Source organism: Photobacterium sp. SKA34, assembly GCF_000153325.1.
In the GTDB taxonomy this organism is placed as follows: domain Bacteria; phylum Pseudomonadota; class Gammaproteobacteria; order Enterobacterales; family Vibrionaceae; genus Photobacterium.
In genome coordinates, this window is the sequence record NZ_CH724141.1 from 613,870 (window position 1) to 655,568 (window position 41,699).

General features: G+C 37.3%; 35 protein-coding genes, 4 tRNA genes and 3 pseudogenes (1 of these 42 running past the window's edge). 11 read left to right on the forward strand and 31 right to left on the reverse strand.

Annotated elements, in window-relative coordinates; all coding sequences use genetic code 11:
- From SKA34_RS04285 to SKA34_RS04300, 4 genes are all read right to left on the reverse strand, one after another.
- On the reverse strand, window positions 1-2,509 hold the 5' portion of the coding sequence (locus SKA34_RS04285; RefSeq protein ID WP_006644286.1) for a glycosyl hydrolase family 18 protein. It extends 47 nt beyond the left edge of the window; the window shows 2,509 of its 2,556 coding nt (coding positions 1-2,509); it begins with the start codon at window positions 2,507-2,509; its stop codon lies off the left edge, out of view.
- Window positions 2,510-2,898: 389 nt separating this feature from the next.
- On the reverse strand, window positions 2,899-3,447 hold the full coding sequence (locus tag SKA34_RS04290) for a rhodanese domain-containing protein (protein WP_006644287.1): 549 nt from the start codon (window positions 3,445-3,447) through the stop codon (window positions 2,899-2,901).
- Between the two features lie 149 nt (window positions 3,448-3,596).
- Complete coding sequence (locus SKA34_RS04295; protein ID WP_006644288.1) at window positions 3,597-5,039, reverse strand: helicase HerA-like domain-containing protein; 1,443 nt, start codon at window positions 5,037-5,039, stop codon at window positions 3,597-3,599.
- Window positions 5,040-5,058: 19 nt separating this feature from the next.
- The gene (locus SKA34_RS04300) at window positions 5,059-5,448 is read right to left on the reverse strand and encodes a hypothetical protein (RefSeq protein ID WP_006644289.1); all 390 of its coding nucleotides are present in this window, start codon (window positions 5,446-5,448) and stop codon (window positions 5,059-5,061) included.
- 849 nt (window positions 5,449-6,297) lie between these two features.
- Here SKA34_RS04300 and SKA34_RS04305 point away from each other — a divergent pair.
- Window positions 6,298-7,143 (forward strand): mechanosensitive ion channel family protein, encoded by an 846-nt coding sequence (locus SKA34_RS04305; RefSeq protein ID WP_006644290.1) that lies wholly within the window; start codon window positions 6,298-6,300, stop codon window positions 7,141-7,143.
- A gap of 56 nt (window positions 7,144-7,199) precedes the next feature.
- On the opposite strand, the gene SKA34_RS04310 is transcribed toward SKA34_RS04305, so the two are convergent.
- Together SKA34_RS04310 and SKA34_RS04315 are read right to left on the reverse strand one after the other, a co-directional pair.
- Window positions 7,200-7,988: a ParA family protein gene (locus tag SKA34_RS04310; protein ID WP_006644291.1), complete on the reverse strand. Its 789-nt coding sequence runs from the start codon at window positions 7,986-7,988 to the stop codon at window positions 7,200-7,202.
- Window positions 7,989-8,076: 88 nt separating this feature from the next.
- A pseudogene (locus SKA34_RS04315) lies at window positions 8,077-8,292 on the reverse strand (VOC family protein); the annotation flags it as partial.
- Window positions 8,293-8,347: 55 nt separating this feature from the next.
- Between SKA34_RS04315 and SKA34_RS04325 the strand changes: the two are divergent.
- A protein-coding gene (locus SKA34_RS04325) for an IS3 family transposase (protein WP_086004105.1) occupies window positions 8,348-9,525 on the forward strand; the annotation gives its coding sequence in 2 pieces (ribosomal slippage) (window positions 8,348-8,606 and window positions 8,606-9,525; 1,179 coding nt in all).
- Window positions 9,526-9,532: 7 nt separating this feature from the next.
- On the opposite strand, the pseudogene SKA34_RS04330 reads toward SKA34_RS04325, so the two are convergent.
- The 4 genes and pseudogenes from SKA34_RS04330 to SKA34_RS04345 form a co-directional block, all read right to left on the reverse strand.
- Window positions 9,533-9,721 (reverse strand): annotated as a pseudogene (locus SKA34_RS04330) (VOC family protein); the annotation flags it as partial.
- A 31-nt stretch (window positions 9,722-9,752) separates the two neighbouring features.
- Window positions 9,753-10,274 (reverse strand): hypothetical protein, encoded by a 522-nt coding sequence (locus tag SKA34_RS04335; protein ID WP_006644294.1) that lies wholly within the window; start codon window positions 10,272-10,274, stop codon window positions 9,753-9,755.
- A 36-nt stretch (window positions 10,275-10,310) separates the two neighbouring features.
- Window positions 10,311-10,526, reverse strand: a complete 216-nt coding sequence (locus SKA34_RS04340; RefSeq protein ID WP_005364029.1) for a DUF3820 family protein — start codon at window positions 10,524-10,526, stop codon at window positions 10,311-10,313.
- 96 nt (window positions 10,527-10,622) lie between these two features.
- Window positions 10,623-11,252: a fumarylacetoacetate hydrolase family protein gene (locus SKA34_RS04345; RefSeq protein ID WP_006644295.1), complete on the reverse strand. Its 630-nt coding sequence runs from the start codon at window positions 11,250-11,252 to the stop codon at window positions 10,623-10,625.
- A 277-nt stretch (window positions 11,253-11,529) separates the two neighbouring features.
- Here SKA34_RS04345 and SKA34_RS04350 point away from each other — a divergent pair, with 277 nt between their 5' ends.
- On the forward strand, window positions 11,530-11,940 hold the full coding sequence (locus SKA34_RS04350) for an META domain-containing protein (RefSeq protein ID WP_006644296.1): 411 nt from the start codon (window positions 11,530-11,532) through the stop codon (window positions 11,938-11,940).
- Window positions 11,941-11,977: 37 nt separating this feature from the next.
- On the opposite strand, the gene SKA34_RS04355 is transcribed toward SKA34_RS04350, so the two are convergent.
- The 3 genes from SKA34_RS04355 to SKA34_RS04365 all read right to left on the reverse strand — a co-directional run bounded on the left by SKA34_RS04355 (window position 11,978) and on the right by SKA34_RS04365 (window position 15,014).
- Window positions 11,978-12,520 (reverse strand): NUDIX domain-containing protein, encoded by a 543-nt coding sequence (locus SKA34_RS04355; protein WP_006644297.1) that lies wholly within the window; start codon window positions 12,518-12,520, stop codon window positions 11,978-11,980.
- Between the two features lie 65 nt (window positions 12,521-12,585).
- Window positions 12,586-14,274 (reverse strand): asparagine synthase-related protein, encoded by a 1,689-nt coding sequence (locus SKA34_RS04360; protein WP_006644298.1) that lies wholly within the window; start codon window positions 14,272-14,274, stop codon window positions 12,586-12,588.
- Window positions 14,275-14,480: 206 nt separating this feature from the next.
- Window positions 14,481-15,014: a Dps family protein gene (locus SKA34_RS04365; protein ID WP_006644299.1), complete on the reverse strand. Its 534-nt coding sequence runs from the start codon at window positions 15,012-15,014 to the stop codon at window positions 14,481-14,483.
- A 316-nt stretch (window positions 15,015-15,330) separates the two neighbouring features.
- Here SKA34_RS04365 and SKA34_RS04370 point away from each other — a divergent pair, with 316 nt between their 5' ends.
- The 3 genes from SKA34_RS04370 (at window position 15,331) to SKA34_RS04380 (ending at window position 17,579) form a co-directional block, all read left to right on the forward strand.
- Complete coding sequence (locus SKA34_RS04370; RefSeq protein ID WP_006644300.1) at window positions 15,331-16,239, forward strand: M14 family metallocarboxypeptidase; 909 nt, start codon at window positions 15,331-15,333, stop codon at window positions 16,237-16,239.
- A 169-nt stretch (window positions 16,240-16,408) separates the two neighbouring features.
- Window positions 16,409-16,885: a methylated-DNA--[protein]-cysteine S-methyltransferase gene (locus tag SKA34_RS04375; protein WP_006644301.1), complete on the forward strand. Its 477-nt coding sequence runs from the start codon at window positions 16,409-16,411 to the stop codon at window positions 16,883-16,885.
- A 175-nt stretch (window positions 16,886-17,060) separates the two neighbouring features.
- Window positions 17,061-17,579, forward strand: coding sequence for a YbaK/EbsC family protein (locus SKA34_RS04380; protein ID WP_006644302.1), 519 nt, complete (start codon window positions 17,061-17,063; stop codon window positions 17,577-17,579).
- Window positions 17,580-17,688: 109 nt separating this feature from the next.
- Here the strand turns inward: SKA34_RS04380 and SKA34_RS04385 are convergent, their stop codons facing one another.
- The 3 genes and pseudogenes from SKA34_RS04385 to fabV form a co-directional block, all read right to left on the reverse strand.
- The gene (locus tag SKA34_RS04385; protein WP_006644303.1) at window positions 17,689-18,909 is read right to left on the reverse strand and encodes a hypothetical protein; all 1,221 of its coding nucleotides are present in this window, start codon (window positions 18,907-18,909) and stop codon (window positions 17,689-17,691) included.
- A gap of 353 nt (window positions 18,910-19,262) precedes the next feature.
- The gene (locus tag SKA34_RS04390; RefSeq protein ID WP_006644304.1) at window positions 19,263-20,189 is read right to left on the reverse strand and encodes an alpha/beta hydrolase; all 927 of its coding nucleotides are present in this window, start codon (window positions 20,187-20,189) and stop codon (window positions 19,263-19,265) included.
- A 42-nt stretch (window positions 20,190-20,231) separates the two neighbouring features.
- A pseudogene (gene fabV, locus SKA34_RS04395) lies at window positions 20,232-21,461 on the reverse strand (enoyl-ACP reductase FabV).
- 293 nt (window positions 21,462-21,754) lie between these two features.
- Between fabV and SKA34_RS04400 the strand changes: the two are divergent.
- Entirely contained in the window at window positions 21,755-22,369 is a 615-nt protein-coding gene (locus SKA34_RS04400) for a murein L,D-transpeptidase catalytic domain family protein (RefSeq protein WP_006644307.1), read from the forward strand.
- Window positions 22,370-22,596: 227 nt separating this feature from the next.
- Window positions 22,597-23,238 (forward strand): murein L,D-transpeptidase catalytic domain family protein, encoded by a 642-nt coding sequence (locus SKA34_RS04405; RefSeq protein WP_050764776.1) that lies wholly within the window; start codon window positions 22,597-22,599, stop codon window positions 23,236-23,238.
- A gap of 287 nt (window positions 23,239-23,525) precedes the next feature.
- Here the strand turns inward: SKA34_RS04405 and SKA34_RS04410 are convergent, their stop codons facing one another.
- The 15 genes from SKA34_RS04410 to SKA34_RS04485 form a co-directional block, all read right to left on the reverse strand.
- The gene (locus SKA34_RS04410) at window positions 23,526-24,164 is read right to left on the reverse strand and encodes a MarC family protein (protein ID WP_006644309.1); all 639 of its coding nucleotides are present in this window, start codon (window positions 24,162-24,164) and stop codon (window positions 23,526-23,528) included.
- 635 nt (window positions 24,165-24,799) lie between these two features.
- Window positions 24,800-24,875, reverse strand: a tRNA-Asn gene (locus SKA34_RS04420).
- A gap of 7 nt (window positions 24,876-24,882) precedes the next feature.
- Window positions 24,883-24,967 (reverse strand) — tRNA-Tyr (locus tag SKA34_RS04425).
- A gap of 7 nt (window positions 24,968-24,974) precedes the next feature.
- Window positions 24,975-25,050 (reverse strand) — tRNA-Thr (locus tag SKA34_RS04430).
- 45 nt (window positions 25,051-25,095) lie between these two features.
- A tRNA-Ser gene (locus tag SKA34_RS04435) sits at window positions 25,096-25,186 on the reverse strand.
- Window positions 25,187-25,353: 167 nt separating this feature from the next.
- Entirely contained in the window at window positions 25,354-25,587 is a 234-nt protein-coding gene (locus tag SKA34_RS04440) for a hypothetical protein (protein ID WP_006644311.1), read from the reverse strand.
- 122 nt (window positions 25,588-25,709) lie between these two features.
- Window positions 25,710-25,901 (reverse strand): Sec-independent protein translocase subunit TatA, encoded by a 192-nt coding sequence (locus SKA34_RS04445; RefSeq protein ID WP_006644312.1) that lies wholly within the window; start codon window positions 25,899-25,901, stop codon window positions 25,710-25,712.
- 14 nt (window positions 25,902-25,915) lie between these two features.
- Window positions 25,916-26,203: a hypothetical protein gene (locus SKA34_RS04450; protein WP_006644313.1), complete on the reverse strand. Its 288-nt coding sequence runs from the start codon at window positions 26,201-26,203 to the stop codon at window positions 25,916-25,918.
- 124 nt (window positions 26,204-26,327) lie between these two features.
- On the reverse strand, window positions 26,328-27,035 hold the full coding sequence (locus SKA34_RS04455; RefSeq protein ID WP_006644314.1) for a response regulator: 708 nt from the start codon (window positions 27,033-27,035) through the stop codon (window positions 26,328-26,330).
- Window positions 27,028-28,494: an ATP-binding protein gene (locus SKA34_RS04460; RefSeq protein ID WP_006644315.1), complete on the reverse strand. Its 1,467-nt coding sequence runs from the start codon at window positions 28,492-28,494 to the stop codon at window positions 27,028-27,030. The genes SKA34_RS04455 and SKA34_RS04460 overlap by 8 nt, the downstream gene beginning before the upstream one ends.
- 136 nt (window positions 28,495-28,630) lie before the next feature.
- Entirely contained in the window at window positions 28,631-30,493 is a 1,863-nt protein-coding gene (locus SKA34_RS04465) for a potassium transporter Kup (protein ID WP_039859980.1), read from the reverse strand.
- A gap of 310 nt (window positions 30,494-30,803) precedes the next feature.
- Entirely contained in the window at window positions 30,804-32,171 is a 1,368-nt protein-coding gene (locus SKA34_RS04470) for an MFS transporter (protein WP_232284213.1), read from the reverse strand.
- Between the two features lie 538 nt (window positions 32,172-32,709).
- Window positions 32,710-35,853 (reverse strand): HD domain-containing phosphohydrolase, encoded by a 3,144-nt coding sequence (locus SKA34_RS04475; protein WP_039859698.1) that lies wholly within the window; start codon window positions 35,851-35,853, stop codon window positions 32,710-32,712.
- 258 nt (window positions 35,854-36,111) lie between these two features.
- On the reverse strand, window positions 36,112-36,348 hold the full coding sequence (locus tag SKA34_RS04480; RefSeq protein WP_006644319.1) for a hypothetical protein: 237 nt from the start codon (window positions 36,346-36,348) through the stop codon (window positions 36,112-36,114).
- A gap of 258 nt (window positions 36,349-36,606) precedes the next feature.
- Window positions 36,607-38,466 (reverse strand): MFS transporter, encoded by a 1,860-nt coding sequence (locus SKA34_RS04485; RefSeq protein WP_006644320.1) that lies wholly within the window; start codon window positions 38,464-38,466, stop codon window positions 36,607-36,609.
- A 370-nt stretch (window positions 38,467-38,836) separates the two neighbouring features.
- Between SKA34_RS04485 and SKA34_RS04490 the strand changes: the two genes are divergently transcribed.
- The 3 genes from SKA34_RS04490 to dcuC all read left to right on the forward strand — a co-directional run.
- Complete coding sequence (locus tag SKA34_RS04490; RefSeq protein ID WP_006644321.1) at window positions 38,837-40,159, forward strand: amino acid permease; 1,323 nt, start codon at window positions 38,837-38,839, stop codon at window positions 40,157-40,159.
- 81 nt (window positions 40,160-40,240) lie between these two features.
- On the forward strand, window positions 40,241-40,801 hold the full coding sequence (locus tag SKA34_RS04495; RefSeq protein ID WP_006644322.1) for a hypothetical protein: 561 nt from the start codon (window positions 40,241-40,243) through the stop codon (window positions 40,799-40,801).
- 191 nt (window positions 40,802-40,992) lie between these two features.
- Window positions 40,993-41,699 (forward strand): C4-dicarboxylate transporter DcuC (gene dcuC, locus SKA34_RS04500; RefSeq protein ID WP_006644323.1); only part of this gene is annotated, 707 nt, incomplete at its 3' end.

Consider the following 41,699-nt stretch of genomic DNA (forward strand, 5'->3'; position numbering starts at 1 on the left):
CAGATTTCGCAGGGTCTTCGCCACGTGTCCACCACTTAGCTTCCCATACTTTACCGTCTTGAGTTACTTGGTCGCCGCCAGTATAGATAGTTGCTGCATCCCATGCGTTATCACATGTATCAACAGGTGGCTCTACCGTTGTATGTTTAGCAACAACAACTGTCGCTGAAGCGCTTGAGCTTGCTTCGCCATCAGATACCGTTACAGTAAAGACTAAGTTAGTGTCTTGCGTATACTCAGCCGCAGTAAATAGTACTTGTGAACCATTAACTGTTGCATTAACGCCAGCTGGTAATGTCCAATCAAACGTTAGCGAATCACCCGCATCTGCATCAGAAGAAGCTGACGCATCAACAACAACTACATCGCCAGCGTTCGCTGATTGTTGTGCTGTTACACTTGCTACTGGTGCCGTGTTTGTTGGTGGTACGACAACATCTTTAGGGTTTACAGTTACAACAACAATGTCTGATGCCGATGCACCTTTGTTATCTGTTACTGTTAGTTTGAACGTTAATTGCTCAGCTTCTACTACTTCTGCAGCGGCAAAACTTGCTGTAGCAGAATCAGCACCAGTTAATGCTACCGCAGTACCAGATACTTGCTCCCAAGCATAGCTAACAATGCTACCATCAGAATCTTTCGAGCTTGAACCGTCAAGCGCTACTGATGCAGGACCTGAAACAGTTTGATCCGCGCCAGCTGCTGCTGTTGGTGCCTTGTTTGGCTTATCAATCACCGCGCCTGATACACCTTCATGCATTGCATTTAGGATATCACCGTTATCCGCATCAATTTCCCATGAGAATAAACCAGCAAGACCAAGTGATTTAACGTAGTTACCTTTAGCTTTAACTGAGCGATCATCATCAAATGTGATCAAGTCACCCGTTGAACGATTCCACACATAAGGTGCTTCTGCTTGCTCGTCGTAACCATATTCAAAGCCATTGATACCTTGGCTATTAGCACCAAGCATGTATGATTTAATGCCTTTGTAATCAATAACACCGTCTTCCCATACACCTTGAGCTTTGCTGCCCGTCAGTTTGCCAGTACCTGTACCTGTCATTGGATCTGTTGGGTCTGTTAGTGTATCAGGTGTTACACCCGTCCAACCACGACCATACATTGCTGCACCAAGAACCAGTTTATTGGCAGGAACACCCTGATCTAGAAGTAACTGAATACCAATATCAGAGGTATAGGCAGGACCTTTGAGCGGTTCGCCATTTTCGTCAAGACCTGTACCGTCACACTGACCAGGACGCATGAAGTTACCACAGTAAAGTGCAGTTTGGTGACCAGGAACGTTGTTCCAACCGCCGTAGAAGTCATATGTCATTGCGAAGATGTAATCCATGTATTGGATAGCTTCGCCGTAATCAACATCTTCTATCTTATCGTAACCAACACCAATTGCTGATGTTAGCTCATAAGTACGACCAGTATCAGCTTCTAGCTTATCAAGCATTGCACGTAGTTCACGCATTAACGCAATGTAAGCAGGACCATCTTTAACCGCATCACCACGATCTGCTGCTGCACCGCCGCCACCAGGGAATTCCCAGTCAATATCTACACCATCGTAGAATTTCCATGTTTTTAGGAATTTCTCAACAGATGCGACAAATGTGTCACGGTTTGCTTTATCTACAAAATCAAAGAATGGGTCAGACAATGTCCAGCCACCAATTGATGGGATAATTTTCAGATCAGGGTTACGCTGTTTCAATGCCATTAGCATTGCATAGTTACCCTTGATAGGTGTGCTATATTCATGACCAGCTTGCTTAAAGCTCTTTTGGAATGCAGCCCATGGGTCATGGATAACAACTTCGTAATCATCAACGCCTTTACACGCAGTTTGTAGTGCGTTAAAGCTATTACCACCTACCGATTTCACAGACTCGTTTGGACCACAAACTGGGATGAATCCATAAAGAATATGGGTCAAGTTGTCTGCAGGAATGTTATCTACTGTATATTCACGACCATAGATACCCCACTCAACGAAATACGTACCCATAACAACGCTTGGGTCGGTATCATATGATTTGTTGTTTGGATCAACATTCATTGCTAGAGGAGGTAAGTGTGAACCATCTGTATCTGCAATAGTAATTTGTGCTGGCGCACTTTTCGCACAACCTGTTTCGTCACAGGCCTCTATTTCCATTTGATACAAGCCGCCTTGCTCGTACTCAAAAGAAGCTGTGGTTTGACTACCTTTGATTGGGCCAGATGCGACCTTTTCACCATCAAAATAGATGTTGTAAGTATCGCCTGATTCACCACTCCATTGGTTAAATTTCACATTAATCTTAGCTTTGTCATGGTATGTAACCATATCGTTATAGCCAGATGTTGTTTCCATTGCTAGCTCAATTTTAGAGAACTGAAGGTTGTTAGAACCATACAGATCAATGCTTGGCGCCGTAGGTGCCGCAAATGCAGTGCCTGACAGTGCAAGGGATATTCCTACTGCACAAAGGTTAAATCGAATCATAATCTATCTCTCAATCCTTGAATTTATACTCAACATTAAGCACATAATGCTTCTACGTCTGGTACAGGGTATGACTTTTTTTATAAGTAGAAACATGTATTCAGCATTTCAGAGACTGGCTATTTTTCAAAAAAAATAAGTCAGGTATCCATTCTTTTGCACAAATATTCATACAATAATTTTTAGATTTCATGGATTTTGCAACAAGAGGCAAAAATTCAACAACATTTTGATAACATTTAACGATAAGAAAAATGCTCATCGAAAAGCTGTTTTTATGTGAAAAAAAAGTTTTTTAGAAGAAGGGAAGACAAAGTCACTGATAACTTTTCTAAAATAACGTTATCGATAAATCTCATTTATCAATGACTTTGATTTATATATCACAGTTAGATATGGCGTTTAATTTCAGAGTATCCACCATCAATTTGAATAAAATGACATTTTCGTAGTAATTTCAGCAGTGAGATAGCAATCAAAGAACGATAACCTCCAGCACAATGGACAACGAAGTTATCTTTCTCTGAAGGCAGTTTGCCCTGCACAATATCGGATAACGGTAATGACTCAGCATTAGGCAGCGCACCTTTTGCTATTTCATCTTGTTCACGCACATCTAAAATATTTAGCTCTGACGCTTTCGTTACTAACATTTCAGCAGATATGTGTTCCACCTGAGATAATTTCCCTTCAAGCGCTTGGAAACTGATATGGGTATAACCTAGGGCTTGCAATGTTTCTTTTACTTGATCTTGATTATTAGGCGAAGCGATAACGTCTAATTGAATGTCTTTATCCGGTAGTATTAATTCAAGCCACCATTTAAATTGTTTTCCACCAAATCCAACAAATACACTTCCTTCAACATGACCCGCTAAGAACTCATTAGAACTTCGCGTATCAATCAAGATTTTTTTTCTATCTGTAAAAATATGCACGTCTACTATTATCCTTTAAAAATAGAAGCTAAAGACCTTACGCTTTTCTTATAAAAAAGCCATGGTCGCAATAACATATTTATCGACAACAATATAAGGTTTCCCCCCCCCCTCTTTATCGATAACACATAAGAGATTTATTCATTAAATTAACGCCGCTTGAATAACGCTCTTACGATTGCATTCGCAAGTTGCCTTAATAAGGTTTTTATAAACGATTCTGTGTATGTTTGACGCTGAGAGCGACGAGGCTTTCGAATACTTGCACGTTCCTGTTTCTCATGTTCAGCTTCTTGTGCTTGTTGCTTTTTCTGCTCTGTGCGCTTGTTTAATATTTCATGAGCTGACTCACGATTCACTGCTACTCTATATTGCTGAAAATACTGGCTGGCATTTAGCATTTCAATGCGCTTATCTGCACTAATAGGACCAATTTGCGACTCCGGAGGGCGAATAGTGACATGCTCAACCACAGACGGGACACCGCCTTCCCCCAACACAGAAACTAATGCTTCACCTACGCCTAATTCTCCCAGCAAGGTAACAACATCTAAATTTGGGTTATCCCTAAATGATTCAGCTGCAACTTTTACCACTTTTCTTTCTTTTGGGGTATAAGCACGTAACGCATGTTGAATGCGATTACCCAGTTGCCCTAATACTGAATCTGGAATATCGGTTGGATTTTGACTTACAAAATAGATGCCTACCGCTTTAGAGCGAATCAAACGTACCACTTGTTCAATCTGATCTAAGAAGACTTTAGGTACATCATCAAACAGTAGATGAGCCTCATCGAAAAAGAACACAAATTTAGGTTTATCAAGATCACCGACTTCCGGTAGGTTTTCATAAAGCTCAGACAACAACCATAATAAGAAGGTTGAGTATAACTTTGGCGATTGGATCAAGGTACTAGCATCCAGAATATTTATAATGCCCCGACCATCTGTGGCCGTTTTCATGAAATCATGGTAATCCAATGCTGGCTCACCAAAAAATTCGCTACCACCTTGGCGTTTAAAGCCCAATAAACGACGTTCAATAGCAGCAATAGAGGACTTACTGATACGTCCGTACATCCCACCCAGTTGTTTTGAGTTATCGCCTAAGTAATTTAGTGCGGTAGAAAAATCATCCAAATCCAACATTGGCATTTTGTTTTCTTCTGCATATTCAAACGCTAAATTAATTAATCCTTCTTGGACATCATTACAATCTAACAAACGACTTAATAATAGCGGTCCCATGTCTTCTAACGTGGCACGGATTTTTGCCCCTTTCTTTCCAAACAAATCCCAGAACTCAACGGGAAAAGAAGTAAATTGAAAATCATCAATTCCAATTTCTCGACAACGCTTTTGAACAACTGCATTATCAGTACCTGCCTTCGCTATACCTGATAAGTCACCTTTTACATCAGCAAGAAACACAGGCACACCAAGAGATGAGAACCCTTCAGCTAAACACTGAAGTGTTACCGTTTTGCCTGTACCTGTTGCTCCAGCAATAAAACCATGACGATTGGCATATTTGGGATGGATCCCAATTTTATTTTCGCCCTTACCGATAAGAATTATGTCACTTTTCATACTCAAAGATTCTCTACATTTATGATTCTATCCTAATCAAATTTAGACTGAAGTCCTTAAAATTACGATAAATAATCATAAACGTAGAGTCACTTTGAGGCTTAAACGAAACCATTAATTTAGGCTTAAACATAAATAACACAGCAATGATGACGAACACGAATGGAATGACGACAAGGTTAAGTTGATACCAACTAATCGTGTTATTCAACCAACCTGCAACTGAGCTAAACACCACAGATTCATTATATCCTTGTGCTTTTGCTTTATCTTTTGGTTGGTAAGTAGTGGTTAAAAACCGTGTTGCAGCAATAAACATGAAGTTCCAACCAATGCCTAAGAAAATGAGTGCCGTATTAAATTGTATTAAAGGTGTACCTTTTAAATTGATGATGCAGCACACCAACATACATAAATACTGCTCCCAATATGATCGTCTTTTTCGCGCCTATTCGATCAATAATATGCCCTGTAAAAAATGATAGTAAAAACATCCCCAACACATGTCATTGAATTACTTGAGTTGATTATTCAAAGCAGTATCCATACTTGTTTGTTCATCATCACCTCCGTATAAAAAACATCCAATGAAAATACTAATATGGATATAAAGGTCTAAATAGCACTTATTAACACGGTCTTTTGTGCACATCACTGATTATTTCACCACTAATGACTATTTTAATAAAAGTTCTCATATTACATTCAACGATTAATACACAATTAAAATTATCAAAAAAGCATTAACCCTCTATAAAAAAATATAACCCACACACTAATAAAACGGCGAACGATAAAAATAAAACATTGATTTATAATGAAATAAAACCAACCAAGTCGGTAGATAAATATGCATTATAAAAACTAATGACAATCTCTATTTTTTTTCATTTCCCCGTATTTAGGAGATACGTATAATTCGCGTCAACAAGAGAGCCTAATGCCTCTAAATCTACTTTTTTAATTACTTTTATCTCGTTTTATACAGTATCAGGTTGTGACTATGACTAAGAAAATCATCAAAAAAATTGCCGTCGCTTACCAACGTTCTTTTACTGAGCTATACAAACGCGATAATAAATAAGATCTCAACATCTTTTTAAAGGAGCTTATCGCTCCTTTTTTTATAACTATTTTTTACTGTAAATAAATAGTTGTCTTATACATTCCTCTATAAAGTTTTGATTTCTCTAACACATTCATCAATTTTTTTTGATATAACTCTTTATTGATATATTGAGATAAAAAAGGAATAACGATGGATAAGGTTATGGAAGTCATTAACTTCCTCATCGCAAACAAATTACTACTAAGTGCTATGATTATTGTGATTATTTCACTGATCCGTCGTCTGGTTTTAACCAAAATTCGAGGGGAAGAACTCTTTCTTTCAGAAGAACAACGAAAATGGATGTCTCGAACCAAAAATGGCACCTTTTCTATTCTTATCCTTTTACTCTTCATCCTTTGGCGCTCAGAAATTAATGAGTTTGCATTATCTGTCACTGCGATCGCGGTTGCCATTGTTGTCGCGTCGAAAGAAATTATTCTTTGTATTACGGGATCAATTCAACGCGCAAGCTCACGTTCGTTTCGAATTGGTGACTGGATTGAAGTGGGCAAGTTATGTGGCGAAGTCATCGAACACAATATGATGGCAACGGTTATCCAAGAGATCGATCTTCATCATGGTCAATATGATTACACAGGGAAAACAGCAACCTTACCCAATAGCATGTTTTTCACTTACCCTGTAAAAAACCTCAATTTTATGAAACGTTATGTTTACCATAACTTTTCTATCGTAGTACCCAACTTCCTCAACCTCTATCCTTTACTACCATCTATGGTCAAAAAAATAGAGCATCATTGCGAAGATTTTATCGAAGTCGCTCGTCGCTATAACAGCATGATAGAAAAGCATGCGGGTGTTGATTTACCCGGTTCAGAGCCGCACATCCATATCAGTAGTGGTGCGACAGGAGAACAAATTGTTCACTTCATGTTATTTTGTCCAACAGAGCAAGCAACACATTTAGAGCAAGAAATTCGACAAGATTTTATGGAGGAATACGATAAGCATTTTCCCCGAAAAGATGATTAATAAAAAAGAGCGAGTATCAATCTCGCTCTTTTTTACTTTAAGCATGATAAAGACTGCTAATTTTTAACGACTTGTTTAACATTACTTAATTGTTGATGTAATAGAGAAAATTGCTGGGTTAACTTATGCTTTGGTTGGAAATGAATAAGCGGAATTTGTTGAAAATGTGATTCTTTCATTTTGATCGATTGAGGTAGATAAGGCTCTAGGACTGGAAAGCCTAATTCTTTTACGCTCTCAATAATTTGACGAGGGAAATTTGCCTGAGCATTAAACATATTGACCACAATACCTTCTAATGACAACTCACGATTATGATCGTCTCGAAGCTCTGCTAAATTGTCCATTAAATTGATCAATGCCTGTTGTGAAAAACTATCACAATCAAATGGGATCAATAAGTGATGCGCCGCAATTAATCCAGATTTAGTATAAAAATTTAGATTTGGTGGGGTATCAATATAAATATGTTCATATTCTTTTTCTAATTCATCTAAAGTTTCACGTAACTTATAGATCTTATAGCGGCGTTCTAATTCTGGCTCTAATTTATCTAATTTAGGGCTCGATGGAATGAGAAATAAATTGTCGTAATCAGTCGGTTGGGGGTAATCCAATGTTGGTGATGCCATTGAAAACCAAGAGGCGGTTTGATTGAGTAAATCAGCAATGGTTTTATCGCTTTTTTGATTAATATCATACCCTAAATAGTGGCTTGAATTACCTTGGACATCGAGATCTATCACAAGTGTCTTGTGCCCTTTCGCCGCACTGATAGCCGCTAAATTTACGGTAATACTTGATTTACCTACCCCACCTTTCTGATTAAATATAATCCTGCGCATCACATCCCTTCCAATGTTTAATTATCAACCAACACAATATACCTTCATATGCATATCTTTGTTAGCTAAAAACCCACACTTCTTAAAGTTAAGACTGATACAACTCAAGAGGTAACCCATCAGGATCGCTAAAAAAAGTAAATTTCTTTCCCGTTAATTCATCAATTCGAATAGCTTCGACCTCAATATGATGTTCAACTAAATATGCTACAACAGATTCCACATCATCAACTGAAAATGCCAGATGACGTAGCCCTTGAGCCTCAGGATAACTGGGTCTTTTAGGCTGTAGTGGCATAGTGAATTTGGTCACTTAGTTAGAGGTGATATCATCACTTCATACGTTAACAGGTGACACTATGACAAATCGTACAAGACGACTATTCAGCGCAGAATTCAAGCTCGAGGCTTCACAGTTAGTGATTGATCAAAATTACTCAGTGGCAGAAGCCGCCCAAGCCATGAATGTGGGTAAATCCACGATGGATAAATGGGTTCGTCAGCTTAAACAAGAACGACAAGGCAAAACGCCAAAAGCTTCGCCTATGACCCCTGAGCAAATAGAAATTCGGGAATTAAAAAAGAAGTTAGCTCGTCTTGAAGAGCATAATGAAATATTAAAAAAAGCCACGGCTCTGTTGATGTCGGACTCACTGAACAATTCTTGATGATCAAGAAACTCAAGCAGAGCTATAGCGTAAAAACATTATGCGAAGTCTTCAATGTTCATCGAAGTAGTTATAACTATTGGCTAAAGCGTCCAACAGCGATTAGGGCGGAAACAGTCAAACTTCGCAGCTTAGTTAGTGAGGCCCACGCAGCAAGCAACGCCTCTGCGGGAGCGAGGACTATTGCAGATATAGTCACAAATCAGGGTTTAAAACTGAGCCGATACCGAGCAACAAAACTCATGAGAGAGCTTGGTTTAGTCAGTTGCCAACAGCCAAAGCATCGATACAGAAAGGCTTCTCAAGAACATGTTGAGGTTCCAAATCACTTGGGCCGACAGTTTGCTGTTACCGCCCCAAATGAAGTTTGGGTTGGTGATGTTACGTATATTTGGACAGGAAATCGCTGGATGTATTTAGCGGTTGTTATTGATCTTTTTGCCCGCAAAGTGATTGGTTGGTCGATGTCTTTATCACCTGATTCCAGTCTGACAGGCAAAGCTCTTTCAATGGCTTATGAGTCGCGTGGTAAGCCGAAAGGCGTCATGTTCCACAGCGATCAAGGTAGCCACTATACAAGTCGAAAGTACCGTCAATTACTGTGGCGTTTTAAGATAAAACAGAGTTTATCTCGCCGAGGAAATTGCTGGGATAATGCACCAATGGAGCGTTTCTTTAGAAGCTTAAAGACCGAATGGGTGCCAACAGTGGGTTATCGTAGTTTTGCTGAAGCTCAACAAGAGATCATCCGCTACATTATCGGGTATTACTGTCAACTCAGGCCGCATCAATATAATGGCGGCCTAACTCCCAACGAATCAGAACGATTATATTGGGAAAACTCTAAAACCGTGGCCAATTTTAGTTGACCACTACAGGCGCATCAGGGAAAGAAAATAGCTCGACTTGGCTATTATCCGGTAAACGTAGATCTAGTTTGTACGATTGACGTTGCGCTCTATAAGTTTCCTTAATGATCTCTAGTTTTAATATTTGACTATAGAAATACTTAGATCGCTGATAATCAGAGCATATGAGTGCAACATGATGTACTCCGTTAAACATAGAATGACTTCCTTATATGATTTTGACTGGATTAATTAGATGGGCCATTAGTAATATAGGTTTTTTCATAAGGAGCTAATAAGTATGGGTTATTATTAATATCAACGTCTTTAATATGATTTCCCGAATAATTTAAATACGTGAGTTCTTTATTTTTTTTCACATCGAGAGAGGTTAAGTGATTGAAACTCACATTCAGCACTTGTAATTGTTTATTATACTTAGTTTTCAATTTACTAAGCTGGTTATGTTCAACACTAAGCAGCTCTAATTTAGAGTTATGACTAATATCAAGCTGGGTTAAATGATTATGTGCTAAATCTAGCTTTTGTAGGTTCGGAAAATTACTCAATTCTTTAATTTTGGATATATGCAAACCATCACATTTCAATTCAGTAATTTGATCGCTATGCGCTTTTCCTTGCAAAATAACGCAACGTTTAAAGTTAGCATCAGCAAAGGGAATATCACTGATTGCCGCATAATGCTGGGCGCAACCTGACAGTATCAATCCACAAAAAAACAACAATATAAATGAGAGTACTTTTTTCATTTAAAAATCTTTCTCTTACCAGTATTGAAATTACGATTAGTCTTTACGCAATGGTCGAATCACGCTTTCTAGACCTTCAATTTTAAAATCAAGCGCCAAAGCCATCAGCATACCTAACTCACCTTCAGGAAAGCCTTGCTTCTGAAACCACAATAAATACTCTTCAGGTAAATCAATAAGGATTCGACCAGCGTACTTACCAAACGGCATTTTCATATTTGCTAATTTAATAACATGCTCTTGCTGAAACATTACTTTCTTCACATAGAAAAACAGCTAAGTATTGTAACAATGCTTAGCTGTAAATATGCGAAATTTTTGTAAATTAAAAATCAGATTATTATAACGCTATGCCGCATCCCATGACTGGGTAACCACTCTCTGCCCATCAATATAAAGGCTTGCAGTGTAATGCCCACCAGCATTCACTTCGCCGACACCTTTTGGTGTCCCCGTCATAACAATATCACCATCTTCTAATGTCATGAATGATTGAATCTCTTGCAAAATAGCGGCAGGTTTTGTGATCATTTGAGAGCTGACTCCACGCTGTAAAACGTCTTGTTGTTGTTCAAGCACTACTTCAAATTCAGTTTCAGCAATATTAGGAAGTGGCACGAAATCACTAAAAAGCACGGATCCATCAAACGCTTTTGCTCGTTCCCACGGTAATCCCTTCTGTTTTAAGGTCGCTTGCAATTCTCGTTTTGTTAAATCAATTCCCACTCCCGCAGCCATAAACTGACCTTGTTGGTACATAAAACAAATTTCAACTTCATAATGTATAGAATCGTTACTATGCTTAGCATTGAGTTGTTGAGAAATGGCAGAATTGGGTTTCGTAAACAAAACAAGTTGCGTAGGAATTTCATTATTTAACTCATGGATATGCTCAACGTAATTTCGACCGACACATACCACTTTTGATGGTGTTATATACTTATCTCCAGTGGGTGAACTTAGCGTAACCTTCTGCATTAAATAATTATCCTTAATAATCATGATTACACCTATTATTCATATTTTTATGAATTAATAAAAACATACAAATAAAAAAAAGATGCCGTTTACATTTTTACTGTTATTTGTCACACTTCATGGCTTGTTTAGTTTTAATGTTCATCTGACTTTTGTAAGCAAGACAAAGAACAACGTTGCGTTATTATTGACACACCTGACTATTGACCGTTGTCTTTTTATCATCGTCAACATCTGTATCTAACGCACCTTCTTGCTGTTCGACATGAGAAATATAATGAAAAAGATTTTATTAAGTACGCTTTTACTGACATCACTATTAACTGGTTGTAGCTCTTCCCCTAAAGATGCTGCTGCGCTTCCAAGCACATGGGCAGTAATGGCGATTGATGGGCATTCAGAGCCTGTAGATGCATTACCTAAGCAACCAGAATTAGTGATTGATAATAATTTAACCGTCACTTACCACGGTTGTAATACATTGAAAGGCAAGCTAACACTAACTGGCCCGAATTTACTCACTAAAAATTTAGCATCGACCCGTAAAATGTGTATTCAAAACGAACAAGCAATTGTTGATGGATTCGTAAAAAGAATGCTAACAGGTCCATCAGATTACCTAGTGAACCAGAACACATTGATTATCAGCTCTGAACGTCACACCGTGACATTTAAAAAAGTGAAATAATTCACCGGATACAACGGAGGCTCAATGCCTCCGTTTTTTATGCGTTAACGGTTATTAGCTCTTCTGCTATAAGTTTTAATAAAAAGGTTTCACGCTCAATCGACATCCCCTTTTTCTCAGAATGTTTAATCGTCTCTTCATTATGCGCTATCGCATCAAAAATATTGATCCATACCGGCTTCATGCCATTTTTAATTTCGTAATCTTCAAAGCGAGTTGCGCCTAAATCTTTATCAATAGTACAAACGTAACAGTATGATTTCATATAAACCACATCATGATCTGGCTTGTACCAAGGGCGATATTCGTCATATTGACCAAATGCTTTAATGTCTCGAATATTTCTTGCGCCAGTTTCTTCTTGTAGTTCTCGGATCAACCCTTCGACTTTATCTTCTCCAGCGTCAATGCCACCACCAGGTAAGGTGTAATCATGATAACGCTCTGTGTATAACATCAAAATATCTTCACCATTTAATACAATGGCTCTTGCAGCATCGCGTTGAAATATAGCAAAGTCCGTTGTATTAAAGTCAATATTGGAAAGATCAGGGTGAACAGATAGTTTTAAAAATCGCATATAACGCAGAACTCATCACTGTCGATAACTAGGCTGCGTATTTTAGCTAACTCTGCTTATGATTACTAATGAGGGGATTTCAGGACTTGATTCATACGCTTAACAACATTCAATGTCGACTCGCCACGGTATAACCCTAATGCAGTCAGTATGCAATTAGCCCCTAGGTAATGACGATTATAAAACTCACCTTTCGCATCAAATAAGGTGCTGACACCTATTTTCAGTAGATCCAGTTTATTTCTAACATTAGACGCTAGCTGCCACTGGCTTAACGGCGGTAATAGATTATTTTTTAACGGACAAGGTAAATGTCCCGGATAGGTTTGCCACGGCGTAAGTAACGCTTCTGAATACGACTGATTCAGCCATTTCATATAAAGTTGATGTTTTACCGCTGAAGATACTGGTAACGCGAACATCACTGTTAGCATCTCTTTACTGTAGAAAGGTAAGTGAAAATCTAATCGAAATTTATCCATATCTTCTAGTGCAGGAGCGATATGTTGGTGTTGATCATTTTCCCATAAAAAGAGTTGAAAAGCTTTATCTAGCGGTAAGTGTGAGTACTGACATAAGCATTCAACAATATTTTGCTCTAATTGCCGCTGCAATTTCGCACCTTGCTTTACCATTCTTTTAGGAATAAAAGCATGTTGATGTTTTAAATATGCTTTTGCCACAGCAAAAGGGTCACCACTGGCACATGCGGCAAGAATATGATCATCACAAAACACCATACCAATGCATACACTCCCCCCATTACCTGACCATACTAGCCTTGGCCTCTCCACTTGCTGATAAAATGGATACTGTGTTGATCGCCAATAATGCCCTAAACGTTGCTCGATACTATGCTCTTGAGTATCACTGACATTCACAATGTGTAGTGGAAAATCATGACATTGCGCAAAAACTTCTGCATAAACCTCATCTTGCGAGCGTTGATAGGAGAAATTCATGCATTCTAATTTTATTCCTCTCTTTAACAACTCAGCGACAATGACACGAGAATCTAACCCACCCGACAGTGTACTGATCGCATGAAGATCATTACCTATTGCTAGATCGACCGCTTGCTTAAAGGCATAATCTAACTGAAGCACCCCCTCTATATCATCAATACAATTAAACGGCATATCTGACCATCGAAAGTATCGCTCTTTCACCAGTGAAGCGCTTGCTAAGGTTAATTTTTCTCCCGGTTGAATAGAGTGCACTTCGTTATAGTGGGTTTTATTACCAAGTGAGTAACCGATTACCGCATATTCAGTCGCCCCCGCTAAATTGGTTGTTAACGTCACACTTAACTCATCGAATAAACGTAAACAGGAACTGAAAATCACGCTCCCTTTATATTTCATATAATAAAGCGGACGTATTGCTAGGCTATCAGCAAAAATAGTTAATGCTCGTTGTTGCTTGTTATAATCTAACACGCAATACGTACCTTGAGCCTTAGCCAATAGTTGTGGGAAATTCGAAAGGCTCTGCTGCAAAAGCGTATTAACATCTTTAGTTAATGAAGAAGACATTAAGGTATGTCCGAGAACCATAGAAAAGCGTAGATGATTTTCAGCCCAGCTCGATTCTCGATGACAATCAATCGCGACTCGGCAAAAATACAAATGATTATCGAAATACTCGTGTCTTATATCGGTCGGATTACGCGATAAATGTTGAGCTATCTCTTTTTTTATGAGCAATAAATCTGAAGTCCAAGATTCTGAAATCACACCTGCAACAATACTCATTCATCTCTCCCACTGTGAAGGATGAATAACTGCAAAAAATAAACCAACTTTTTTCAGACATAACGCTTTGTTTCATCGTTATTATTTGATGTTTCTCTTTTTATTCTTTATTTATCAATGCATCTTGCTACAAATATAATAAAAAAGCTTCTTTATATATTGTATAGAGAAGCTTCATTTTCTATTGCAATAGACGTCGATTCTTATCAATGACGATATGATTCATAAAGGAACCAAACACGACGTTCAGTTTGATCGATCCAATTATCAATCATACTCACTGATGAATAATCACCACAGTCATCACATAAAGTATGCGCCACACGAAGTTCTGCTGCTAATTGTTTGTTATCACTACAGAGTTCAGCAAGCATATCAGCAGGTTCAACGTAATCAGCATCATTATCTAGAATACGCTGCATGCGTGAGATATCATCAATAGAACGTAGGGTTTTACCACCAATTTTACGCACACGTTCAGCAATATCATCGGTCATTGCAAACAATTGAACGCTTTGCTCATCAAGCATTAAGTGATAATCACGGAAATGTGCACCACTCATATGCCAATGGAAGTTTTTGGTCTTCATATAAATTGCATAAACATCAGCAAGGATCGCTGTTAGTGCACCACTGATCTCTTTAGTCGCGTCTACACTTAAATCTGTAGGTGTGGCTAGAGGACGAGTAAGGTGTAATTTTGCATCTTCAACTTGTAATTCATTCAAGAGAGTACTCATCGTCTTTTCCTATTATGTTATTTGTGACAACGAATTCAATATACCCCTCCTGATTTGTATGACAATGTTTTTAATTGCTTGTTATTGCAACTTAATATTGAGCCTTTAATTACTTGTATCAAAAAGCCAAAACTTTTGAATCACTGCAACCTCCTGATTGGATTTAATAAATGATATTCGTCTATTATTTTTCGATATAATTTTACTATATATCTACAGCAACACTATGAGTTATGAATAAAAAATCATATTTGCCAAAAACTTAAGCATAATGTAAAAAGTTATTTAGTTTAATAATAAAAATAGGAAGGTAATAATGCAGTCATCTACCTACCACATTGGTGAAGCAGGTAAAGCTTGGGGAAGCAACGAAAAAGCACAATGGTTAGCACAGACAACCATTAAACGTTCTTACCTTGAGCAAGTTGTGACAAAAATTGATGCATTGAAAAATGATTTTGACGTCACTCAATACGGTGCTCTGTCTTATGCCCCAGATAAATATCCTCTTTTTGCGATAAAAACGCGTAATTGGGATAGCAATAAACCAACAATTTTAATTACTGGTGGTATTCACGGTTATGAAACCAGCGGTGTCCATGGCGCACTTGAATTTGCCGCTTTAGAAGCCAAACACTATAGTGATGATTTTAATATTCTCATTACGCCTTGTGTGAGCCCTTGGGGCTATGAAACAGTCAACCGTTGGAACCCTAACGCTGTTGATCCTAACCGCTCATTCATCCCAAATAGCCCAGCAGAAGAATCAGCTGCCTTGATGCGCTTAGTCCAAGAACAAAAAACATCATTTTTAGCGCATATTGATCTTCATGAAACGACGGATACTGACGAGTCCGAGTTTCGTCCAGCACTAGCGGCGCGTGACGGTAAAGAATATATTGAAGATTGTGTGCCTGACGGCTTCTACGTGGTTGGTGATACTGAAAACCCACAGGATGCTTTCCAAACTGCAATTATTGATGAAGTCCGCCATGTTACCCATATAGCGCCACCGGATGACAACGGGAATATTATTGGTGAAGCCATTACCCAGGAAGGTGTAATTAACTATCCATTAAAAGCATTAGGATTATGTGCAAGCGTAACAGATGCGTTGTATACCTCGACGACCGAAGTCTATCCTGACAGCCCTCGCGTGACAGAAAAAGAATGTAATATGGCGCAGGTTGCGGCAATTAAAGGCGCATTAGATTATTTAAAGTAACACGCTAAATAATAAATAATGTCCTGCTAACCTTGTTGTTTTATATACAAGGTTAGCTTTTTATTATCTTTTATTTTGTTATATTTAACATCTAAATAACAGAGTTTGAATTCCAGATTTATACTCCCCATAACAAAGCCATCGCTCACCTCTAATTTGGCAAAGCGATATGGATACCTTTTTCAAACACATTGATAGCCCATTAGGGCAAATGACTATCACGGCAAACGCTAATGCACTCCTTTCAGTTTGGTTTGAAACCCATACTATTCCCTCTCTACATCACGCCATACTCAAACCAGACCATGCTATCTTGCTGCAATGTGAGGAACAATTAGCAGAATACTTTTCAGGCGATAGAAAACAATTCTCAGTACCTTTATCGCTTGAAGGCACGCAATTTCAAGAGCGTGTATGGCAAACATTAACAACTATTCTCTATGGTCAGACATGGCATTATCAACAATTAGCTAATGCTATTGATAATCCAAACGCGTGTCGTGCTGTCGGTAGCGCTAACGGTAAAAATACCTTATCCGTTATTGTACCTTGCCACCGAGTGATCACTAAAAATGGTAATTTAGGGGGATATGCGGGGGGGGAACCATATCAAGCAACAGTTACTCGCATTAGAAAGACAATTTAAATAATAAATGCACTCACGCTGAGTCTATTTTTCTATTGATAAACTCATGTATAACTTTAGATAGCTGCCATACTTAATGTTAAGAGTAGCGTTTATGTGTAGCGTATAACTAACAGAAAATCGACGTTATCTTGATGTATTTAAAATAACTAGGCGAAGATATGAGGAGGCAATTATGGCTACAGCAATCTCTGTCGAACAATATTTATCACACCATAATATTGAGCTTAGGCTAATACACCATCGTCCTACCGACTCATCATTTAATTCTGCAATATCGGCACACGTTCCCACAACGAAGGTGGCTAAATCTGTCATATTAAAAGATCAACAACACAATTATCTCATGGCTGTAATACCAGCAAATCGTCATGTCATGTTAGATAAAGTGAATAAAATTACAGGTAAACAGTACTGTATCGTTGGTGAGCACGAACTGTCAGCGCTATTCCAAGACTGTAGCCCTGGTGCAATTCCTAATTTAGGGCAGATTTATCACCTTGATATGATCGTCGATGACATGCTGTTTGGTATCGACGATATTTATCTTGAAGCGGGTGATCATGAAAATCTTATTCATCTCACCACCGCGCAATTTCAAAAACTCATGACCAACATCAGTCACCATACGATTAGTGGCTACAGGATGTTATTTACTCAACAAAATGAAAGTAGTTATTGGGATTGGGAATAGTCTCAACATATTGCCTTTGACTAGATATAATAAAGCACATGATCACATTTTCTTTCTGTAATCATGTTTTGCGAATGCTGTTAGATACCAACAGTGTTCGCGTTTTCCTCTATTCATTAATTATTTCACACCATGATGTTCCTGTGGGGATCTGCATTGATTTAAGCTCTGATGCAGATATTGCGGGGAGATCTCGCTGCAATATTACTTCAGCAGCTAACATCATTCGCTCATAGACTAAAGGATAAAACATACGTCCTGTTTGTCCCCACTCTACGGTATAACGACCACAACCCATTGCAATACCATCACTTTGTGATAGAAATAAAAACCTATCTTGCAGCCCAAAGTGCTCATACATCATGTAAGACTGAAATAACATTGCCATATCTTCTTTTCGATTACTGTAACCATATAAATCACTCGCACCTTCTACCTCAAAATGTGCACCAACTTGTAAAGCGTTGAGTGTACTAACCTCATAGCTTGGCGTAACACCGTCATACAGTACCTTGGCGACATCAAACAAAAGATCATCTTGCAGTGGAAACCGATCATAGAGAGTTTGATTTAATGGTGTCATCGCGCTGATGTTTTGATAAATAGTCCGGCGAGGATCGAGCGATGTTAAGGAAGTAGGTGGAATCGCATCCACTACATGGGTTAATTCATGTACCAATAGCCTAAATAAGGCTGGTAATAACTGCTCGGTAGTACGCATCGAATTATTTTCTGCATAATCATTACTCACCCAAGTCGCATAGTTCCCATCACTATCGACACTTTGCCGTACCGGCAGAAACTGTACATTAGACTGAAACTGATCACGAAAGTCTTGTTTAGCAATAATGGTTAACCACTCCTGCTCGTTTCGCCATAAGTAACGAGGGTCAATATAAATGGTTGCGGTATTAGCACTATAAAAAGAAGGTCGAATATCATCAGCAATTACGATAGCACCGACGGATCGAAATAAAGGCAATATTTCAGGCGGAAGCAACGCTAAGGCAGATAAAAAATGCTCGGCCATCCAAGGATGAGAAACAAAGACTCGTTGCTCAATATCCGCCAAGGTCACAGCCGTGTTTAGCGTAAGCCCTATCGGTGGGAATTGACTGACTAAACAGCTATTTCGATAATTTTTGGCGCACTCAAGGTACTGCTTTGGTGTTGTATCAGAGTATGCGACAACCTTACTGAGGTCAGGAAACCCTTCCGCATTTAGCGCTATCTCTTGGTGGCTATCATCATCACAAGCGGTAAGTAATAGCGAAATAAACACGATAAAAAGTAAAGAAGACAGATATCTACAGCTCGAACTCAACCACATATAGCATCTCCCTACCTAACTACTTTCACAAGTGTAGCGGAAAGAAAATAATGATAAGTATTACCACTAATGAATGTTTCAAATATCGTGATCAAGCTTCACTATCGAAGATATTCCTACCAACAGATATTGACTAAAGAGCGAATAAATCTATTCTGGAATAGAGTAATAGAGAGGCATATCACAAAAATGACGGTTGCCAATTTTTAACTATGGAAGGTGTTAAATGGATTTACTTCGTGGCTTATATTCACTACTTGAATCGTTCTTTGAATAACGCAAGCAATATAATTATCTCGAGTATCAAGCCGTAATTCAGTATTACGGCTTTTCTCTTTTAGATGCATTCATAATTATTTATTGAGAAAGACACCTATAGTTGTATAAGTCTGCTCACACTCTTTCTTCACTATGTTTTCCATATTTAAGAACGCATGAATCATTTGCTCAAAATGGATATGCTCAGATTCTACACCTTGCTTTTTTAACGCTTCGACATAGGCGATACCTTCATCTTTTAATGGACAAAACTCAGCCGTAATTACTAGGCTTTCAGGTAATGCCATACTATAAGGTCCCCACACAGGTGATGCCTTACGTCTATCTTCATTATGCTGAAAGTAATTTGAGAAATACCATTCAATTCGAGGCTGTTGTAGCAAATATCCTATACCGTTTTGATTAACAGATGGAAAGCTTAAAGTGTAATCAAGGCTTGGATAAATCAGCACTTGTTTTGCAATTTCAACATCATCATCAAATTGTGCTATTCGTGCTAACGTGGCACAAATAGCACCACCCGCAGAATCTCCAGCAATAGAAAGCTGAGGTATAAAACTTATCTCTGCGCGGATCAAAGTTTGAAATAGCGATTGTAAAACCAAATAGCCATCTTCAATCGCCGCGGGATAAGGATGCTCTGGAGCAAGAGGGTACTCAACCGATACAACAATAAACTGACTATATTGTGCTAATTTCCGACAAATAGGATCGTAAACCTCGACATTACCTGACATATGCCCACCACCATGAAAAAAAACTAATACGGGGAGTGCCGTCTCAGGTTGAGGATGATAAATGCGAATAGGCACTTTATCTTTAATCGTTAGGTTTTCAATTAACGCAATATTAGGAATATCAGTGACGAGCTCACGAGTAATAGCAGCGAGACCTTCTCTCACCGTTGGTACGGTAAATGGAATACCACTGGCAATGGTTTCGTCCATCACTTTATTAAAGCTGTTAAGCCATTGATCTAATAAAGTCGTTAATTGGCGCATATTTATCCTTGAATATAGGTACTAACCGTTACCCTACAATAATTAGGGCGCTAATTTTGATAACTCTTCAATATCAACAGGCTGAGTATAATCAACAGATGATAAACCAAAACCATTAAGGGCTAAAAAAGCTGATTTGTATCCAGCATAATCGCCAACCTGTCTAAAGTTGTCAGCATTCATTTCTGCCATTAATTTGTCTACTTGCAACTGTACTTCAGGTTTTAGTTCCCAATCGTCCATCCTAATCAGAGCCTGATCTGTTTGCTCGTTTGAATTATTGCGCTGCTTCGTTTCAGTATCAGCCTCTGAATAAATTTTTTGTGCAAAAAGGCGCTGCATTTACTCAATACACCCTTCATGGTTTCCCATTTGTTTCATCACTTTAAATAACGCCAATATATAGGGCGAAAATGTCGGTATAAAGACACTGGCTTTTGTCACCAATGCTTTGCACACCACAACGTTAGCTTGGCCATTGATCACTTGAGCTAATTGTTGATTAATTGCGATCGCGGTTTGATGTAAATGCTGTTTAGCAATACCAAGTGTCCCGTGATGATAAATAGGATATGTCGACTCAGGACCAATATATGAGTAAGCCAAGGTTTTAGCTTTCGGGGCTAACAAATTTTCCGATAACAGAAAGTTTATCCATTGTTGCCAATCTTCACCGCCCATCACTTTCGTCGTTGCAAAAATTTCCTCGTCACTGGCCGCAGTTAATTCCGTAGCAACTAATTTATCGTTTTCTAAATCAACACTATAACCAGGAAAGTTTTCACCCACGGTTTTTAAACATGAGCGCCACACCTCACCCGTTTCAGGGTCGGGACGAATACCTGTTGCTAGGCTATAAATCACTAAATCAATATGCCCGCCAAAATCATCACGTATTGTTTGCGCTACGTGTTGACGCACTTCATCTGAAAATGCATCACCCACAATATTTTTAGCAACATAGCCTTGCTGCTCAGCCGCTTGTTTAAAGAAAATATTGTTATACCAACCCGCAGAGCCTATCCCCTTATCACTTGGACCTCGTTCATAAGAGACACCTAAGGTTTCTGCTTGTACACCACCAAAGGTTAACGCAATACGTGACGCCAGCCCAAATCCAGATGACGCACCTAAAATTAATACTCGTAGAGGACCTTGTGTGATCGGAGCAACAGACTGTACATAATCAATCTGCTGTTGTACTGCTTGCTGGCAACCATAAGGGTGTGCTGTTCGTGCCACAACACCTTGAATTTCTGGTTGAATCACCATTGAACCATTCCTCTTATCGATTTATACATCATCGTTTACTGATCAGCTTGCCATACACGGCATTAATAAAACCTGATGATTCACTGATAACGTCATATTTACACCATCAATAGGTCAACCTTTGAACAGTTAACTCATATAAACATCAAAAATGATTCATATTTGTATCAAAAAATTTTAATAATGGTAATTTTTTGCATTATTGAGCCAAAAACCAATAGGCGCAGCTTTATTTAAAATCCATTCAAATATCAAACTATTAGCTGCACTTTAAATTTTTGCAGGAAGCAACGATGAAGGTAAGGACGAGTGTTTTTATAATTTTACTGTTAAGTTTTAGTTCTAGCGGATATGCAAAGACCTCATTACAACAGCAAGCCAAAATTATTTATGAAGAAACAAAACTTAAGAAGCATTTAAACTTCAATATATTTATGAGCGCTTATAAAGAACATATGCGTGTTGCAGATAAACCGATTATGTCGATTATTGATTACAGCCAGCCCTCGAATAATCGCCGTTTTTTTATTATTGATACCGATAAAAAGAAACTGCTTTACCGCACTTTTGTTTCACACGGCATCAATAGCGGCGATCTTTATGCTACGCAATTTTCTAATATTGTTGATAGTAAACAAACCAGCTTAGGCACTTATCGTGTTGCTGAAGCCTATCATGGTAAGTATGGGCTTTCGTTACGTCTTGATGGGATGAGCCCATCAAATTCTAATGCAAGAAAACGCGCGATTGTGCTACATGGAGCAAAATACGCAGAGCCAATTACTATTAAAAAATTAGGCATGCTTGGACGTAGCTGGGGGTGTCCAGCGATTCCAATGGAGTTAACCAAAAATGTCGTCAACTTGTTAAAAGAAGGCGGTTCAATCTACGCCCATGCGCGATTATAATTCGCTTTATTGTTTGCAAAATGCCATTTAGAAAACTCCTTTTAGCGCGAGTTTTATTTTTTCACTTCTAAGACATCTCTTATTTTCGACTATCACATACTTCTATCATACCCACGCTGAACAATGTAAACAATGTCTTGTCTTTTAGATAATTGGCACAGAATATTCATACATCTCTTCTATATACCATCACCGAGCAAATAAGCACGTTCAATATGGGAGGGGTTATGATGTTTTCACTTTTTTTCCGTCTAAAACTCAAATATCTCATTATCGCATCTTTAATTTTTAGCAGTCATTACGCTAACGCAATGAGAGCAACGCACGCTTGGAAGGTTTACAACCATGCTCAGCTCCAAAATTACGTTGAATTTGATATATTTCTCAATGCTTATCGTGAGCATTTACGTGTTGCCAACAAACCTATAATGTCGATTATTGATTACTCTCAACCATCTGACTCTAAGCGATTTTTAATCATAGATATTGAAAAAAGAGCCCTACTACATAGAACCTTTGTCGCTCACGGTATAAATAGCGGCAAACTGTATGCTACACAATTTTCCAATACAGTGAATAGTAGACAAACCAGCTTAGGTACTTACCGTGTTGGTGAAGCATATTATGGTAAATACGGTATTTCTTTACGATTAGATGGCATGAGCCCTAGTAATTCAAATGCCCGAAAACGTGCGATTGTATTACACGGTGCAAGCTACGCTGAACCAAATGTCATTCATGCAATTGGGATGCTAGGTCGAAGTTGGGGATGTCCAGCAATATCACGAGAGATCACACCAGAAATCGTAGACCTACTTAAAGAAGGAGGGTCTATTTATGCTCACGCTCATAATCACAGGTATAATTAATAAACATCCAAATCACACTAGTTACTGAAAAACGCAACCACCAGCAGCAATAAAAAAATAACGCCAATAAATTTCAGTAATAAACCTAAGGAAGCGCCACCTTTAGGGGCTTTGTTACAACAGCTCATACATTGTCTATTCATTAAATAATAAGAGTAATGAGAATAAAGGTTCCAGTAGAGGGAAGGTCAATACCCCATCTCATAAAACTAAGTACATACTTATAAAATATACGTATGTACTTAGCCTAATAAATCATCACATTCGTTTATAAATATAACTGAATCTTACTTAACGCCAGAGAATAACACGACTGCATCATGAACCCCTTGGATCCCCATCTGCATTCCAATCACGGTTAAAATTAATCCCATTAAGCGCGTAATAATACTGATCCCACTTTGACCAATTTTTTCTATTAGTTTAGGGCCATAAATAAAGCAAAAAAACGTGATCACACACAGTAAAGCAAAGGCAGAAACCGTTACAAGAATATGAAACATTCCCCCTGCAGCAGAGTAGTTCATGGCCGTCGCAATCGTACCAGGACCTGCAAGTAAAGGTAGAGCTAATGGAGAAATCGCAATATCAGTACCAATATCGGATGTTTCTTCTTCCTTTGCTGCATGCATGCTTGATGTATTACCTTGTAGCATGTGATAACCAACAAGAAAGACTAAAATCCCCCCCGCTAAACGTAATGCAGGTAGCGTAATACCAAATACACTAAAGATCCCTTTTCCTAAAAAACAGAACGTTGTGATGATACAAAAAGCCGTAACCAGCGCCTTAAATGCAATTGCTCTTGTTTGTTTTGCTGGCATTCCACCTGTCATTCCCACAAATACTGCCGTATTCGCAAAGGGATTCATCATAGCGAAGAAACCCATGAATACAGTAATAGCGACTGTTATTAAGTCGTGCATGCAACCTCTCTATAAATACTATTTTTAATTAAAACAACACATTCATGAATGAATCATATTTAATATAAATGAAATAGCCAAAACAAAGCAGCAACAAAAACAAACAATTCCTCAACTTTTGAGTTATTTACGCTCACATTACCAACAATAAAGCTTAAAACCCATCATTTAAAACACAACTAATTACCGATAGAATAGATTGCAACATAAATATAACCATATGATTTAAATCACATTTATATATTTATAGATGTTAAATAAAATAGAAATCAGACAAAAACAACTCATTGCATATAAAGCCGTGATAAAGATATTGTTCGCACTCAAAATTTTGCTTTCATTCTGCTGTATTATCACTCGTAATTGATATTATATTTACACGGTTGAAGACAACGGAATTCCCCACGGAGGGGACAACCTCAGCAGGCTGATATAGGGATGGTAGCCACATATCTATGGATGGCACAGCTTCAGTAGGTTGTTGAAAGGATTTGTTCAGAAAGAACCAACCGTACAATTCCCCCAGCAAAAATTGCTCCTAGGAATTGGAGTGATGACATAATCTTATTTTTTATAGATTTGTTTGAAATTGCAGATATAAAAAAAGCCCGCAAGCAATTGCGGGCTTTTCTATTTGGCTCCTCCTGCTGGACTTGAACCAGCGACATACGGATTAACAGTCCGCCGTTCTACCAACTGAACTAAGGAGGAATTGTAATGGTGGTGGGGGAAGGATTCGAACCTTCGAAGGCAGTGCCGGCAGATTTACAATCTGCTCCCTTTGGCCACTCGGGAACCCCACCGAAATAATGGTGCCGACTACCGGAGTCGAACTGGTGACCTACTGATTACAAGTCAGTTGCTCTACCTACTGATCTAAGTCGGCACATTAATTCGTTATTGCCAAGCTATCCAGCTAAATAATGAAATATGGCGGAGAGATAGGGATTTGAACCCTAGATACGCTATAAACGTATGCCGGTTTTCAAGACCGGTGCTTTCAACCACTCAGCCATCTCTCCGTAAGTGTGGCGTATGATAGCGATCACATTTTAAATTGTAAAGTGCCTCATAAACCTTATGCGTAACTTTTATACATTCAAACGATAGCGTGAAGAATTACACACCACCTCATAAGAATTAGTGCAATTTGCTGTTTAAAACGCACACAAAAGCTCATCACTATTTTCTATAACTCACTATTCAAATACGCCTGAATCTCAGTTTGAACGCGCTCAAACTCAGCTTCTACGAGATAATAAGCTTGGTCTGATGAAAAATGTAGCTCATCTTGCTTTAGACAAATATTAATGACCGTTTGATCTGCGAAAAACAACATAATAAATGAACTATTAAATTCAACACGCAAAATCGCTGCTTTATTCACTGTAAGATTATTATCAATTATCAATCCACGTTTCATGATAAATACCGATTCAAAAAATCTGCAGTTACCATAACGGATTAATAGAATTTAAACAGAGAGACAAAATAACATTGAGTTTTTCAAGCAATGGGCACTATGCACTTACATCGTAAAAAATACTAACGAGTCGTTTCATCAACCACATTTTTCTCGACAGTTTTCTCTTTAGCGGGCTCATCTTTAACCGCATTTTGAAAACCTTTTAATCCGTAGCCTAAATCACTGCCTAAGTTTTTTAATTTTTTTGTTCCAAATAACAAGACGAAAATAACAGCAACAATAAGTAGTTTGCCAATACTGATTTCCCCCATGATGTTAGTTCCTGTTATTTTGTGGCTACGCTGGGTTGATGACTAATGTAAAAACCTGATTCATAACGATCTTTTAACCCTGCAAGGATGAATACCATCGAAAAGCACACACTAATCACATTTTTCGCAAACAAAAATTCAGGATAAACATGGGTTAAAAAGAGATGAATCAGACACCACACAGAAATAACTTGTAGCCCAACAGTCATCAATTGCTGCCACGTTGATTTTAAGAAACAAGTACGCGTTAGCATGGCTAAAAAAAATACGACTGCTGCTGTCATTTCAATATAAAAAAACATATATCCACCTTATCTTCAAAGCTTTATTTCATGGTATAAAGTTTGATCTAAGGTTTATGTAATAAATACATTACGTCATATAAAGTTTTTATAAAGAACGATATTTAACAAAAATTGAGCCCATTTAATTATCGGCTATCTCTCCATTGATCAAGCGATACCCCACCCCATTTTCAGTGATGATATATTGAGGTTGAGCGGGTGACTTTTCTATTTTATGACGTAATTGAGCGATATGAATACGGACATAATGGGCATGTTCGGTATAATTACCGCCCCACACTTCTTTCAATATTTGCTTATGGGTCAGTACCTTACCCATATTTTTTGCCAGTAAAGTTAGTATTTTATATTCTTTAGGCGTGAGCTTAATACTCTCACCGTTATACATTACCGTTTGCATTGCCATATCAAGTAATACATCACCAAAACGGTATTGACTCACTTCTGTCGCAGTGTTGTGGGAATGTAAGCGAAGAGCAACTCGAATACGGGCTAATAGCTCTTCACTACCGAAAGGCTTGGTTAAATAATCATTTGCGCCAGCATCTAATGCCTGCACTTTATCAGCTTCTTTATCACGAGCAGATATCACAATAATCGGCGTCTCAGTCCAAGTACGAAGCTCTTTGGTAAACTCTAGGCCATCAGCATCCGGTAATCCTAAATCCAGTAACACTAAGTGAGGATTCCAGGACACTATTTGCTTGAGCCCTTCTTGTGCGGTTTCTACCGTTTTAACGCTATAGCCGTGTCCTGTCGTTAAAATATCTAAAAATCGACGAATTGGCGCTTCATCTTCAATGACTAATATTTTGCTATCACTATTCATAAATGCCTGTTAAATCATATTTATCACAAGGAATGGTTACTTTAAAAATGCTACCGCCGCCAAGTCTTGGCGAGACGCTAATAGTACCGTTGTGGGCTGAAACAATCAGCTTACAAATAGCTAAACCTAATCCCGTTCCTTTGACTTTAGTGTGCTCTGAGCGATAGAAACGCTCAAAAATTCGTTGAGTTTCATCCGGTGCAACACCGCAACCTCTATCGGCGATCTCAATAGAAAAGCATTCTTTTTGATAGTCTGTTGTGATATCTATTGCTTCGCCAACAGGGCTATACTTCGCCGCGTTTTCAATAAGGTTCGCGATGATTTGTTCAATTAACGCATAATCGAGTGAAACTAACATAGTTTCACTCGTTAGGTTTATTGGATGCAACTTAACAACTTGCTCTATTCGTTTCGTCGCACTACCAATCACTTCTTCTGGCTCGACCCAGTCACGATTAGGGATCAAAGTTTTCGTACTATAACGACTAATATCTAATAGCTTAGTTAAACTGCGATTTAAGCTATAACCTTCCTCTGCAATGGATTGTAATAGCTCTTTTTGAGTATCTATCGACAATTTTATTGTTGAATCACTCAAAGTAGTTGCCGTGCCAATAATTGATCCTAGTGGCGTTTTTAAATCATGAGAAACTGCCGCTAATAGCGTATTTCGCATCTGCTCTAATTGGTTTGCTTCTTTAGCAATAGTAAGAGCGCTGTTAGCTTCTGAGCGTGACAAGGATAAGCTGATTAGTGTAGTTAAAATAGGGTTAAACAGTCTTCCTTGCTCTGATTGAATCACTAATACCCCAAACAATCCTGACTGCCCACAGAGTGGATGTAATGCCAAAGCGTCTGATAACACTTCACTCGATTGTTCTCCTCGCAACATAAAGCGTTCAATCTCTGAATAATACTCACTTTGCTGTAATTTTTCATGAGAGGCCAAACAAAAAAGCGTGGGGGAAAATAGCCAGATCTGTGCTTTGAATTGCCCATTTCGCTCTAAATGTTCAATCGCTGATCTTGCGATCGCTTGACTTTCATTAAGCGAAGCCAACTCTGATGCCAAATGATAATTACTATTTAATTCGGATTTTAATAGCTTATTTTTAATAATCTCTCGCTGCTGAGATTGCGTTATTTTAACTGCAAACACACCACTAAAAGCCATAACAGTAAAGGTAATAATGTGCTGATAATTTTGAAATTTAAACGAATTATGTTCAGGTAAAACAAAGAAGTGAAAAGCAACAATACTGAGAGCAGTGATCACATAAGCAAACTTTCGCCTTAACCAAAAACCACTCACAATGTTAAGCAGCAACAACAGCATCGCGGTATCAGTTTCAATGATCACATCACGAAATTTTACGCCAATGTAAGTCACCAAAACATATAACACCAATAATATCGCGGTCTTGCTCAGATCTTTCCAATTTGTTCGATTCGTCATAAATCAAGCTATTTATCTTATAGTTAGCATTTAATAATACCTTTAGGGGAATTATCGATAAAGTAAAAAGAGCTTCAACAATTAGCACCATACTTATGGGATAACTGTGAAGCTCTTGATATAACGCAAGTGAGCATTAAATTTCCAGATGTACCCCAATTTCAATTAATCTATCTTGTGGTACATGTAGCCGTTCTGAAGTTCTCAACGCATTTCGGCTCAATAATATAAATAGCCTCGCTTTTAAATCATGCCATAACGTCGTATGTTTCAACTTCATTCGCTCAGATGACATAAAGAAAACCGTATCAATTTCATGCAATGAGAAGCCTTTACCATTACAAGCTGTGAATATTTGATCCATATCTAACGATTCTTGGTAACCCACATACGCAATCATCTGCCAGAACGAAGGAGATATTTGCTTTACTTCAATCCGTTTAAGTGGATGCACTCTAGGCTGATCAGGGTATTTAAACGTCATGAGAACATTACGTTCATGCAAAGTTTCATTATATTTTAAATTATTGACCAATGAAGCTGGCACATGCTCTTCATTACGGGTGAAATAAACGGCTGTCCCAGAAGCGCGAGGCCAATCTTTTTGCTCTAGCTCATTAACCATCGCTTCGGCTGACAACGGTTGTTTAATCAATTGGCTGATCCTTTCTCGCTCTAAATACCATGTAATCATTAAAAGAAATACAATTGAACCTATTGTTAATGGAAGCCAACCACCATCGGATAATTTCAATGATGTCGCTATAAACAATAGTGCATCATATAACAGCATAAATGCCGCATACTGAATAACAACGACCAGTTTCCATCCCCACAAATAACGCGCAACCACAAGAATAAATAAGGAAGAAATAAACATGGTGGCCGTCACTGCAATCCCATACGCTGCCGCTAAACGTGCCGAGCTTCCAAACGTCAGTACCACAGTGATCACAAGTAAAAACAATAAAAAGTTAGCTAATGGGACATAGATCTGACCTTGCTCTTGATGTGAAGTATGCTGGATTTTGACTGGAGGTAGAAATCCTAAATTCACTGCTTGACGAGTTAATGAAAAAATCCCTGAAATCACAGCCTGCGAGGCAATCACAGTCGCACACGTTGCAAGAATGACTAAAGGTAAGCGCAGCATATCTGGCGCTAACATAAAGAACGGGTTATTAATATCCATCTGTTGTGATAACACTAACGCACCTTGTCCGTAGTAATTTAAAACTAAACATGGCATCACAATGAAAAACCACGCTAAGCGGATAGGTTTAATACCAAAGTGCCCCATATCAGCATACAACGCCTCAACGCCAGTGACGGCTAAAACAACTACCCCTAACGTAAATAAGGTTGCCGCACCGTGGTTTAAAGTGAAATGTATGGCATAAATCGGATTAAGTGCATCTAACACTGTTGGATTTTTAATAATACTTAGTAAACCTAAAACACCAATAGTGCCAAACCATAACAACATTACAGGTGCAAACAGCCGGCCAATTTTTCCAAAGCCGTACTTTTGAATGGCAAATAAAACACAAATAATCGTGATAGCTATCGGTAAAATCATCGGTGTAAAACTGCGATTAATCACCGTGATCCCTTCGACCGCAGACAATACTGACATTGCTGGAGTAATAATGGCTTCACCAAAAAAGAAACCAGCCGCCAACATACCTAAAAATAAAATACCTTTTTTTAAATGCGGCGGCGCTACACTATGCGCTAAAGAGGTTAATGTTAAAACGCCACCTTCACCTTTATTCGAAGCCCGTGTTACTAACGCTAAATATTTTATACATACCGTTATCACGAAGGTCCAAAATACTAATGAGAGAATACCAAAAACATTTGTTTGGTTAATGGCTATTGAGTGTTCACCTTCAAACATAGCTTTAAAGGCATACAATGGGCTGGTTCCAATATCACCATACACAATCCCAATAGATAGGCACGTCAGTACCCATAAAGACTGTTTTTGATTTTGCATCATTGATTTTCATGTACATCCCATATTGGGGAAATACTGTACCTTATGACTAAATAGAGGCTGGCAGGTTAACAAGGCGAAGATAAATAAAGGGTAATATTTACGAAGATAAATATAAAGAAAACATAAACTTTGTTTGTTTTTAAAACCAAAAGTACAGTTATACAACAATAAAAACGATAACTTTATTATTAAATATATTACACAGCGTTCAAATACAGTATTCGTAAATAAAAAAAGAGCGTAAGAAATATTCTTACGCTCTTTTTCAATATCTATTTTAAAAAAGGATCGAAATTTAGCAATCAAACTAAATGTTTTCGATATTCTTTCCTGATGTTTCAAATCTATATTTATATGTTACCCATGCACCAAATAGTGATGTAGCAACAAGACAAAGTAATAAATTAAACACCCCTATTTCATGCATTAAAATAGGAAATAAGAACGCAGTTAAAATCGCACCCAACTTTGCAATCGATGCAGCAAAACCAGCGCCTTTAGCTCGAATTTTAACCGGGAACACTTCGCCTGAAATTAAATAAGTCTGGGCATTTGGACCAAGGTTATTCATAAAATTGAACAACATAAAGCCTAAAAACAGCAGATAAATTTGATAGTCATTATTTAGCTTTATCGACAAAGCAGCTAAAGCCAAACCAACCGCACAGCCAATAAAGCCATAAATTTGCAACTTCATACGACCAATCGATTCAGAGTAAATAATTGCGCAGATCACCCCAATAATAAGTAAGGAGTCAATCAATGCTGTACCTTTCGCAGAATATACAATGCTTGCTATCGTACTATGAAGCACATCTCCTGCGACAACGACATGTGGATCAAGCACCGAGGCTAAAATGACAGGAGTAAAAATACCAATGCCATATGTACCTAAATCTTGGATAAACCAAGGAGCAGAAGCCAAAATCGTTTTTGCACGGTACTTTTGCTTAAATAGCTTCTTGTAGCCACCTAACCATGAATGGTTCTCTTCACCTTCAGGGCACGGCACAACCGTCAATGTCATATCAGATTGAGGATCACGATTTAATAATCGTTTTAGTGACTTTTCAGCCTCTTTCTCTCGTTTTTTCGACATTAGCCAGTGTGCGCTTTCAGGAATAAAGAAACGTGCAACCGTTATTGCCAATGACGGAACTAATGCCAATATGTACATAAAGCGCCATGCATTAATATCCTCAGCATAAGTCAGTACGATAATGCCAGTGAGGATACCCAACAAAACACCAACTGACTGAAAAGCAAAAGCGCCAAGCACCAGCTTACCGCGATTTTTAGTCGGAATGCTTTCCGAAATCATTAAATGCGCGGTCGGGTAATCGCACCCTAATGCTAATCCGATACCAAAGTTAAACAGTAAGATAGTAAGATAAGATTGGCTACATGCCATACCGACTAAAAAAACAGAAAGTAATGCCATCTCAATGATAAACATTTTCTTTCGTCCGTAGAGATCAGATAACCCACCTAACGCACTTGCACCAATTAATATACCGAACAGTATTGAAGAACTCAGGGTACCTTTTTGAAATTCTGTTAAATGAAATTGTAGCGTGATCAAGGGCAAAGTTAGCCCCATCATAAACACGATCATTCCTTCGAAAAACTTTCCAAATGTCGCCAATAACCAAATTCGCCACTGTAGCTTTGTCATTGACAGGCAAAAGCGGTTTGACCCTTCTTTCAATATTGATGTGTCATCAATATAGTTTTGAATAGTTTTTTGACATTGAATATTTAGATTTTGATTCATGTTAAAAATCAGCAATGCTTATAGTCTTACGACCAATATAAGTATTAAAGGTGCGCGTATATAAACACAGACGAGAGTAAAAATATAAAATATATTTTCTCTTGACTTAATGGATAATTGGACAAAAAAAGAATAAATATATCGATATATTTCAGTTAAAGAAGAAATATGACCAGTATTAATAGAGTAATCATAGGGTTAAATCTATTAATATTATTTATAACACTAAGTTAACACTGTTTTTTATTTTGAAGTTGTTATTACGTACCAAATATAAAATCTAACTTTTAATTTATGATATTCTACGTTTTTTTTAATTGCATTACATCAGCCAAAAAATAGGCACCTATATTTGATGAGAATAAAAAAACAAAAATAAAGCCCACTTGATAATGTGGGCTAATCTTTAAAAACATCAAAAATATGTTACATAAAATAACTAGTTAGAAAGATATTTATCAATATCTACTTTATCAATTTGCTTAGAAGGTAAAAACTTATCAGCATATTGCATATAAACACCACTTGATAAAAACAATTTAAATAGCTCCATATCAATATGTTCATCTAATGCCATTTTGTGCAATATATCGATTGCAACACTTAACGGTTTTGCCTTTTTATATGGACGATCTGCCGCTGTTAGTGCTTCAAAAATATCAGCTATCACTAAAATACGTTCAGGAGTACTTAGATCTTTTGCTGATAGCTTACGGGGGTATCCTGTGCCTTTCATTGTTTCGTGGTGGGTTGAGGCATAACGCGGTACACGCGCGAGATCATCAGGGAACGGCAAGCTTTCCAACATCTTAATCGTACTGATCATATGCTCATTGATCTTAAAACGATCTTCTGCTGTTAGCGTACCACGCTTAATCGTCAGGTTGTAAATCTCACCCAAATTATATTGCAGTTCTGGTACTTGCACTTTAATACCGAACGCCGGATCAAAATGTAGCTCATTAATACGTTCAATACGATGCTCTGGCTTATCTGACAGTAAATGCTCTGCAACAGGCAAGGTTTCAGGTTCCACAGATGCTTTAAGCTCTTCTAATGGCGACAAACCTAAATGGTCATCAAAATGACGTAACCATGTTTTATTGGCGATTTCATGTATACGAGCAATATGCTCATCACTCATAAACTCCCCTCCAACATTGGCGTTAGCTACAAATTTAAAGTCATCTTGTAACTGTTTTTGCACCTGCTTTAATGTCGCTAATGCTATTTCTTGCTCATGCGGATTATCAATAATATGTTGTAAGTACGTAAGTTCCGCATCACGCCACAACACTTCAAAGCGCATTCTAACTTCATGGATACGATTATAGTTTGCTTCTAGCTTCGTCCCTTTATCAACAATATGCTCAGGCATTGTGATTTTACCGCAGTCATGTAACCACGCTGCAATTTTAAACTCTCGACGTTCCGCTGCATTTTTAAAACGAAAATCGGCAAATTGACCTTGTTTTGATTTTTCCACTTCACGAGCAAACATCAGCGCAATTTCAGGCACACGATTACAGTGTCCTGCGGTATAGGGAGATTTATCATCGATTGCTTGAGCAATTAACTGTATAAATGATTCAACAAATTCATCTTGACGTTTTTCATGCTCTTGAAGAGATTCAGCAGCCGTATAAATTGACATCGAGAGATCATGAAATTCTTTGATTCGAGTAGGGATCAAAGTGACATCACTATAATGTCGCTGTTTCACTTTTTTATTTTCTTCGCGAAGTAGTAAAATTGGCTTAACTATGGGTTTGGCGCAAAAACCTGCTAATGGAAGTAACACCAGTAATAATAGAGCTGATGTATAAATAGATGTACGAATCTTTTCTTCACTGGCAGCATAAACCGATGCTTTGGGTACAATCGAAGCAAAAAATATTTGATCATGACCGCCACGTCTTACATCGCGTACATAATAAAAAAAGTCATCATCATTACTATTTTTTTCTATCAGTTGGTTCTGGTGAGACTCATCTGACGCAAAGTCGATTAACTCTATATACGGAACCATACCAGTACGATTAACTTCCACATCTGAATTTAACCACTTCTGCTGTAAATAACGCTGCTGCTGAGGTGTCAATGACTCAATTGCACGATTAATGATATCTAAAAGAGGTTTTTTCTCAGGAGGAAGAACTAATGATAACGGAAAGCTATTTTCAGTATTTAATGTATGATAGGTCAGATCATTAATCATAAATTGCTCAGAAACATAACTAAGCACAGCCTCTAGATCAATGAAAGCATCAACCTCCCCCTTACTTACTGCTCTTAAAGCTTCATCAACATGTGAATAAGTCACAACATTAATTAAAGGGTATTTTTCTTTAATCAGTGAGATAATTGCCCAATTGCTTAATAATGCTAAGCGTTTACCATTCAGATCTTGTAACTTTTCGTAATTCTTACTATCTGAGACCGCAATTGCAAAGGGAGAGTTAAATAAAGGTTTACTAAAAACGCCTAATCCCTGATTACTTGGAATATCAGGTACTGACGTTAGAATATCTAACACCCCGTTGGAATATGCCTGTTGTAATCCTTGTGACCCCGTACCATTAAAAAAATCAAACTCGATTCCTGTTGATTGACCCACCATATAAAGTAAATCAGGGATCAGTCCAGCTGGGCGCCCCGATATAGTAAAATCTATTGGTGCCCAGTTTTCTTTATTTGATACACGTAATATAGGGGTATTTTTAATTAATTTTTGCTCTTTTGGCGTTAGTACTAAAGGTTTAGATTTTGGCAAGGGCTGTTGTCTAAAGGAAGGCTCACTACTCGCCACTAACTCTCCTGATGGTAAATACAGGAAATTATGACTAACGTCGCTAACACTATTTTCTTGTAATAATTTATTAAAATGCGACAGTGTAAAATCGATACCAACAACAACCTTACCTTTATTACTAGGTACTGCTGTTGAATAAGTAATGCCAGTCACCTCTTCAGGTAAAAATAAATAAGGCTCAGTGCGGAAAACTGAACCACGTGTAGCATTTATATACCAAGAGCGTAATGTTGGTGAAAAAACATTTTTACGTTTTATTTTTTTTCGTAAATTAAAATTGGCATCATAAAAAGAATCATACTGTGTCATGCCATCTGAATCGGCACTGCGCTCTATAATCAACCAACGATCTTGCTTTAATGCATTATTTTTGCGTCTTACATCAGACATAGAGTCTAAGTTAATAATGATATAGGCATAGTTTTTATCAGTTCCAATAAAGGCACTATAAAAACTTGGGTTGTCTTTTAAAACACTGGTGAAAATGCTTCGAATAACATCTTTAGATGGAGAATGAAGAATAGTGCCTAAGTGTGAAAGGTACTTTACTGCTGCTATAGCATCGTCACTAACATCTGTGACTGCATCAGAGACAGACTCGGCTAACATTTGATACTTAACCTTTGCCTGATCTCGCGCCATTTGTTTACTATGGTAATATTGTAAACCAATCGCTATCGATGAAGTAATAAGTGCGACTAATATAAAAAGAAAAATAACAATTGATTTAATGCTTATTCTTCTATTTTTGAAAAACGTCCATCCATGCATACTGACACTATCCCATACGTTTTCTTTCGGTTACGTAAATCATACAAAAAACTAGATATATCAATAACAATTATTCGATATATTTAAGAAGAAGAGAACAAATATATGTAAAAATCGTTAAGAATGGCAAAAAACAGTAAAGAGATTTGTATAAATAAGCAGCATAAAAGTTAGGGTAGCAAAAAACAGAACGCTTAATATATGAAGGGCACGAGAACTCAGCTTAAGTAAAAAAATAGGTATAACGTTGCTCTAAAATTACGAGAAACGGCATCTTATTTTCAATAATGATTTCGACTCTGCTGTTTTTACAATCTCAATTTTATTATCTTTAATGTTAGCCCATTGAGATAGTAGTCTCGATAGTTCATCTTTCATCTTTTGGATATTATAAGGAATGCGGTTAGTACGCAATTCCCCAAGCAAACGTTGCTTTGCTAAAGATGCTGTACCTAAAGGTTTATCAACTTTTTTCTTTTTCCATAGATTAAACATAACCAGTATCCCATCGCATAGTACTTTTTTACTATTGTAGACCAAATTTAAAATTAAACGCTATTTTTCTATACTTTAGCGATCATTATCAAGAAAATGATACTAGAAATTATCCTCCTCTAAACATTCGAAACACTTCGACTGGATAATTAAAACCCTAAAAAATGATAATGCCGATAATCATATTATCGGCATTATCATTATTAGTTATTTAATAAAAGTAGTAACTTTAGGCGTGATACTATAATCTTTCTTATGCTAATTATTAACTAGCTGATAAACCACTTTTTCTAATTTTTCAGCTGAAATTTCTTCAGCTGGTATTGGTTTAGACGCTACAACTTCAAGCTCAGATCGGAAGCGTTTGATAGCACGTATAATTGTAAATCGGCCGCTACGACTAAAGATAGAACCCCATACCCCTTTTAATCCCATTGGAACAACAGGGACAGGGTTACGTTTCACAATATATTCTATTCCTCGTTTAAACTCATTCAGTTCACCTGTACGTGTAATTTTACCTTCTGGAAAGATACAAATAATTTCGCCAGATGAAAGTTCTTTATCAATTAGATCAAACGCTTGTTGATAAATTTTAGTTGATACTTTTGGAGAACAAATAGGTATTGTTTTCGCCCATTTAAAGAAGTATTTCATCACAGGTAAGTTCGCGATATTTTTATCCATAACAAAACGAACAGGTCGACGGCTGGCTGCACCAACTAAAATAGCATCAACAAAACTAACATGATTACACACTAAAACTGCAGGTCCCGTTTCAGGAATATTTTCAAGCCCCGTTGATTTCACTCGATAGAGAACACGGGAAATAATCCAAACGATAAAGCGTATTAAGAATTCTTGAACTTGGCTAAATACATAAATTGATACAAGCACATTAAGTAACGCGATAGAAAGAAACAGCTCAAGAATTGATAAATGAACAACCGTTAACATAACAATTGAGAATAAAGCACTGCCAACCATAAACAATGCATTAAGAACATTATTACCAGCAATCACTTGAGCACAGTGTTCTTTTTCACTTCGTTGCTGAATTAACGCATTTAATGGAACAACAAAGATACTTCCTGATGCGCTAAGTAACATTAAATCAAACAGTAAACGATAATTGTTAAGCGTAAAATCAACCAGTGTCATTGAATTTGAGGTTATTATATTCTGGCTTGAGAAATACAGATCAAAACCAAACACACTCATTCCTAAAGCCCCAAGCGGGAGAATACCTAATTCAACCTTATCGCCAGATAACTTCTCACAAATGATCGCTCCTAGCGCAATTCCTACTGAAAAAATAGTCAGTAGCATCGTGACATATTGAGGATCATCACTAATAAATGTTTTAGCAAAATGTGGAAGTTGAGTTAAATAGGTCGCACCCACAAACCAGAACCAACTAATGGCTAAAATAGATAGAAATACTGTACGATTTTGTTTGGTAATACGTATTGTTTTTACAACCTGTTTAATTGGATTCCAATTAATCGCTAATTCAGCATTATTCGGCAGTGCTTTTGGAATAAAAAGACTACTGACAAAGCCCAGAAGAGATAATACAACAACGCAAACAGAGGCTATAAATGCGCGATCTTCAGTATGGAAAATAAAGCCTGCACATAAGGTCCCACCGAGGATCGCAAGAAACGTCCCCATCTCAACCAATGCATTACCTGCAAGTAATTCTTTTTGTTTTAAGTGTTGTGGCATCAATGCAAACTTTACGGGTCCGAAAAAAGCAGATTGCGCCCCCATCAAAAATAATAGGCCCAAGAGTAAAGGGATTGATTGCATTTGTATCGCCCATGCACCTAATGCCATTACGCCTACTTCGATCAATTTTAGAGTCTGAATTAATCGTGATTTTTCATATTTATCCGCTAACTGTCCACCTAAAGGTGCAAAAATAAAGAAAGGTAAAATAAACAAACCAGCAGCAAGATTCACTAGCATGGCACTCTCAGCTTGATTGTATAGTGATGAAAATACAATCACGAGTAATAGAAAATTTTTGAATAGATTATCATTGAAAGCACCCAGCGCCTGAGTAATGAAGTAAGGCAGAAAGGATTGCTTTTTTAATAAAGATAATTGACTCATACACACCTCGTGTCATTGCATAGCTCTATTTTGATATACTATACAACACAATCGAACAGCGTGCAATTAATTGTTAAAAATATGAGATAGAGAATATTATCGCATAGATTAAATTTAGGTGCTTTGAATTTAGTCTCACTTATAAAGATATATAAACTTATAAGGTAAATATAATATTCTATATATGAAATGTTCCAATTTTTATTTTTATTTTTATTTTTATTTTTAATATGTTAATCACATTTGTTATATATGCTGAGTTTTTTATGTGATATTAATTACACCCCTAACTAATAAATGAAAAACATGATTAAAAAAACATTAATAATATTGGGGAAATAATCCATAAAATTAATAACAGGATATTGCAATGATAATTAAAACCTTTCCCCTACCCCGCGATAAAAATACCCCGTTACACCAAAAAGCGAACATGACGAAAGAGGAATGGAAGGAAGCAATCAAATTCGATAACGTAGATATTGGATGGATTGTAATGAGTATTGGAATGGCAATTGGCGCAGGAATTGTATTTCTTCCAGTACAAGTAGGAGTCATGGGGCTGTGGTTTTTTTTACTATCGTCTGTTATTGGTTACCCTGCAATGTATTTATTTCAAAAGTTATTTATAAATACGTTAGCTGAATCAAAAGAGTGTACAGATTATCCTGGTGTTATTTCTGGATATTTAGGAAAAAACTGGGGAATATGCCTTGGTGCGCTTTATTTCATTATGCTTGTTATTTGGGTATTAGTTTATGCATTATCAGTGACTAATGACAGTGCCTCATATTTACACTCATTTGGAATAACAGAACACTATTTAAATCATAATGTATTTTATGGCTTAGGGCTTATTTGTTTGTTATGTTTCATTGGCTCAAAAAGTGAAAAAATTCTTTTTAAAATATCTGGTGTAATGGCAGTCACAGTGATAAGCCTCGTCGCTTTAATGGGTATTCTAATGATTCCTGAATGGAATATGAGTAACATACCTGAAGTCAGTAATTGGCAACCTTTAATTAAGAATGCAATTATTACATTACCTTTTACATTAACCTCTATTCTCTTTATCCAATCATTGAGTCCAATGGTTATCTCGTATCGTTCACATGAAAAATCCATCGAAGTCGCGCGCTATAAGGCTTCGAGAGCAATGAAAATTGCATTTACAATACTCTTCATTTCTGTTTTTTTCTTTGCTCTTTCATTTACTTTTGCAATTAGCCAAGATGAAGCAATGCATGCAAAACAAGCAAATATCTCTGCGTTGGCCATGATTGCTCACTTTTTCCCTGGTAGTTGGGCGACGACTGTAGGTGTAATCATTAATATTTTTGCTGTAGTTACATCTTTCTTTGGTGTTTTCCTCGCATTCAAAGAAGCGTGTAGCGGTATGGCAATGAATGTTCTTGAAAGGAAATATAAAAGAGAAAATATAAACAAAAAATTAGTAAGTAAATTAACGATATTATTTACTATTCTAATCGCATGGGGAGCTGTTGCGTTAAACCTACCGATTTTATCTTTTACTTCAATTTGCTCGCCTGTCTTTGGTATTGTTGGGTGTCTTATTCCCGCTTATCTTGTATATAAAGTTCCTCATCTTCACAAGTACAAAGGATTATCAACAAACTTGATTATCATTACAGGTATTTTACTTTGTATTTCTCCGCTTCTAGCATTTATTTGATCAAGTAAAAATAGCTGTATTCAACTAAACAATTAATTTGAATACAGCTATCACTTTCACATAGTACGACAGGTAAACATTATGTTGATGATAAACATTCCTTCTAAAATACTCATTGAAATAGAAGATATTTTTTGTCAATTAGAGCTTTCTAAAAAAAAAGAGTATTCAGAAGAAAAAGAATTGGTATGTAAGCTTCAACTCTTAATCGATAAAGCAAATGATAATTATATACCTATAGATTTTGCCATAGAATTAAAAGATGAAATTGAACAACAATCTCTAAGGTATATTGATAACCAACAACTATGCATTGCGCTAACAAAAATATCTCACTTATTATCCACAACCATTGATGAAGAATTACTTTGCCATAAATTTCGTAATGATAATTCCTATAAGATATTAAGTACTTATACAGATATTTCTCTTATTGCTATTGGGGTTCTTTCTGCATTTTTTTTATATCAAAATGCATTCAATATTAAATCTTTATATTCAGTAAATTTAACATCACTGATAGTACTGTTGCTATGGTTTGTCATATTAAAAGCTACTATGTATTTTTTAGACCGAGATCAAAAGACAATCATACAACATCACCTACGTCTTGATCATATAGATAAATTCAAAGCGACCTAATAAAAACTATTAGAATACTTTTTACAACAAGAGATCACCTAATTTAGTGCTCTAGCTTTACCAGATTAGTGATGAGCCTTCCATTTTCAATAAAGCACAGTGATAGATATGACATTAATTATTCATGATCAATATTTATTCCTTATAGATATCAATAATATTCCTGTTTATCATCGGACAATGAGATTTAAATGGAATATATATTTACGATTGCAATTGTTGGGCTTGTTGCCTACTCAATGCTTAAAAAGTTTAACCCTCAAGCAACATTAATCACCGCAGGTTTATTCCTTCTAGCTTATGCTTCCCTTACAGGCATAAACCCTGTTCTTCCTGACGGTCAAACACAAGGTGCTCTATTCTTCGATTTATGGCAAAAATTTACTGAAATAACCAATACTCGACTAGGTAAAGTCGGGTTAACTCTGGTTTCTATCGCCGGTGTTTCAACCTATTTAAACCATATTGGCGCTTCTCAAGCTCTCGTTAAAGCAACATCCCGTCCAGTTATGGCAGTAAAAAACCCATACATCTTATTGATCCTTGTGTTGCTATTTGTCTCTATCATGTATGTCTTTATTACAGGTGCAACATCGCTATCTTTACTATTAATGGGTACTTTATATCCAGTATTACGAAATGCGGGTGTCAGTGCTAAAACAGCGGTTGCGACCATCGTTATTCCCACTGCATGGGAGTATGGTCCAGGACAAATTAATGCCGTAATTGGTGCAAACACCATTAATGTCGAAATTATGGATTTTGTCGTACATCATCAAACAATTTTCCAAGCTTTACTGCTTATTATCATCCCAATTGTGAATATTCTTTGGCAGAAATACTGCGATGGAAAGGATGGCTATAACCCTTCAGATGATCGCGGTAAATATCTCGAGAA

Bases quoted from the DNA above. Each gene is read 5' to 3' on its own strand.
- SKA34_RS04445 (WP_006644312.1), bottom strand. From the start codon at position 25,901: ATGGGGGAAATCAGTATTGGCAAACTACTTATTGTTGCTGTTATTTTC.
- SKA34_RS04380 (WP_006644302.1), top strand. From the start codon at position 17,061: ATGGCTACAGCAATCTCTGTCGAACAATATTTATCACACCATAATATT.
- SKA34_RS04350 (WP_006644296.1), top strand. From the start codon at position 11,530: ATGAAAAAGATTTTATTAAGTACGCTTTTACTGACATCACTATTAACT.
- SKA34_RS04410 (WP_006644309.1), bottom strand. From the start codon at position 24,164: ATGCACGACTTAATAACAGTCGCTATTACTGTATTCATGGGTTTCTTC.
- SKA34_RS04340 (WP_005364029.1), bottom strand. From the start codon at position 10,526: ATGTTTCAGCAAGAGCATGTTATTAAATTAGCAAATATGAAAATGCCG.
- SKA34_RS04295 (WP_006644288.1), bottom strand. From the start codon at position 5,039: ATGAAAAGTGACATAATTCTTATCGGTAAGGGCGAAAATAAAATTGGG.
- SKA34_RS04355 (WP_006644297.1), bottom strand. From the start codon at position 12,520: ATGCGATTTTTAAAACTATCTGTTCACCCTGATCTTTCCAATATTGAC.
- SKA34_RS04345 (WP_006644295.1), bottom strand. From the start codon at position 11,252: ATGCAGAAGGTTACGCTAAGTTCACCCACTGGAGATAAGTATATAACA.
- SKA34_RS04300 (WP_006644289.1), bottom strand. From the start codon at position 5,448: ATGTTGGTGTGCTGCATCATCAATTTAAAAGGTACACCTTTAATACAA.
- SKA34_RS04460 (WP_006644315.1), bottom strand. From the start codon at position 28,494: ATGACGAATCGAACAAATTGGAAAGATCTGAGCAAGACCGCGATATTA.
- SKA34_RS04490 (WP_006644321.1), top strand. From the start codon at position 38,837: ATGATAATTAAAACCTTTCCCCTACCCCGCGATAAAAATACCCCGTTA.
- SKA34_RS04495 (WP_006644322.1), top strand. From the start codon at position 40,241: ATGTTGATGATAAACATTCCTTCTAAAATACTCATTGAAATAGAAGAT.
- SKA34_RS04440 (WP_006644311.1), bottom strand. From the start codon at position 25,587: ATGAAACGTGGATTGATAATTGATAATAATCTTACAGTGAATAAAGCA.
- SKA34_RS04405 (WP_050764776.1), top strand. From the start codon at position 22,597: ATGATGTTTTCACTTTTTTTCCGTCTAAAACTCAAATATCTCATTATC.
- SKA34_RS04310 (WP_006644291.1), bottom strand. From the start codon at position 7,988: ATGCGCAGGATTATATTTAATCAGAAAGGTGGGGTAGGTAAATCAAGT.
- SKA34_RS04305 (WP_006644290.1), top strand. From the start codon at position 6,298: ATGGATAAGGTTATGGAAGTCATTAACTTCCTCATCGCAAACAAATTA.
- SKA34_RS04335 (WP_006644294.1), bottom strand. From the start codon at position 10,274: ATGAAAAAAGTACTCTCATTTATATTGTTGTTTTTTTGTGGATTGATA.
- SKA34_RS04480 (WP_006644319.1), bottom strand. From the start codon at position 36,348: ATGTTTAATCTATGGAAAAAGAAAAAAGTTGATAAACCTTTAGGTACA.
- SKA34_RS04470 (WP_232284213.1), bottom strand. From the start codon at position 32,171: ATGACAAAGCTACAGTGGCGAATTTGGTTATTGGCGACATTTGGAAAG.
- SKA34_RS04360 (WP_006644298.1), bottom strand. From the start codon at position 14,274: ATGAGTATTGTTGCAGGTGTGATTTCAGAATCTTGGACTTCAGATTTA.
- SKA34_RS04475 (WP_039859698.1), bottom strand. From the start codon at position 35,853: ATGCATGGATGGACGTTTTTCAAAAATAGAAGAATAAGCATTAAATCA.
- SKA34_RS04400 (WP_006644307.1), top strand. From the start codon at position 21,755: ATGAAGGTAAGGACGAGTGTTTTTATAATTTTACTGTTAAGTTTTAGT.
- SKA34_RS04370 (WP_006644300.1), top strand. From the start codon at position 15,331: ATGCAGTCATCTACCTACCACATTGGTGAAGCAGGTAAAGCTTGGGGA.
- SKA34_RS04465 (WP_039859980.1), bottom strand. From the start codon at position 30,493: ATGCAAAATCAAAAACAGTCTTTATGGGTACTGACGTGCCTATCTATT.
- SKA34_RS04390 (WP_006644304.1), bottom strand. From the start codon at position 20,189: ATGCGCCAATTAACGACTTTATTAGATCAATGGCTTAACAGCTTTAAT.
- SKA34_RS04385 (WP_006644303.1), bottom strand. From the start codon at position 18,909: ATGTGGTTGAGTTCGAGCTGTAGATATCTGTCTTCTTTACTTTTTATC.
- SKA34_RS04450 (WP_006644313.1), bottom strand. From the start codon at position 26,203: ATGTTTTTTTATATTGAAATGACAGCAGCAGTCGTATTTTTTTTAGCC.
- SKA34_RS04485 (WP_006644320.1), bottom strand. From the start codon at position 38,466: ATGAGTCAATTATCTTTATTAAAAAAGCAATCCTTTCTGCCTTACTTC.
- SKA34_RS04455 (WP_006644314.1), bottom strand. From the start codon at position 27,035: ATGAATAGTGATAGCAAAATATTAGTCATTGAAGATGAAGCGCCAATT.
- SKA34_RS04365 (WP_006644299.1), bottom strand. From the start codon at position 15,014: ATGAGTACTCTCTTGAATGAATTACAAGTTGAAGATGCAAAATTACAC.
- SKA34_RS04375 (WP_006644301.1), top strand. From the start codon at position 16,409: ATGGATACCTTTTTCAAACACATTGATAGCCCATTAGGGCAAATGACT.